The sequence below is a fragment of the Caballeronia humi genome, from assembly GCF_001544475.1.
Classification (GTDB): Bacteria; Pseudomonadota; Gammaproteobacteria; order Burkholderiales; family Burkholderiaceae; genus Caballeronia; species Caballeronia humi.
This window is the reverse complement of record NZ_FCNW02000041.1, coordinates 1-54,320: the sequence shown is the minus strand read 5'-3', so window position 1 is coordinate 54,320 and position 54,320 is coordinate 1. Positions and strand designations below refer to the sequence as shown.

At 60.3% G+C, this 54,320-nt stretch carries 44 protein-coding genes and 3 pseudogenes; 33 read left to right on the top strand and 14 right to left on the bottom strand.

Annotation, left to right across the window (positions count from 1 at the left end):
- Positions 1-295: pseudogene (locus AWB65_RS26475) on the bottom strand (DDE-type integrase/transposase/recombinase); the annotation flags it as partial.
- Positions 296-919: 624 nt separating this feature from the next.
- Here AWB65_RS26475 and AWB65_RS26470 point away from each other — a divergent pair.
- Both AWB65_RS26470 and groL read left to right on the top strand, forming a co-directional pair.
- On the top strand, positions 920-1,210 hold the full coding sequence (locus AWB65_RS26470; RefSeq protein ID WP_087669983.1) for a co-chaperone GroES: 291 nt from the start codon (positions 920-922) through the stop codon (positions 1,208-1,210).
- 107 nt (positions 1,211-1,317) lie between these two features.
- Positions 1,318-2,958 (top strand): chaperonin GroEL, encoded by a 1,641-nt coding sequence (groL, locus tag AWB65_RS26465; RefSeq protein WP_087669982.1) that lies wholly within the window; start codon positions 1,318-1,320, stop codon positions 2,956-2,958.
- A 111-nt stretch (positions 2,959-3,069) separates the two neighbouring features.
- Here the strand turns inward: groL and AWB65_RS26460 are convergent, their stop codons facing one another.
- The 3 genes from AWB65_RS26460 to thiD are packed head-to-tail and all read right to left on the bottom strand — an operon-like array spanning position 3,070 to position 5,205.
- Positions 3,070-3,444 carry a hypothetical protein gene (locus tag AWB65_RS26460; protein WP_087669981.1) on the bottom strand — a complete coding sequence of 125 codons (375 nt, stop codon included), beginning with the start codon at positions 3,442-3,444 and terminating at the stop codon, positions 3,070-3,072.
- 56 nt (positions 3,445-3,500) lie between these two features.
- Positions 3,501-4,277 (bottom strand): DUF72 domain-containing protein, encoded by a 777-nt coding sequence (locus tag AWB65_RS26455; protein WP_087669980.1) that lies wholly within the window; start codon positions 4,275-4,277, stop codon positions 3,501-3,503.
- 28 nt (positions 4,278-4,305) lie between these two features.
- Positions 4,306-5,205: a bifunctional hydroxymethylpyrimidine kinase/phosphomethylpyrimidine kinase gene (thiD, locus tag AWB65_RS26450; protein ID WP_087669986.1), complete on the bottom strand. Its 900-nt coding sequence runs from the start codon at positions 5,203-5,205 to the stop codon at positions 4,306-4,308.
- A gap of 355 nt (positions 5,206-5,560) precedes the next feature.
- Here thiD and AWB65_RS26445 point away from each other — a divergent pair, with 355 nt between their 5' ends.
- Complete coding sequence (locus tag AWB65_RS26445; RefSeq protein ID WP_087669979.1) at positions 5,561-5,731, top strand: rubredoxin; 171 nt, start codon at positions 5,561-5,563, stop codon at positions 5,729-5,731.
- A gap of 299 nt (positions 5,732-6,030) precedes the next feature.
- Positions 6,031-7,404 carry a hypothetical protein gene (locus AWB65_RS26440; protein ID WP_087669978.1) on the top strand — a complete coding sequence of 458 codons (1,374 nt, stop codon included), beginning with the start codon at positions 6,031-6,033 and terminating at the stop codon, positions 7,402-7,404.
- Positions 7,405-7,407: 3 nt separating this feature from the next.
- Here the strand turns inward: AWB65_RS26440 and AWB65_RS26435 are convergent, their stop codons facing one another.
- Positions 7,408-8,880, bottom strand: coding sequence for a cryptochrome/photolyase family protein (locus AWB65_RS26435; protein WP_087669977.1), 1,473 nt, complete (start codon positions 8,878-8,880; stop codon positions 7,408-7,410).
- Positions 8,881-8,910: 30 nt separating this feature from the next.
- On the opposite strand from AWB65_RS26435, the gene AWB65_RS26430 reads away from it, so the two are divergent.
- The 6 genes from AWB65_RS26430 to AWB65_RS26405 are packed head-to-tail and all read left to right on the top strand — an operon-like array spanning position 8,911 to position 13,627.
- Positions 8,911-9,489, top strand: a complete 579-nt coding sequence (locus AWB65_RS26430) for a YqgE/AlgH family protein (protein WP_087669976.1) — start codon at positions 8,911-8,913, stop codon at positions 9,487-9,489.
- A gap of 10 nt (positions 9,490-9,499) precedes the next feature.
- Positions 9,500-9,946, top strand: a complete 447-nt coding sequence (gene ruvX / locus AWB65_RS26425) for a Holliday junction resolvase RuvX (protein ID WP_087669975.1) — start codon at positions 9,500-9,502, stop codon at positions 9,944-9,946.
- Positions 9,933-10,448, top strand: a complete 516-nt coding sequence (pyrR, locus tag AWB65_RS26420) for a bifunctional pyr operon transcriptional regulator/uracil phosphoribosyltransferase PyrR (RefSeq protein WP_087669974.1) — start codon at positions 9,933-9,935, stop codon at positions 10,446-10,448. The genes ruvX and pyrR overlap by 14 nt, the downstream gene beginning before the upstream one ends.
- 45 nt (positions 10,449-10,493) lie before the next feature.
- Positions 10,494-11,537, top strand: a complete 1,044-nt coding sequence (locus AWB65_RS26415) for an aspartate carbamoyltransferase catalytic subunit (RefSeq protein WP_087669973.1) — start codon at positions 10,494-10,496, stop codon at positions 11,535-11,537.
- 9 nt (positions 11,538-11,546) lie between these two features.
- On the top strand, positions 11,547-12,824 hold the full coding sequence (locus AWB65_RS26410; RefSeq protein WP_087669972.1) for a dihydroorotase: 1,278 nt from the start codon (positions 11,547-11,549) through the stop codon (positions 12,822-12,824).
- A gap of 2 nt (positions 12,825-12,826) precedes the next feature.
- Positions 12,827-13,627: a lysophospholipid acyltransferase family protein gene (locus AWB65_RS26405; protein WP_087669971.1), complete on the top strand. Its 801-nt coding sequence runs from the start codon at positions 12,827-12,829 to the stop codon at positions 13,625-13,627.
- Here the strand turns inward: AWB65_RS26405 and AWB65_RS26400 are convergent.
- Entirely contained in the window at positions 13,605-14,447 is an 843-nt protein-coding gene (locus AWB65_RS26400) for a symmetrical bis(5'-nucleosyl)-tetraphosphatase (RefSeq protein ID WP_087669970.1), read from the bottom strand. The genes AWB65_RS26405 and AWB65_RS26400 overlap by 23 nt on opposite strands.
- A gap of 317 nt (positions 14,448-14,764) precedes the next feature.
- Here AWB65_RS26400 and rfbB point away from each other — a divergent pair, with 317 nt between their 5' ends.
- From rfbB to AWB65_RS26330, 14 genes are all read left to right on the top strand, one after another.
- A complete protein-coding gene (gene rfbB / locus AWB65_RS26395; RefSeq protein WP_087669969.1) occupies positions 14,765-15,826 on the top strand; it encodes a dTDP-glucose 4,6-dehydratase in 1,062 nt (353 codons plus the stop codon).
- 10 nt (positions 15,827-15,836) lie between these two features.
- Positions 15,837-16,730, top strand: coding sequence for a glucose-1-phosphate thymidylyltransferase RfbA (rfbA, locus tag AWB65_RS26390; protein WP_087669968.1), 894 nt, complete (start codon positions 15,837-15,839; stop codon positions 16,728-16,730).
- A complete protein-coding gene (rfbC, locus tag AWB65_RS26385; RefSeq protein ID WP_087669967.1) occupies positions 16,715-17,266 on the top strand; it encodes a dTDP-4-dehydrorhamnose 3,5-epimerase in 552 nt (183 codons plus the stop codon). Before rfbA ends, rfbC begins: the two co-directional genes overlap by 16 nt.
- Complete coding sequence (rfbD, locus tag AWB65_RS26380) at positions 17,223-18,179, top strand: dTDP-4-dehydrorhamnose reductase (RefSeq protein WP_235007776.1); 957 nt, start codon at positions 17,223-17,225, stop codon at positions 18,177-18,179. Before rfbC ends, rfbD begins: the two co-directional genes overlap by 44 nt.
- A gap of 31 nt (positions 18,180-18,210) precedes the next feature.
- Positions 18,211-19,101 (top strand): glycosyltransferase family 2 protein, encoded by an 891-nt coding sequence (locus tag AWB65_RS26375; RefSeq protein ID WP_087669985.1) that lies wholly within the window; start codon positions 18,211-18,213, stop codon positions 19,099-19,101.
- Positions 19,102-19,275: 174 nt separating this feature from the next.
- Positions 19,276-21,168, top strand: a complete 1,893-nt coding sequence (locus tag AWB65_RS26370; protein ID WP_235007774.1) for a glycosyltransferase family 2 protein — start codon at positions 19,276-19,278, stop codon at positions 21,166-21,168.
- Complete coding sequence (locus tag AWB65_RS26365) at positions 21,165-23,012, top strand: HAD family hydrolase (protein ID WP_235007773.1); 1,848 nt, start codon at positions 21,165-21,167, stop codon at positions 23,010-23,012. Before AWB65_RS26370 ends, AWB65_RS26365 begins: the two co-directional genes overlap by 4 nt.
- Before the next feature lie 32 nt (positions 23,013-23,044).
- Entirely contained in the window at positions 23,045-24,028 is a 984-nt protein-coding gene (locus AWB65_RS26360) for a glycosyltransferase (protein WP_087669963.1), read from the top strand.
- Positions 24,029-24,032: 4 nt separating this feature from the next.
- Positions 24,033-24,437: a GtrA family protein gene (locus tag AWB65_RS26355; RefSeq protein ID WP_159907790.1), complete on the top strand. Its 405-nt coding sequence runs from the start codon at positions 24,033-24,035 to the stop codon at positions 24,435-24,437.
- Positions 24,438-24,462: 25 nt separating this feature from the next.
- Positions 24,463-25,944, top strand: coding sequence for a glycosyltransferase family protein (locus AWB65_RS26350; protein ID WP_125474207.1), 1,482 nt, complete (start codon positions 24,463-24,465; stop codon positions 25,942-25,944).
- A 228-nt stretch (positions 25,945-26,172) separates the two neighbouring features.
- A complete protein-coding gene (locus tag AWB65_RS26345) occupies positions 26,173-27,111 on the top strand; it encodes an NAD-dependent epimerase/dehydratase family protein (protein ID WP_159907787.1) in 939 nt (312 codons plus the stop codon).
- A gap of 81 nt (positions 27,112-27,192) precedes the next feature.
- Positions 27,193-27,978, top strand: a complete 786-nt coding sequence (locus AWB65_RS26340; protein WP_327359040.1) for an ABC transporter permease — start codon at positions 27,193-27,195, stop codon at positions 27,976-27,978.
- Positions 27,968-29,296, top strand: a complete 1,329-nt coding sequence (locus AWB65_RS26335; protein WP_087669958.1) for an ABC transporter ATP-binding protein — start codon at positions 27,968-27,970, stop codon at positions 29,294-29,296. Before AWB65_RS26340 ends, AWB65_RS26335 begins: the two co-directional genes overlap by 11 nt.
- A 39-nt stretch (positions 29,297-29,335) precedes the next feature.
- Positions 29,336-34,141, top strand: a complete 4,806-nt coding sequence (locus AWB65_RS26330) for a rhamnan synthesis F family protein (RefSeq protein ID WP_087669957.1) — start codon at positions 29,336-29,338, stop codon at positions 34,139-34,141.
- A 69-nt stretch (positions 34,142-34,210) separates the two neighbouring features.
- On the opposite strand, the gene AWB65_RS26325 is transcribed toward AWB65_RS26330, so the two are convergent.
- The 4 genes from AWB65_RS26325 to AWB65_RS26310 all read right to left on the bottom strand — a co-directional run bounded on the left by AWB65_RS26325 (position 34,211) and on the right by AWB65_RS26310 (position 38,520).
- The gene (locus AWB65_RS26325; protein ID WP_125474206.1) at positions 34,211-36,271 is read right to left on the bottom strand and encodes a hypothetical protein; all 2,061 of its coding nucleotides are present in this window, start codon (positions 36,269-36,271) and stop codon (positions 34,211-34,213) included.
- Positions 36,234-37,190: a glycosyltransferase family 2 protein gene (locus AWB65_RS26320; RefSeq protein ID WP_235007772.1), complete on the bottom strand. Its 957-nt coding sequence runs from the start codon at positions 37,188-37,190 to the stop codon at positions 36,234-36,236. Before AWB65_RS26320 ends, AWB65_RS26325 begins: the two co-directional genes overlap by 38 nt.
- 5 nt (positions 37,191-37,195) lie before the next feature.
- Positions 37,196-37,573, bottom strand: a complete 378-nt coding sequence (locus AWB65_RS26315; protein WP_087669954.1) for a GtrA family protein — start codon at positions 37,571-37,573, stop codon at positions 37,196-37,198.
- A gap of 251 nt (positions 37,574-37,824) precedes the next feature.
- Entirely contained in the window at positions 37,825-38,520 is a 696-nt protein-coding gene (locus AWB65_RS26310; RefSeq protein WP_087669953.1) for a class I SAM-dependent methyltransferase, read from the bottom strand.
- 238 nt (positions 38,521-38,758) lie between these two features.
- Between AWB65_RS26310 and AWB65_RS26305 the strand changes: the two genes are divergently transcribed.
- Positions 38,759-40,363, top strand: coding sequence for a hypothetical protein (locus AWB65_RS26305; protein ID WP_125474205.1), 1,605 nt, complete (start codon positions 38,759-38,761; stop codon positions 40,361-40,363).
- 416 nt (positions 40,364-40,779) lie between these two features.
- On the opposite strand, the gene AWB65_RS26300 is transcribed toward AWB65_RS26305, so the two are convergent.
- From AWB65_RS26300 to AWB65_RS37075, 3 genes and pseudogenes are all read right to left on the bottom strand, one after another.
- Entirely contained in the window at positions 40,780-40,995 is a 216-nt protein-coding gene (locus AWB65_RS26300) for a hypothetical protein (protein WP_087669951.1), read from the bottom strand.
- A gap of 377 nt (positions 40,996-41,372) precedes the next feature.
- Positions 41,373-41,604 (bottom strand): annotated as a pseudogene (locus tag AWB65_RS37080) (transposase); the annotation flags it as partial.
- Positions 41,605-42,008: 404 nt separating this feature from the next.
- The gene (locus tag AWB65_RS37075; protein ID WP_235007771.1) at positions 42,009-42,122 is read right to left on the bottom strand and encodes a group II intron maturase-specific domain-containing protein; all 114 of its coding nucleotides are present in this window, start codon (positions 42,120-42,122) and stop codon (positions 42,009-42,011) included.
- A 749-nt stretch (positions 42,123-42,871) separates the two neighbouring features.
- Here AWB65_RS37075 and AWB65_RS26285 point away from each other — a divergent pair.
- The 8 genes from AWB65_RS26285 (at position 42,872) to AWB65_RS26245 (ending at position 52,585) form a co-directional block, all read left to right on the top strand.
- Positions 42,872-44,203 (top strand): integrase domain-containing protein, encoded by a 1,332-nt coding sequence (locus AWB65_RS26285; protein ID WP_087669984.1) that lies wholly within the window; start codon positions 42,872-42,874, stop codon positions 44,201-44,203.
- A 636-nt stretch (positions 44,204-44,839) separates the two neighbouring features.
- Positions 44,840-45,247, top strand: coding sequence for a hypothetical protein (locus AWB65_RS26280; protein WP_125474204.1), 408 nt, complete (start codon positions 44,840-44,842; stop codon positions 45,245-45,247).
- 235 nt (positions 45,248-45,482) lie between these two features.
- A complete protein-coding gene (locus AWB65_RS26275; protein ID WP_125474203.1) occupies positions 45,483-46,160 on the top strand; it encodes a hypothetical protein in 678 nt (225 codons plus the stop codon).
- A 610-nt stretch (positions 46,161-46,770) separates the two neighbouring features.
- Positions 46,771-47,802 (top strand): hypothetical protein, encoded by a 1,032-nt coding sequence (locus AWB65_RS26270; protein WP_125474202.1) that lies wholly within the window; start codon positions 46,771-46,773, stop codon positions 47,800-47,802.
- Between the two features lie 817 nt (positions 47,803-48,619).
- Positions 48,620-48,760 carry a hypothetical protein gene (locus tag AWB65_RS36425; protein WP_159907777.1) on the top strand — a complete coding sequence of 47 codons (141 nt, stop codon included), beginning with the start codon at positions 48,620-48,622 and terminating at the stop codon, positions 48,758-48,760.
- 218 nt (positions 48,761-48,978) lie between these two features.
- Positions 48,979-49,650, top strand: coding sequence for a hypothetical protein (locus tag AWB65_RS26260; protein ID WP_087669946.1), 672 nt, complete (start codon positions 48,979-48,981; stop codon positions 49,648-49,650).
- Positions 49,651-50,242: 592 nt separating this feature from the next.
- On the top strand, positions 50,243-50,716 hold the full coding sequence (locus AWB65_RS26250; protein ID WP_087669944.1) for a hypothetical protein: 474 nt from the start codon (positions 50,243-50,245) through the stop codon (positions 50,714-50,716).
- Between the two features lie 885 nt (positions 50,717-51,601).
- Entirely contained in the window at positions 51,602-52,585 is a 984-nt protein-coding gene (locus tag AWB65_RS26245) for a hypothetical protein (protein WP_125474201.1), read from the top strand.
- 602 nt (positions 52,586-53,187) lie between these two features.
- On the opposite strand, the pseudogene AWB65_RS26240 reads toward AWB65_RS26245, so the two are convergent.
- Positions 53,188-53,892 (bottom strand): annotated as a pseudogene (locus tag AWB65_RS26240) (IS30 family transposase); the annotation flags it as partial.
- Between the last annotated feature and the right edge of the window lie 428 nt (positions 53,893-54,320).

Genomic DNA, 54,320 nt, shown 5'->3' with positions numbered 1-54,320 from the left:
TCGGTCAACTGCGCGGTAAAGATAGGTCCATTTGCCACGGATCTTCACATAGGTCTCGTCGACTCGCCACGACTGACTGGCCGCCGCGGCGAACCGATTCCAGCGTTTGACAAACTCCGGCGTGTAGCGCCTCACCCAGCGCATGATCGTCGTGTGGACCGCGCTCCGCCATCATTTCAGCAAGATCTCGGAAGCTCAGCTTGTAGCGCAGGTTCCAGCGCACGCAAAGGATGATGACTTCGCGGTCGAAATGACGCCCATTGAACAACCCGTCGATGTCCTTCAGCTTGCTCATTGGCTCGTGCTGGTCAAAAGATCGAGCGTAACAGACCGACGCATCGGAATTGCACCACGACCCGTCCGACTTCCTCGGTCGGCGACACTCGTCCGCCGCGCCATCTTTCCATCAGTTGTAATCGTGCACTACGCTGCCGGCGCGTGTCTCAACGCGGTTTTCCACATGGCTGCACCTGCCTCCAGAGCTCCAAGGGCACAATCAGTAGCCACACTCCGGAAAGGCCATTACGGGCGTCGTCGCTGAATGGAAGAGTAAACCCGTATTTAGGGCGCAATGTTCGTCTTCCATTGTTTCCTTTGTTGCGCGAAGACGCTCATCTGGGGCAGGACTCGTCCCTGACCGCAGTCATGGCGCTCGGTGTCATCTAGTTGATATTTCCGGAATTTTTCCTGTCTTCGTTCTAAAGACAGTTCAACGTTGGATGAACATCGTTCAACGTTCGATGAATTTGACAATAAAGAACCGGCACACAATCAATCCCTCCTTGAAATTGTTCAAACCCGTCCATATAATTGGCACTCACCGCACGAGAGTGCTAACAAGTTTTTCCGACGGTCGGCGAGAGCCGCACCGAACGGGTGTCCCGCGTTTCTTCAGTCTCAATTCAAGAGAGGAGTGTGTATGAACCTTCGTCCTTTGCACGATCGCGTCATCGTCAAGCGTCTGGATCAGGAAACCAAGACTGCCTCGGGCCTCATCATCCCCGAAGCGGCAGCCGAAAAGCCGGATCAAGGCGAAATCCTGGCCGTCGGCCCGGGCAAGCGCGATGACAAGGGTACGCAGAACGCCCTCGACGTCAAAGTGGGCGACCGCGTGCTGTTCGGTAAATACGCCGGCCAGACCGTCAAGGTCGACGGGCAGGAACTGCTCGTGATGCGCGAAGAAGACATCATGGCCGTCCTGGTCAAGTAACGACGCTATTAGTAGGTTCGGCCCGAAGCGCCCCGCGGCGATCGACACAGCTCTCGCCGCAGCGCTCACAGAACCGATACAACTGAAACGAATCAAGGAGTTTGGATATGGCAGCTAAAGAAGTCGTATTTGGCGATTCCGCACGCGCAAAGATGGTCGAAGGCGTGAACATCCTGGCTAACGCAGTCAAGGTCACGCTGGGTCCGAAGGGCCGCAATGTCGTGCTCGAGCGCAGCTTTGGCGGCCCGACGGTCACGAAGGACGGTGTCTCGGTCGCGAAGGAAATCGAACTGAAGGACAAGCTCCAGAACATGGGCGCGCAAATGGTCAAGGAAGTGGCTTCCAAGACCAGTGACAACGCCGGCGACGGCACCACGACGGCTACCGTCTTGGCCCAGTCCATCGTTCGCGAGGGCATGAAGTACGTCGCGTCGGGCATGAACCCGATGGACCTGAAGCGCGGCATCGACAAGGCTGTCACGGCCGCCATCGAAGAACTGCGCAAGATCAGCAAGCCCTGCACGACGAACAAGGAAATCGCTCAGGTCGGCGCGATCTCGGCGAACAGCGATTCGTCGATCGGCGATCGTATCGCTGAAGCGATGGACAAGGTCGGCAAGGAAGGCGTGATCACGGTTGAAGACGGCAAGTCGCTGGAAGACGAGCTGGACGTCGTGGAAGGCATGCAGTTCGACCGCGGCTACCTGTCGCCGTACTTCATCAACAACCCGGACAAGCAAGTCGCGCTGCTCGAAAACCCGTTCGTGCTGCTGCACGACAAGAAGGTGTCGAACATTCGTGACCTCCTCCCGGTACTGGAGCAAGTCGCGAAGGCTGGCCGTCCGCTGCTGATCATCGCTGAAGACGTCGAAGGCGAAGCGCTGGCTACGCTGGTCGTGAACAACATCCGCGGCATCCTGAAGACGGTTGCCGTCAAGGCTCCGGGCTTCGGCGACCGTCGCAAGGCGATGCTCGAAGACATCGCGATCCTGACGGGCGGCCAAGTGATCGCCGAGGAAACCGGCCTGACGCTCGAAAAGGCGACGCTGGCTGAACTGGGTCAGGCGAAGCGCATCGAAGTGGGCAAGGAAAACACGACGATCATCGACGGCGCAGGCGAAGCCGGTACGATCGAAGCGCGCGTGAAGCAAGTTCGCACGCAAATCGAAGAAGCAACGTCGGACTACGACCGTGAAAAGCTGCAAGAACGCGTGGCGAAGCTGGCCGGCGGCGTGGCAGTGATCAAGGTCGGCGCTGCGACCGAAGTCGAGATGAAGGAAAAGAAGGCACGCGTCGAAGACGCCCTGCACGCAACGCGCGCAGCGGTGGAAGAAGGCATCGTGGCTGGCGGCGGCGTTGCGCTGATCCGCGCTCGCAAGGCCATCGAAGGCCTGAAGGGCCTGAACCCCGATCAGGACGCAGGCATCAAGATCGTGCTGCGCGCGATGGAAGAGCCGCTGCGCCAGATCGTCACGAACGGCGGCGAAGAAGCCAGCGTCGTGGTGGCTGCAGTTGCAGCCGGTGAAGGCAACTACGGCTACAACGCGGCAACCGGCGAGTACGTCGATCTGGTCGACGCCGGTGTCGTCGATCCGACGAAGGTGACGCGCACGGCCCTGCAAAACGCGGCATCGGTGGCAGGCCTGCTGCTGACGACCGACTGCGCAGTCGCAGAACTGCCGAAGGAAGATGGTCCGATGGGCGGCGGTATGCCCGGCGGCATGGGCGGCATGGGCATGGACATGTAAGACTGGCTCGCGCCGGTTTGCATGGACGGCGCGGGTTTCATGTTTCCTGAAACCCGCGCCAGTCGAAAAAAAACCCACAGCGATGTGGGTTTTTTTTATGCGCGAACGGTTTTACTTCGACTGCGCGCGCATCTGTTCGGCGACTGCCTTGTAGTCGTAGGTCGGATAGAACTCGGTCTTGTAGCCGCCCCACGCGGTGTTCTCGATCGCGCGGTTCACCTCACGCAGGCGATCGGCCGGCACGCGCAGCGTGACCACCTGGCCGATGCCCATCATCGCGTACCACGACACCACCTCTACGCCCGGCGGCGGAAACGCCTTGAAGTAGCCTTGCTCCTTCAACTGCTCGTTGATTTTCGGCAGCGGCTTCGACTGATCGTGTTTCCGGAAAATCGTCAGGAGAAAGGTGCCGTCGCCGGCGGGCGTGGCGTTGGGCGGGGCGTTTGTGCCCCTACGGGAAACGCGGCGCCCAGCATTGCGACGCAACTTAAAGCTCCGATCCACCTGCGCATCGAACCCTCCTCAACGGATAAATCGAAACGTTACTTGTGGTGCAGCCGCAAGCGTTCCATCAGATGCAATGCGTTCGGCTGCGCGGCGCCCGCGGCCGTGTTGTCGAAGACGCACCACACTTGCGCGCCTTTCTTCGAGCGCTGTTGCAGCGTGCGAGCGAGTTCATCGAGATAGGTGTAGTCGTACGACGATTTGTACAGTTCCGGCGAGCCGTGCAGCCGCACGTACACGAGCGACTCGTCCGCGCGATGCCCGATCTCGCAATCGTCGGGGATTGGATCGGCATCGACGTACGCGATATGCGCCGACTTCAGCAGCGCCGCCGCCTCGGTCGAAAACCAGCTCGGATGGCGCGCCTCGAATGCCACGGGCAGTGGCGTGCGCTCACGCAACGCCGTGAAAAACGCCTGCGCGACCTCCGCTTCGAACGCGAGACTCGGCGGCAACTGCACGAGCCAGCAGCCGAGCCCGTCGCCGAGTTGGCCTGCCGCCGCGAGGAACTCGTCGATCAACGCCTCGCAGCCGACGAGCCGCGCATCGTGCGTGATTGCCTTCGGCACTTTTACCGAAAAGCGAAACGACGCGGGCACGCTCAACGCCCAGTTGGCGTAAGTGTCCGCGCGATGCGGCTTATAAAAGCTGGAGTTGATTTCGACGCAGGTCAGCACCTGCGCGTAGCGGTCGAGGTGCGAGCCTTCGCCCGGAAAGTGGGAGCCGACGGCGCTCGTCAAACCCCAGCCCGCGCAGCCGACGCGAATCGCGCCTTGTTGAATCGCCTTGTGAAGGTGGGGCAGTCGATACGGCATGCGCTCTCAACGCCTCATCGTGGTCGGGTTAATGACGCGCCTCGCCGGGCGCGGAGGGCGGCGGAACTTCAGCGATGGCATCGGGGGCGGCGCCGTCTGCGCCGTCTTCCGCGGTTTCGTCCATGTCGTTCGAGCGCGCCCAGAAAAAGCGATCCGGCAGATACGCACCCATGCCGGGACGGAACGCGGCGCGCGTCGCCTGGAACAGATACTCCTGCGCCTCGCGCGCGGCTTCGGCCGGCTCCTGGCCGTTCGCGAGCAGCGCCGCGATCGCCGAGCCGAGCGTGTCGGTCAGGCCCATCACGCGATTCGGGCCGCGGTCCCACAAATCCTGTCGCACCTGGCCTTCCTCGCTGTACAGCGTGTTGACGTGCCGATGCGTGCCCGTTTCCGTCGCGAGGATGTATTCGCAGCCCTGTGCCAGCAAGTGCGAAATCGCGGCGTCAAGTGTTGGCGCTTCGGCGTCGCCGTCCGGCTGCGCGAGTTGCAGCAGTGTGGCGTGATCGGCTACCAGCATGGTCGTTTGCGGCACGAGCAGGTCGGCGAGCGATTCGCGCAGTTCGTCGGCGGAAAGCACGTGTTCATCGTCGAGGGTGAAATCGGGGGCGAGGATCAGCGGGATGTCGTCGTAATCCGCGACCACTTCCGCGATCGCGCTCACGACTTCCGCACGGGTCGCCGCACCGATCTTGAAGGCGGCGATCGGCATGTCCTCCAGCAACATGCGCGCCTGGGTCGCGACGGTATCGGGGTCGAGGCTCGTGACTTCGTCGGTGGTGGCGGAATCGCGCACCGTGTAGCCCGTCAGTACGGAGACGCCGTGGCAGCCCATGCTCGCGAGCGTCAGCAAGTCCGCTTGCAGGCCGAAGCCGCCGGTCGGATCGGAGAGGCCAAAGGTGAGAACGATCGGAGGTGTGTCGCTGGGCATCGCAAAAGCAGGCATGGAGTAGGAAAAGCGCAAAAAAGCGGATGATGCAGGCGCGGCGAACGGTTGCGCGCACCACGGCCAAAACGGTGCAAACGGTTCGATTATGCGGCCTAATGACGCGAGACGGGGCGCGACCGGGGTATGTTTGCGTACATTTCTCCGAGGATATGACAATCGGCCAAATGCCTGCATGCGCCACGCCGCGGCCTTCAACGCGCGGTATGATTTCGCGCGTTGCACCGTGCACTTGCGGCAGACCCTTGGCCGCCGGTCAAGCCCGTTTGCTAGGCATCGCGGCGGCAACACGGTACCATCATGTCCTTAATTTCAACCGACCATTCGACTCGGCATAAGCATGGAATACAGAAGCTGGATGTGCCTGATCTGCGGCTGGATCTACGACGAAGAAGCCGGCCTGCCCGAAGAGGCGATCGTGCCGGGCACGCGCTGGGAGGACGTTCCGATCAACTGGACCTGTCCCGAGTGCGGAGCCCGCAAGGAAGACTTCGAGATGGTCCAGATCTGAGCCGGTATTGCGAGCCGGCATCGATGCCGCGCCGCATGACTTCACTGTCATGCGGCGCGTGTTTTTTGGCGTCCCGCTTTTGTTGCGATGATGGAAACGTTGGCGGCCGCTGACGGCAAACGTTCGAACCCCATTCGATGCTTTTAGGCTTACGCTTCTGGTGTGGGCCCCTAGCCTGACGAATGCGGGCTGAAACAAAGCGGGCAAGTACCGGCTGGTCTGATCGGTCCGGCTCAACGATGATGCATTTCGACCCGCGTGCGGCCCGTGTATCCGCGAACCGGCAAATGAGCGCTTCCATGTCCATTCGACCCGACTTGCCCGATCTGTCCGCTGCGTTCGAAGCTTTGCCCAATCCACGCGGCGGTTCGGTGCGCAGCGCCGAGATGGCGCTCACCGACGCGCTGCACGCCTTCCAGCGCCAGGGCGATTCGGCCGCCGCGCTTCGGCGCGCGATCAACGCGCTGCACGCGGCGGGGTGGCTCCCGGCGCAGCGCTTCGCGGAAACGCTGGCGCTCGTTGCGCCGCTCGGCGACGAGACAGACGTGGCCCGCGCGCGCATCGCCGAGACGTTGCGGGTGTTTGGCGCGGCGGTCGAGCGCCGCAATCTGCGCGAACTCGCCTGCTCGACGGTCCTTTTCGACCACTATCGCGCGCTGCACGCGCTTCTTGCTGCGCACACGCGCGTGACCCCGGTTTCCTTCGACGACCTCGCGCTCGCCGGCCGCGCGATCCCGCCCGCGACATTGCGCGCGATCGCGCCCGAGCGTCTCGCCCGGGTGCGGGCGCATTACGAGGAGTCGCTGCTGGCGCTGCTGCGCGCGCCGTCGAACAACGGCGCGGATGCGTTTTCGCGCCTCGACGCGTGTCTCTCCGATTTGACCGGCCCCGATCCCTACGATTTCTGGCGTCTCGCGTCGGCGGCGGTGCGCGCGCTTCGCGAACGCTCGAAAGGCACACCGGCCGATGCCCCCGCAGCCGACGCCCGCCGTCTCTACGCGCGTTTCAACCTGGTTCTGGCAGATCAGGCGCACGCGTCGTCGTATGCGCCGAAGTCGCTCGTGCGCGCGACGCTCGCGCTTCTCTGGCGCGACTTCGCGCTCTTTGGCGCCGCGCCGGAAGACGCCGCACAAGTCGATGTCCTGCGCGACTACGGTCTGACGGTCGCGTGGCACGTCGCGGCGACGCCGGCGTCGGAAACGGTGTGGGAGCAGGGCGCGGCAGAGGCGGGCGAAGCCGCGACCCGCGACGCCGTCACGCGCGATCTCGGCGTGCTGCGGGTGAACGCGGCGGCCTACGAGGACTTTTTGCAGAGCGCGGAGGTGTCGATCGACGGGCTGGTCGAGCGGGGCGAAGCGGCGCGCGAATCGGGCAGCGCCGATACGGACGCCGCGCTCCACGCCGCCGATGCGTCGTACCGGCTGGGCGCGGCCGCGTGTTCGCTCGGACTCGGCCACGTCGCGCTGCTTGCTGACACGCTCGGGCTCGCGTGGCGGCGCATCGCGTACGAATTCCAGACGCATACGCTCGACACCGCGATCCCCGGGCGCGCCGCCGAAACGCTGCGCTCGATGCTGCATCAGGCGGCGGCGGGTATCGCGCCGGCGGAGGGGCGCGGCTCGGTTCTGTCGCTGATCGCGATGATCGAGCGGCAGACGGCGCTCTCCCGATAAGCGCTAGCGCTCCGCTTTCGGCGTCTGTTTCACGATGTCGTAGCGCAATAGCGTGAGCTTGCGCGCGACTTCGTGATCGACGATCGGCAAAGGGTAATCGGCGCCCAACGCGATTTCCGCGGCTTTCAGCGCGTCGGGTTTGGCACGCCACGGCGCGTGAATGTCCTTGTCCGGCAGGGCCGCCAGTTCCGGCACGTAGTGGCGGATGAATTTGCCGGCAGCGTCGAATTTCTCCGACTGTGTCACCGGATTGAAGATGCGGAAATACGGCTGCGCATCGCAACCGCTCGACGCCGCCCACTGCCAGCCACCATTGTTCGACGACAGTTCGAAATCGTTCAGCAGCGCCTCGAAATAGGCTTCGCCGCGCCGCCAGTCGATGCCGAGATCTTTCGTGAGAAAGCTCGCGACCACCATCCGCAGGCGATTGTGCATATAACCCGACTGGTTGATCTGGCGCATCGCGGCATCGACGAGCGGGTAGCCGGTGCGGCCTTCGCACCACGCGGCGAAGTTCGCGTCGGCATCGGCGCCGGTTTCCCACTTGATGCGGTCGTATTCGGGCTTGAACGCGCGATGATCGCCCGGCACGCCGACGTACGGAAAATGGTGCAGCACGGAAAAGTAGAAATCGCGCCAGATGAGTTCCGATAGCCACGTTTCGGCGCCGCGATTGCCGTGTCGTTGGGCGTCGTGGGCGGTGCGAGCGAGCGCGCGAATCGAGATCGTGCCGTGGCGCAGGTGCACGCTAAGGTAGCTCGGGCCTTTCACGGCAGGGAAGTCGCGCGTGCGGTCGTAATCGGCCATCCGGTCGCGGAAGTCGTCGAAGAGCGTGAGCGCGCCGCTCGTTCCGGCCGGCAGCGCGGGCGCGTGGTCGGCGCTGAAACCGAGTGCGTCGAGCGCGGGAATCGCGTGCCTGATCTTCGACGGCGGCATAGTCAACGCGTCGAGACGGTCCTCCGATGCATAGGGTTGAAGCGCATCCGGCGTCAGCGACGCGAGCCAGTTGCGTTTGTACGGAGTGAATACCGTGTACGGCTTGCCGGCGCCGGTCAGGATGTCGTCGTGATCGAAGACAGCCTGGTCCTTGAACGTGAAAAATGCGACGCCCGCGCCCGCCAGCTTCTTCGCGACCGCCTCGTCGCGCTCTTTCGCCGACGGCTCGTAGTCGCGATTCGCAAATACCGCCTGGACGCCGCATTCGGCGCTCAGCGCAGGAATCTCGTGCAGCGGCACGCCATGGCGCACGATCAGCCTGCTGCCCGCGTCCTGCAAGGCGCGATCGAGCTCGACGATGCTCGCGTGAATAAAGGGCACGCGGCGATCGTTTTTCGGCAACGGCGCGAGGATTTCGCGGTCGAAAGTGAACGCGCACAGGACCCGGCGGCAGCGTGTGAGCGCGTGATAGAGTGCAGCATGGTCTGCCACGCGCAGGTCCCGCCGAAACCACACCAGCCCCAGATCAAAGTCGGCCATCTCGCAGCGCCTTTGGTAAAATTTCGAATTATGTCCAAGACTTCCGATCGCATCAATTTGACGAATCAGTTCCTGATCGCCATGCCCAACATGGCCGATCCCACGTTTTCCGGGACTGTAGTCTACCTGTGCGATCACAGCGAACGCGGCGCGCTCGGCCTTGTCATCAATAGGCCGACCGACATCGACCTCCAGTCGCTCTTCAATCGCATCGACCTCAAACTCGAGATCGAACCGCTCGTGCACCTGCCCGTCTATTTCGGCGGTCCGGTGCAGACGGAGCGCGGTTTTGTCCTGCACGAAGAGAACGAGGGCGAGCCGTACACGTCGTCGATGAGCGTGCCCGGCGGCCTCGCCATGACCACCTCGAAGGACGTGCTCGAAGCGGTCGCGAGCGGCAACGGCCCCGAGCGCTTCCTGCTCACGCTCGGCCACGCCGGCTGGGGCGCGGGTCAGCTCGAAGAGGAAATCTCGAAGAACGGCTGGCTGACCGTCGAAGCCGATCCGCGCATCATTTTCGACGTTCCGGCCGAGGAACGGCTCGAAGCGGCCTTGTCGCTGCTCGGCGTCTCGCGCTCGATGCTTTCTGGCGAAGCAGGCCACGCATGACGGGTCACGCATGAGGCCGGCGGCGACCCTCCTGGCATTCGATTACGGCGAGAAGCGCATCGGCGTGGCCGTCGGCAATACCTTGACCCGGCAGGCGCGCGCGCTGCTCGTGGTCGAAAACCGCAATCGCGAATATCGTTTTGAAACGGTAGGCAAGCTGATCGGCGAGTGGAAGCCGGATGCGGTCGTGGTCGGCCTGCCGCTTCATCCCGATGGCACGCCGCACGAAATGACGCAACAGGCGAAGCGCTTCGGCAATCAGGTCAACGGGCGCTTCAATGTGCCGGTGAATTGGGTCGACGAGCGCTATTCATCGGTCGATGCGAAGGCCGAACTGAAGGCGAGCGGCGCGCGCACCAACGCGCGCGGCCGTTACGACGAAATCGACGCCGAAGCGGCGCGCGTCATCCTCCAACAATTTCTAGACGGACTGTCCGACGATCATGAGTTCCATTGACGCCGAAGCGCTCTATCGCGCGTTGCTCGATCAGATTCGCGCGGCTCATGGCGAATCGCTGAAAGCCGCCGATGGCGCCGTGCTCTGCGGCATTTATAGCGGCGGCGCGTGGCTCGCCGAGCGTCTCGCGAAAGATTTGAGCGTGAAGGAATTCGGCGTCGTGAACGTCTCGCTGCATCGCGACGACTATGCGAAAAAGGGCCTGCACAGCCAGGCGAGCCCGACCTCGCTGCCGTTCGAAGTCGACAACCGCAAGATCGTGCTGATCGACGACGTGCTCTCCACCGGACGCACGGTGCGCGCGGCGGTCAACGAACTGTACGACTACGGCCGCCCGGCATCGGTCGCGCTCGCCGTGCTCGCCGATCGCGGCGGTCGCGAGTTGCCGATCGCGGCGCGCTTCACCGGCGGCGTGGTCGACGTGGCCGCGGGGGAAGATCTCGTCCTCGCCAAACGCGACGACGGCACGCTCGCCTTCACGACCGAAGCGCGCAAAGACTGATCGCCAAGCCGCCGCAGCATCTTTACCGAACACCCCAGGACAGAAATGAACACCGCCACTCAGGGTTCTGCCGAAAGCAGCACGCCAGACCACGCGTCCGCGCGCCCATCCGACACGTTCCGATACGGCTTTCTCAAAGGCAATCCGCAGCTCACGAAGAACGGTGAGCTGAAGCACCTCTTGACCATCGAAGGACTGCCGCGCTCGATCGTCACGCATATTCTCGATACCGCCGAGCAGTTCGTGAGCGTCACCGATCGCGAAGTGAAGAAGGTGCCGTTGCTGCGCGGCAAGTCGGTGTTCAACCTCTTCTTCGAGAACTCGACGCGCACGCGCACCACGTTCGAAATCGCCGCGAAGCGTCTGTCGGCGGACGTGCTGAACCTGAACATCAATGCATCGTCGACGAGCAAGGGCGAGTCGCTGCTCGACACCATCAACAACCTCTCCGCGATGCACGCCGACATGTTCGTCGTGCGCCACGCGTCGAGTGGTGCGCCGTACCTGATCGCCGAGCATTGCGCGCCGCACGTGCACGTGATCAACGCCGGCGACGGCCGCCACGCGCACCCGACGCAGGGGTTGCTCGACATGTACACGATCCGCCACTACAAGCGCGATTTCACGAAGCTGCGCGTGGCGATCGTCGGCGACATTTTGCATTCGCGGGTCGCGCGCTCGGACATTCACGCGCTGACGACGCTCGGCGTGCCCGAAGTACGCGCAATCGGCCCGCGCACGCTGTTGCCGGGCAACCTCGAACAGATGGGCGTGCACGTCTATCACAACCTCGACGAGGGGCTGAAAGGCGTCGACGTGATCATCATGCTGCGCCTGCAGAACGAGCGCATGAGCGGCGCGCTGCTGCCGTCCGCGCAGGAGTATTTCAAGAGCTGGGGTCTCACGCCCGAGCGCCTCGCGCTTGCGGCGCCCGACGCGATCGTCATGCATCCGGGGCCGATGAACCGCGGCGTCGAAATCGATTCGCAAGTAGCCGACGGCCCGCAGTCGGTGATCCTGAACCAGGTGACGTTCGGCATCGCGGTGCGGATGGCGGTGATGGGTATCGTCGCAGGCAACAGTGACTAAGAAGAAAACATGAAGATCCAGATTCAGGGCGGCACGCTCCTCGATCCGTCGGCCGGCACCGAGCGGCAAGCGGACGTTTTCATCGCGGCGGGACGCATCGTCGCCATCGGCGACGCGCCCGCCGATTTCAACGCAGCCAAGACCATCGACGCGAAAGGGTTGTCGATCGCGCCGGGCTTCGTCGATTTGTCCGCGCGCCTGCGCGAGCCCGGCTTCGAGCACAAGGCGACACTCGAATCCGAAATGGCCGCGGCGATCGCGGGCGGCGTGACGAGCCTCGTCTGCCCACCCGACACCGATCCCGTGCTCGACGAACCCGGCCTCGTCGAAATGCTCAAGTTTCGCGCGCAGAAGCTGCATCAGGCGCATGTGTATCCGCTGGGCGCGCTGACCGTTGGGCTGAAGGGCGAGGCGATCACGGAAATGGTCGAGCTGACGGAGGCGGGCTGCATCGGCTTCTCGCAGGCTGACAATCCGATCATCGACACCCGCACGCTGCTGCGCGCGCTGCAATACGCGACGACATACGGCTACACCGTGTGGCTGCATCCGCAAGACGCGTACATGGCGCGCGGCGGCGTCGCGGCGAGCGGGGCGGTGGCGTCGCGGCTCGGGTTGTCGGGCGTGCCGGTGTCGGCGGAAACCATCGCGCTGCATACCATCTTCGAACTGATGCGCGTGACGGGCGCGCGGGTGCATCTGTCGCATCTGTCGTCGGCGGCGGGCGTCGAACTCGTGCGCGTCGCGAAGTCCGAAGGGCTCGCGGTGTCGTGTGACGTGACGATCAACCACGTCCACCTGACCGACGTCGATATCGGCTATTTCGACTCGCAGTACCGGCTCGATCCGCCTTTGCGCTCGCAGCGCGATCGCGATGCGATCCGCGCAGGTCTCGCGGACGGCACGATCGACGCGATCTGCTCCGACCACACGCCGCTCGACGACGACGAAAAGCTGCTGCCCTTCGCCGAAGCGACGCCGGGCTCGACCGGGCTCGAACTGCTGCTTTCGCTGACGGTGAAGTGGGCGCGCGAGGCAAATCTGCCGCTCGCGAAGGCGCTTTCGCGCATTACCTCGGCTCCGGCCGACGTGCTGAAGCTGTCCGCCGGACGGCTCTCGGCGGGCGCGATCGCCGATCTGTGTATCTTCGATTCCGCAGGCGACTGGCTCGTCGATCCGCGCAAGCTGAAGAGCCAGGGACACAATTCGCCGTTCCTCGGCTACGAACTGCCGGCGCGCGTGCGGGCGACGATCGTCGCTGGCCACCTCGCCTACGAAGCTCGCTGACGATGCGGCTCGCGTGGCGCAAGGCACGTCTCGTCGGTCATTTGCTGCACGGCGTGTGGATCGTCGCGACGCGGTTTCCGCGTGCGTCCGCGCGCGAGCGGCTCGACATGAACCGCGCGTGGTCGCTGAAGATGCTGCGACTCGCGGGGATGAAACTCGTCGTCCATAACGACGAAGCGCGGCTCGACAGCGGCGTGCTGGTGGTCGGCAACCACATTTCGTGGATCGATATCTACGTGATCAACGCCTGGCGGCCGACGCCGTTCGTCTCGAAGGCGGAAATCCGCAACTGGCCGATCGTCGGCTGGCTCGCGCAGCAGTTGGGCACCGTGTTCATCCAGCGCGAGAAACGCAGCGACGCCAAGCGGATCATGCACGAGCTCGCGAATCGTCTGATGGCGGGCGAGCTGATGTGCGTGTTCCCGGAAGGCACGACGTCGAACGGCGAGAAGCTGCTGCCGTTTCACGCGAACATGTTTCAGGCGGCGGTGTCGGCGTCGTGTCCGGTGCAGCCGGTTTGTCTCATGTACGAGGACGCAAACGGGCGGCAATCGTCGGCGCCGGCTTATATCGATGACATGTCGCTTGGCGAATCGCTCAACGCGCTGCTGCGCGGCGCGCCGCTGACGGCGCATCTTTATGTATGTGAAGCGCTCGCGCCCGGCGCGAACCGGCGGCTGCTGGCGAGCGAGGCGCAGGCCGCGATCGAAAGGGCGCTCTTCAGCCTGCGCGGCGACGCGGCTCCAGATGTCCAGCCGGCCGCCATCGACATGGCGCCGCTCAGTCTTTCATCGCGCAGCTGACCTGCGTGACGATGCGCTCCGCCGGGTCGGCTGCGAGCCGCACCGCCGACAGCTTGTTCCCCCAGACGCAGCCCGAATCGAGACACATCACGTCGTCGCGGATCATCAACCCGAGCGCGGCCCAGTGGCCGAACACGACCGTCACGTCCTGCGTGCGGCGTCGGGGGACGTCGTACCACGGCATGTAGCCGGGCGGCGCGGCGTCCGGGCCGCCGTTGTTCGCGAACTCCATCGAACCTTCCGCCGTGCAGAAGCGAATCCGCGACAGCGCGTTGTAGGTCACGCGCAGGCGGTCCGCGCCGGTCAGCGAGTCCTCCCAGCGATGTGGCTCGTTGCCGTACAGCGACGCCAGCGTCTCCTTCCACTTCGGCCCGCGCAGTGCCTGCTCGAGCTCGTGGGCGAGTTCGAGCGTCATCGTGGCGTCCCACTGCGGCAGCACGCCCGCGTGAACCATCAGCATCCCGTGCTCTAAGTGTGCGAGCGGCTTGTGGCGCACCCAGTCGATGAGATCGCCGGCGTCTTTCGCGCTGAGGATTTCATCGAGCGTGTCGCCTTTCTTCGACTTGCGCAGGCCCGCCGCGACCGCGAGCAGATTCAGGTCGTGATTGCCGAGGACGACCGTCGCGCGCGGGCCGAGCGCGATCACGTCGCGTAGCGTCTGGAGCGATTCGGGGCCGCGATTGATGAGGTCGCCGGCGAACCAGAGCGGGGTGTCGTCGGTGGGGGAGAGTTTGCGTAAGAGGCGCTTGAACGGCTGGCGGCAGCCTTGCAGGTCGCCGAAAGCGAGAGGAGGGACGGCGAGGGAGATTGAGTCGGTCATTGGGCAGGGTTCGTGGGGATTCGAGGCATGGCGGCCATTATGGAACAACGCACGCACCGCTGCCGGCGGCCTCGTCGCCGCTCCCGTTACAACTTTGCAACCGGCGAGTCCTAGCTGTTTCAAGTTGTTAGGTGTGTAGTTTTTGCACGGTACGGCTTTATAATCAGCGTCTAATCAAGACGGCGGAGTTGTCTGGAAATCGGTCGGATTTGCCACACATTCACGCCGCGCGCGATGCATTGCGCAATTTTTCCACGTCTACACGCACTGTTTTTGGCGGGATCGGATCGTCGAAAACGACTGCAAAGAGGGCTTCTATGATTCTCGTAACGGGCGGTGCCGGCTTTATCGGCGCCAACTTTGTGCTTGACTGGCTGCAGGGCTCCGAAGAAGCGGCGCTGAACGTCGACAAACTGACGTACGCCGGCAATCTCGGCACGCTCAAGCCGCTGCAGGGCGATGCGAACCACATCTTCGCGCGCGCCGATATCTGCGACCGCGACGCGATGGACGCCTTGCTCGCCGAGCACAAGCCCCGTGCGATCCTCCACTTTGCGGCGGAAAGTCACGTCGACCGGTCGATTCATGGCCCGGCGGATTTCGTGCAGACGAATGTCGTCGGCACGTTCACGCTGCTCGAAGCGACGCGCGCCTACTGGAACGCGCTGCCGGACGCCGACAAGCAGGCGTTCCGCTTCCTGCACGTCTCGACAGACGAAGTGTTCGGCTCGCTTTCCGCCACCGATCCGCAATTCTCCGAGATCACGCCGTACGCGCCGAATAGCCCGTATTCGGCGACGAAGGCCGGCTCCGATCACCTGGTGCGCGCGTATCACCACACGTACGGCCTGCCGGTTCTCACGACAAACTGCTCGAACAACTACGGCCCGTACCAGTTCCCCGAGAAGCTGATCCCGCTGATGATCGCGAACGCGCTCGCGGGCAAGCCGCTGCCGGTCTACGGCGATGGTCAGAACGTACGCGACTGGCTGTATGTCGGCGATCATTGTTCCGCGATTCGCGTAGTGCTCGCGCATGGCACGCCGGGCGAGACCTACAACGTCGGCGGCTGGAACGAGAAGAAGAATCTCGAAGTCGTGCACACGCTGTGCGACCTGCTGGATCGGCTCAAGCCGAAGGCGGACGGCTCTTACCGTGACCAGATCACGTACGTGACGGATCGTCCGGGCCACGACCGCCGTTATGCGATCGATGCCCGCAAGCTCGAGCGCGAACTCGGCTGGAAGCCTGCTGAAACCTTCGAAACCGGCCTTGCGAAGACGGTCCAGTGGTATCTGGACAATCAGGCATGGGCGGACGAAGTCGCTTCGGGCGAGTACCGGAAGTGGGTCGAGACCAACTACGCGCAGCGCGCGTGAGGGACTGACGATGGCGCGCAAAGGCATCATCCTCGCCGGCGGTTCCGGTACACGGCTCTATCCGATCACGCACGTCGTATCGAAGCAGCTTCTGCCTGTCTACGACAAGCCGATGATCTATTACCCGCTTTCCACGCTGATGGTCGCGGGCATTCGTGACGTGTTGATCATCTCCACGCCGCAGGACACGCCGCGCTTCGAAGCGATGCTCGGCGACGGCAGCCAGTGGGGCATGAACATCCAGTACGCGGTGCAGCCGTCGCCGGACGGGCTAGCGCAGGCGTTCATCATCGGGCGGGAGTTCGTCGGCAATGACCCGTCGGCGCTGATTCTCGGCGATAACATCTTCTACGGGCACGATCTCGCGAAGCAACTCGAAAGTGCGGATGCGCGGACCGAGGGCGCGACGGTGTTCGCCTACCACGTGCATGATCCGGAGCGTTACGGCGTGGTCGAGTTCGACCGCCAGTTTCGTGCGCTGTCGATCGAGGAGAAGCCCGCGAAGCCGCGTTCGAATTACGCGGTGACGGGCCTCTATTTCTACGACAACCGTGTCTGCGACATCGCCGCCGATATCAAGCCATCGCCGCGCGGCGAGCTCGAAATCACCGACGTAAACTCGCGGTATCTCGCCGAGAAGAAGCTCGACGTCGAGATCATGGGACGCGGCTACGCGTGGCTCGATACCGGCACGCACGACTCGCTGATCGACGCGGCCACGTTCATTGCGACGCTGCAAAAGCGGCAAGGGCTGGTGGTGGCGTGTCCGGAAGAAATCGCCTATCGGCAGGCGTGGATCGGCGACGAGCAGTTGCTCGCGCTCGCCCAGCCGCTCGCAAAGAACGCCTACGGTCAATATCTGCTCAATCTTCCGAAGGACCAAGTCGCATGGCCATCCAAGTAACTGCTACGGCGCTGCCCGAAGTCAAGATCATCGAGCCGAAGGTGTTCGGCGATGCGCGCGGTTTCTTCTACGAGAGCTTCAACGCGCGTGAGTTCGCGGATCAGGTGGAAGGCGGCGTCGAGTTCGTACAGGACAATCACTCGCGTTCTGCGAAGGGTGTGCTGCGTGGACTGCACTATCAGATCCAGCACGCGCAGGGCAAGCTCGTGCGCGTGGTGGAAGGCGAAGTGTTCGATGTCGCTGTCGATATCCGCAAGAGTTCGCCGAATTTCGGCAAGTGGGTGGGAGTGAATCTGTCGACGGAGAATCATCGGCAGTTGTGGGTGCCGCCGGGGTTCGCGCATGGGTTCATCGTGCTGTCGGAGAGCGCGCAGTTTCTTTATAAAACCACCGATTACTGGTATCAGGCGCACGAGCGCAGCATCGTGTGGAACGATCCGGACATCGGCATCGAATGGCCGATAGATTTCGAGCCGATGCTCGCGGCGAAGGATGCGGCAGGGCAGAGGTTTTCTGCGGCTGAGGTGTTTGCGTGAGACTTGCATGACTGAAAGAACCATTTTGATTACGGGAGCCAACGGCCAAGTGGGCTATGAACTCGCTCGGACCATGCAAGGTCTCGGGCGCGTCGTCGCACTGGACCGTTCGACGCTCGACCTCGCGAATCTCGACGCTATCCGGATGACGCTCGGTGAGCTTAAACCTGCGGTCATCGTGAATGCGGCCGCTTATACCGCCGTGGATGAGGCCGAGTCCCACAAGGACACCGCTTTCCTGCTCAATGCGGAGGCGCCTGGCGTACTAGCGCAGGAAGGCGCGAAGCTGAACGCGTTGCTGATTCATTATTCGACCGATTACGTTTTCGATGGCTCCAAGGAAGGCGCGTATCTGGAACACGACGAGACCAATCCGCAGAACGTCTATGGCGCAAGCAAGCTGGCGGGCGAACGCGCAATCGTCGAAGCACGCGGCGCACATCTGATTTTCCGAACGAGCTGGGTATATGGCATCCGTGGCAAGAACTTCGTGCAGACCATGCTGCGTCTGGGTGCTGAACGTGATGAACTGCGCGTGGTGGCGGACCAGATCGGCGCGCCAACCTGGTCGAATACGATTGCGACCTCGACCGCGCACGTGGTCGCGTCCGGGCTGGACGCGAGTGATGCGGATTACTGGAACGAGCGCTCCGGTATCTATCATTTGACAGCGGCAGGCGAGGCATCGTGGTGCGACCTCGCGCGTGCCACGTTCGAGATCGCAATGGGCGCTTCCTCGCCTCGTGTGGTTCCGATCGAAGCAAAAGACTATCCGACGCCGGCACGTCGGCCCGCTAACTCGCGTTTGTCGAATGAAGCGCTTGCGGCACGGTTCGGCATTCGGCAACCTCATTGGCGTGCGGCGCTGGAGCTGTGCCTTGCAAGGGACGGTGGTGTCGCACGTTCGAACTGAGCCGAAGCGCGTGCCGGACGGGGGCGGCGCCATGCGGGCAGCCGCGGTCGTAGTCTTCTATCAGCCGGATGCTGCTTGCTTCGCACGAGCCAACCGTCTCGCGCAGGTGATTCCGGTGGTCGTGGTCGACAACACGCCGGGTTCGAACGCAGCGCAGCGAGGCGAGCTGGCGCAGCAGATCGAGTATCTCCCCAGCGGCGAAAATGAAGGCATTGCGGCAGCGCTAAACCGAGGCGTCGCGTGCTTGCGGGCCAAGGACTACGAGCTCGCGCTGCTACTCGATCAGGACAGTGACCCTTCCTCTGCGCTGATCGAAGGGCTGCTGCTGGCCATGAGCGATCTCGCGCGCGACAGCCGCCGGAAAGTCGCCGTCGCCGGGCCGGCTTATCACGATGTCCGGCTCGGCACGGTTACGCCGTTCGTGCGCTTCGGCAAATGGCGTATCTCGCGCGTGCCGGCCCAGGGACACGAACCACTCGAGATCGATTTCCTGATTTCATCCGGTTCGTGCATCGATCTATCGGCGTGGCAGGACATCGGTTCGATGGACGTGCAGTTGTTCATCGATTTCGTGGATGTCGAGTGGTGCGTGCGCGCGCGTCGAGCGGGCTATGCCGTGCTCGGGTTGCCGTGGCTAGTCCTGGAACATAGCCTGGGCGATGAGCCTGTCACGATACTGGGCCGGCGGTTTGCCATGCATTCGGCGTTTCGTCATTACTTTATTTTTCGGAATGCATTGGCGCTGGCCTTGTATCGATCTTATATGCCGTTGTCATGGAAGCTGTGGGAAGTAGGGAAGTTTCCAGTTCGCTTCATTGTGTACACGCTTTTTTCCGGTCAGCCGCGCGCGCAATTCGCCATGATCTGCCGCGGAATTAGAGACGGGCTAAGGAATCGTCTGGGGCCGCTCTCCAGACTGTGAACATGTTGTCGCGTCTGGAGGTGCAGCGGTCGGTTGCTGTGTCGCGTGCAAATCCATCGACCTTGAACCGATTGAATGATGAAAGAGAAAGTCAACAAACTCGTAGCGTCGCGGTTGCTCAATGCTGTGTTCATGAAGCTGTCACCGGCTTCCCGCCGCCACCTCCGGCGAACAGTGAAGGCTGTCTATTGGGCTGCTACCCCGCATTTGATGTGGCAGCGGCTGCGCATGCTGCGCGTGCGCCGCGAGCTCGGCGGTGTCGCTTCGGTGAGCGTCTTCGGCGCGCCGGGCTCGCTCGCGCCGAGCTATCTCTGCTTCACGCCGGAAGATCCGCCCGCGGATGCGCCAGCCGCGCGCATCGCTCCGGAGAACGGACGTTATAGCCTCGAGACGGACTGGAGCAAGTATCGCTATTCATACGTTCCAACTCGGCGGCCGGACGATATCGACACGCGAATCGCGGCATTGCGCACCCGTCCGGTCTTCAGCATCGTGGTGCCCACGTACAACACGCCGCTGCTTTACCTCGGGCGTCTTCTGGCGTCCGTGCGCGCGCAGTGGTACGGGCACTATGAGCTGATTCTCGTCGACGACAACAGCCCGAGCGCCGCCGTTCGCGCCGCGGTCCAGGCTGCGGCGAACGATCGAGTCAAGGCCATCATGCTGCCCGACAACAGAGGCATATCGGGGGCGACGAACGCGGGCATCGAAGCGGCGCGCGGCGACTACATCGTGTTTCTGGATCACGACGACGAGCTCACTGCCGATTGTCTGTGGGAGCTAGCGGCCGCAATCGACGAAACGGATGCCGACTTCCTCTACAGCGACGAAGACAAGCTCTTGCCGTCCGACCGGTTCTCCGAGCCGTTCTTCAAGCCCGACTGGTCGCCGGACACGATGATGAGCACGATGTTCACCTGCCACGTCTCCGCAGCGCGTCGTTCGCTGGTCGTGGAATTAGGAGGCTTGCGCAGCGAGTTCGACGGGGCGCAGGACTGGGATCTCGTGCTGCGCATTGCCGAGCAAACGCCGCGCATCGTTCACGTGCCCAAAGTGCTGTACCACTGGCGCGTCATCCCCGGCTCAGTAGCTGCCGATCTGGCGGAGAAGCCCTATGCCATCGATGCAAGCGTTCGCGCCCGGGAGGCCGCCTTGCAGCGTCGCGGCGTCGAGGGTACGCTCGAGCCGCTCGCACACCTGCCGGGGCATGCGCGGGTGAAATATGGCGTCAAGGGCACGCCGCTGATTTCCATCATCATCCCGAGTCGCGACAACGGCGCGGTATTGAATCAGTGTGTACGGTCCATTCTCAAGGGATCATCGTATCGACAGTATGAGATCGTCGTGATGGACAACGGCTCGAAGCAACCGCAGACACTCGCGCTGCTCGCGGATCTGGCGCAGCAGCCGCAAGTGACTGTCGTGCCGCACGACTTTCCGTTCAATTATTCGGAGATCAACAACGTTGGCGCGCGTCAAGCAAAAGGGGAGATCCTGCTGTTTCTCAATGACGACACGGAGGTAATCTCACCGGACTGGCTGGACCGCATGGCGGGTTATGCGCAGCAGGCCCACGTGGGCGCGGTCGGCGCGAAGCTCATTTTCCCCAACACGCGTTCCGTGCAGCACTGCGGCATCGTCAATCTTGCGGCCGGTCCGGGGCACGCCTTCCTCGCCAGAGATGCCGACACTCCCGCGGCATTCTCACGCAACATCCTCGAATACAACTGGCTGGCGGTCACGGGCGCGTGCCTGATGATCGAGCGGGCAAAATTCGATGCGTGCGGTGGGTTCGACGAGACGTTCCCCATTGCCTACAACGATGTCGAGTTGTGCTTCAGGCTGGTCGAGCATGGCCTGTACAACGTCGTCTGTCCTTCCGTCGAACTGACTCATCACGAATCGCTTACGCGGGGCGATGACAGCCTCGATCCCGCCAAGCAGGCGAGACTGATCCGCGAGCGACGGCGCCTGTTTGCCAAACACCCGCGATTCTTCATGCGGGATCCGTTCCACAATCCGAATCTCTCGCCCGTCGATCTTCAGTTTCGCATTCCGGCAGGTTGAAATGCGGCAATGTTTCCAGAAGCTTCCACGCGGCCATGCGTATTTATTCGACAGGATTGAACATGCAACATGAGGTTCTCGAACAACTGGCCGCCAAAGTCGCGGAGGTGGAAGTTGTGTCGTTCGACGTTTTCGACACGCTGTTCGTTCGGCCGCTGTGCGACCCCGAGGACTTGTTTGACGTCGTCGGCAAGCGGTTCGACATCGCCGAGTTTCGCTCGTTGCGCCGGGCCGCGCAGACGAAAGCATTCCAGACGATGCACGCCAACGGCCTGAAAGAGATTACGCTCGACGGCATTTACGAGTCCTTCGGCAAGCTGCCGGTTGACCCCGCGCTGCCGAGACAGACGGAGTACGACCTTGAACTCGCGTTGACCATGCCCAACCCAGAACTCGTCGACTGGTTCGTCCAACTCGCGGGCAGCCGCCGCGTGGTCATCACGTCCGACATGTATTTGCCTCAGGCGTTCTTCGAAGACCTCTTTGCGAAGCACGGGCTTCCAAAGCTGCCGCTGTTCATCTCGTCCGCGCGCAACGCCACCAAGCGGGATGCCGGCGAACTGTTCGACATCGTCGCCGTAGAAATCGGTGTGACGCCCGACAGAATTCTCCATATCGGCGATAACGAACTCTCGGATATCCGCCGCGCCGCGGAGCGGGGGCTCGCGACGTTCCATTACGTCGATTCACGCCGCACGCGCCTGCCCGCGAGGGTATCGACGCCCGCCGCCTCAATTGCCTATGGCTTGCCACGTTCCTTCCCTGAGAAGATCGAGCCGCAGTCGTTCGAGGCGCTCGGCTTCGAAATTGGCGGGCCGGCCGCATTTGCCTTTCTTCACTGGATTCGCCAGTCGGCCGAGCGCGATGCCATCGATCTCGTGCTGTTCATGTCGCGCGACGGGTATGTACTCAAGCGCATCGAAGAGCGCGGCGATGGCGGCGAATTTCCGCGCTGCGAGTACTTCCGCAGCTCGCGGACAGCGCTGACGCTGGCCGCAACGAATGAGACGAATTTCGAATCGCGTTTGCCGTTCCTGTTGTCGGGTGCAGAGGAGCTGTCGCCGTTCGAATTGCTCGAGCGCATCGGCGTCGCGCCACCGGACGATCAGGTGATGCAAGATATCGGCCTGGGGCCGGAGGTCCGCCTGAGCGACGCAAACATCGAGTTGTTCCGATCGTTTCTTTGGTCCTGGCGCTGGGAAATTCTGAAGACCTGCCGGATCGTGCGGGCCGGGCTGCATAATTACCTGCAAGAACTCGGCGTGGCCGATGGAATGCGAATCGCCGTAGTCGACGTCGGATGGAATGGGACGACGCAAGAGGCCTTCGATCTGGCACTCCAAGGGCTTTACGATATCGAGTTGTTTGGTTATTACCTGTGTCTGACCGACCAGCCCGAATGCAATCGTCGTAAGAAAACCTTGAGGATGGCCAGCTTGCTATCGAGCGAATCGGTGGGAAGAGGGAAGGTCGACCAGGTGTATATGAATCGCGTCGCCGTCGAACTGTACTTCTCGGCACCGCATGCGGCTGTGATCGGCTACGACTTCGATACGTCGGGCCGGGTTCATTCGGTCGAGGATGTGGGGCGCGGCAACACGGAAGGACTCGGCGCGACGGCCGAAGCGATTCTTCGCGGCATCGAGCGCTACAGCGCCTATGCCAGCCGGGTCTATGGCAGTGTGGGCGTGGATCCCGTGCCGCTCGAAGTCGTCAAGCCGCTGCTCGACTTTGCAAGGTCGCCGTCGCCTGAAGTCCGCAAGCTGCTGTCGACGGTGACGAATTTTGATGCCTGGGCCAGCAGCCGCAATCGCGCCATGCGGCTCGACGAGTATCTGAACTGACCGGAAGTGCTGCGCGCTTTCCAATCAATCATATGAATCAGTCTGTGCCTTTTAACGGAACGCCGCTGCTTTCACTCATCGTGCCCTGCTACAATGAGCAGGAGGTCTTGCCCGAATTTATGCGGCGGGTTCTGCCCGTGCTGCAGGCTTTGCCGGGTATGAACTACGAACTGGTGTTCGTAAACGATGGCAGCCGGGACGACACGCTCGATCTACTGATCGGCATCGCGCGGGAACACGATTACGTGCGCGTCGTAGACCTGTCGCGGAACTTCGGCAAGGAAGCGGCGATGACGGCTGGCATCGACGAGGCGCGAGGCGACGTCGTCGTTCCATTCGATGCGGATCTGCAGGATCCGCCCGAAGTGATCCCGAAGCTCGTCGCCAAATGGCGCGAAGGCTTTGATGTGGTCATCGCGCGGCGAGTCGATCGCAGTTCGGATACTTATTTGAAGCGTAAATCGGCGAGCCTCTTCTACAAATTTCACAACACGATCTCGGACATCGATCTGCCGGAAAACGCGGGTGATTTTCGCCTGATGTCACGCGACGTCGTCAACGCACTGCAACGACTGACCGAGAGCCGGCGCTTCATGAAAGGCCTGTTCGCCTGGGTCGGCTTCAAAACGGCGATCGTCGAGTATACGAGGCAGTCGCGCGCCGCCGGTAAGACGAAATTCTCGGGCTGGCGGCTGTGGAATTTCGCCCTCGAGGGCGTCACGAGCTTCAGCACGCTTCCCTTGCGCGTGTGGACCTATTTCGGCTTCGTCACAGCCTTTGCCGCACTGTCATACGCGGCTTTCATGCTGATCCGCACGCTCATTTTCGGTAATCCTGTGCCGGGCTATGCGTCCATCGTGACGATACTGCTGTTCTTGGGCGGCGTGCAGTTGATTGGGATCGGCGTGGTGGGCGAATATATCGGCCGCATTTATATCGAGTCGAAGCAGCGGCCCGTCTATCTCGTGCAGGCGAGATATGGCATTGGAGAGAGGGCGGGCCGTGGCGGACATTAGCCGATTGATCCGCCGCTTCGTCGCCTATGGCTCAGTCGGTGCGACCGGAACGCTGGCGCAGTACGCGTTGCTCGTCGTCCTCGTTCGCTATTTCGCGATCCCGGCGCCACTGGCGTCGATGCTGGGAGCCGTGCTGGGCGCCTGCGTGAACTATGTGCTGAACCACCGGTTCACGTTTGGCAGAACGGCGTCTCACCGGCAGGCGTTGCCGCGCTTTCTGACGGTCGCGGGACTGGGGATCGTGGTCAACGGCACCGCGATGATTGTGCTGGTCGATCACGCGGGGATGAACTATCTGCTTGCTCAGGTGTGCGTGACGGCGCTCGTCCTGCTTCTCACCTTCGTCCTCAACTCCGTCTGGACGTTTCGCGAAGCGCCGAAGCGCAGCTGCCAGATAATGGATAAATGAATCAAATATCACGTTCGACTAAAACATGAATCGTCATAGGATGGGACCGCGCGTCGACATTCTGCATGCGTTGACCGTTGGCGTATGTACCGTGATCGTGAGCTGCTTCGCGGGTCTGATTCCCGCGGGCCATTGGCAGGACGAGTTCTTTACCTTTGCGGCGTTTCGCAAGGGCGGACTGCAATTCTACGTTGAGCGGCTCCTGACTTGGAGCCCGCGCCCGGTTTCCGAACTGCTCATCTACGCCTATGCGCGGGTGGTGGGTTTTTTCGGCAGGCCACTCATTACGCCCGTTCTCGTGCTGCTGTGGATGACGCTGATCGCTGGCGCTTCCATTGCGGTTGTCAGCAGCGCACGTGCGGGCAGGGCAACACGGCGCACGATGTTGGTTATCGTGGCCGGCGCGGTGGCGCTGTTCCTCCTGGGCCATCCCGTCTCCGAAGTCTTCTATTGGCCTCAAGGCTCAATGGCCTACATCCCGACGCTCGCCGTTCTGGTGATGCTCTTCGGCCTGTTCCTCGTCGGCGTCGATTCGCGGTCGCTGCGCGTGGCGTGCGCCGTGGCGCTAGTGCTCGCGGCCACGGTGTCCGAACTCGGTGCGATGTTCGTAGCGGCCTTCGCCGGGATGCAACTTGTCTCGCTCGTGGTGCGCGCGGCGTTACGGCGCGACTCGGTCTTTCGCAACCTGATGGTGCGCGCGACGATTCCGTGGATTCTCCCACTCATCGTGGCCGCGGGCGTGTTCGTGCTGATGAAATACGGCCGGTTGAATTCGGCTGCCGAGGTGTTCGGCGATCCGGCGATTGCGCATCACGCATACGCGAGCCTGATCCACACCGTGCCGCAGTACATCATGGAACTCGTGTCTCTGGATGGACAGACGCTGAACTCGCGCAATATCTGGCTGGGCGCTGTGGCCAAGACCTGCTATTTCGCAGGGGTGTACGTCGGAATTCGTTCGATCCGTCAATCACTCAAGGCAGAAAGCTGTGTCCAACTGATCATGTTCATCATCGCAATCGTGGCGGCGTCGTTCATGTCGCTGTTCGGCGCTTTCTATCAGTTCGGCGTCGTCTGTTGCGAACGGCACGACACGATGCGGCAATGCATGAGCATTCTGCTGCTCGGGTCGATTGCGGCAGTGCTGGCTCAACTCGGGCGAGGCGGTGCGAAGCAGCACGACGCCGACCAGAAGCCACGCGCTGCGCTCGCGTGGTGTCCGGCACTGATTCTGTGCGCAGTAATCGTGTCCTCACTGGCGTCGGGCAAATTGCTGGCGAACGACTACCGGCGCTATGGCCAGTTCGTCGCAGCGCGCAGTCAGACGTGGGCGTCGGGGGCGGCCAGGGGGCCGGCGATGGTCGTCACGCAGGTCACTCCGGGACTGATCGTCGGAGGCGTCGTGCGGCCTGCGGGCGAGTACGTTCGAAGCGACGAGACGCCGTGGTTCCTCGCTGGCATCCTCGATTTCTTCGGCAAGAAATCGATGACGCTGACGAGTCCGTGACGCGTCCCCGTCTTGCGGCGCTGCGGGCGCCGCACGAAACAGAAGAGAGGCGAAGCCGGCCTGAAGACAGAAAATCATCCAGTACAATGCTCCATTCTGCTCACGCGGCTGCAACGGAAACGACCAGGTCCGAGACGCGGTAAAGGCCGGAGGCGGAGTTCAATCGGAACCGAAACAAGGCGGTTTGGATTGAAAGGATCAATCGCCAACATCCATGGAGAACACGTTTTGGCAGACCAGATAAGGGAAGGCATTGCAGCCAACACGCGTTCAGCCCTGCTGCTCGGCGGAAACGGCTTTCTGGGGCGACATCTCGCGCGCGCATTGACGCAGCGCGGCGTCAGCGTGCGCATTTACGATCGCGGCTCGCACGACGATGCCGAAGCCGGCTACGCTTACTTCAGGGGTGACTTCGCCGCTGGCGAGCGACTCGCGGAGGCGCTCGAAGGCGTGGACATCGTCTATCACTTGATCAGCACGACGTTGCCGAGCACACCGCACACGCATGCGCTCTTTGACGTCGAGAGCAACGTCTGCGGCACCTTGCGTCTGCTCGATCAGATGAGAGCGGCGGGCGTCAATCGAATCGTCTTCACGTCGTCTGGCGGGACGGTCTACGGCAATCCTCGCACGGTTCCGGTTCCGGAAGATCACCAGCTTCAGCCGCTGTGTTCCTACGGCGTGACGAAGGTCGCAATCGAGGGTTATCTGCGTCTGCACGCGAGCCTGGGCGGCCTGAACGCGGCGGTGCTCCGCGTCGCCAATCCTTACGGGCCGGGCAAGGCGCGCATCGGCGTGCAGGGCTTCATCCCGACGCTGTTTGCGAAGATCGCGGCTGAGGCCCCGGTCGAAATCTGGGGCAACGGGTCCGTGGTTCGCGACTACCTTTATGTCGAAGATGCGGTGGACGCCATGCTCGAAGCTGCGTCCTGGACCGGATTCCGGCTGTACAACGTCGGCAGCGGCGTCGGCCACAGCCTGCTGGACGTCGTGCGGACGGTGGAGCGCGTGACGGAGCGCGCGGCAAACATTATCTACGAACCGGGCCGGTCTTTCGATGTACAGGAGATCTATCTCGACATTGGCAGGATCACGTCCGAGACGGCGTGGCGTCCAAGAGTGAGTCTCGATGCCGGTTGTCGGCGGTTTTGGGCTGCGATGAAATAAGGACGTACACCTCGTCATCGGGCAACGCATCAACTCCAAAGAATTTCAATGAAGAATTTTTCAGTTTCTCCCGTCGGTCTCATGCGCTCGACCGTCACGCATCGTAATCTGATCCGGCAGATGGTGGTTCGCGATGTGTTGGCGCGCTATCGGGGGTCGGCGCTCGGCATCGTCTGGTCGTTCTTCATTCCGATGCTGATGCTGGCCATCTACACGTTCGTGTTCAGTTTCGTTTTCAAGGCTCGCTGGCGCGTCGGCAGCGACTCGAAGACTGAGTTCGCCCTCGTCCTGTTCGCCGGTCTGCTGCTGTTCAACATGTTCGCGGATTGCGTCAACCGCGCGCCGCTGCAGATCGTCTCCCAGGTCAATTATGTGAAGAAGGTGGTTTTTCCGCTGGAGATTCTGTCGATCGTCGCGGTCGCATCGTCGATGTTTCAAATGCTGATCAGTCTGGTCGTGTGGCTCGCATTCTATGTCGCGGTGCTGGGCGCTCCGCCAGTGACGGCGCTGTTGCTGCCGTTCATCATTCTCCCGCTTACACTCCTAACGATCGGCGTCACGTGGGTTCTGGCCGCGCTGGGCGTTTATTTGCGTGACGTCGCGCAAATCACTGGCGTGCTCACAACCATGCTCATGTTCACCACACCGATCTTCTTTCCATCTTCTGCTGTGCCCCCACAATTGCAATTTCTTTTTGTCGTGAATCCGCTGGCGACCGTCGTCGAGCAAGCGCGCGATGTCCTGATCTGGGGAAAAGTGCCCGATCTCGCTGTCTACGGGATCATGCTGGCGATCAGCACGCTGATCGCCTGGCTCGGCTTCGCTCTGTTCCAGAAAACCCGCCGAGGATTCAGTGATGTTCTCTGAGCATTCCATCGTCGTCAGCGGCGTCAGCAAGTGTTTCCCGATTTATGACAGGCCGGCCGACCGGCTGCTTCAGATGCTCTATCGCGGCCGGCGGACGTTCGGCCGCGAGTTCTGGGCCTTGCGCGACATCTCGTTCAGCATCGCACGCGGCGAGACTGTCGGAATCGTGGGGCGCAACGGATCGGGCAAGTCGACCTTGTTGCAGATGATCTGCGGCACGCTTTCGACGACGAGCGGCAACATCGAAGTGAAAGGACGCGTCGGCGCGCTTCTCGAACTGGGGTCCGGATTCAATCCCGAGTTCACGGGCCGCGAGAACGTGTATATGAGTGCAGCCGTGCTCGGCTTGTCGCGGGAAGAAACCGAACACCGTTTCGATGACATCGTCGCTTTTGCCGACATTGCGAAATTTATCAATCAGCCGGTGAAGACGTATTCGAGCGGCATGGCGTTGCGGCTGGCTTTCGCAGTGCAGTCGCAGATCGATCCGGACGTACTTATCGTGGACGAGGCGCTCGCCGTAGGCGACGCGCGTTTCCAGGCAAAGTGTTTCGACCGCCTCAAACGTCTTAAGGACAATGGCACGAGTATCTTGCTCGTGACGCACTCGAGCGATCAGATCGTGAACCATTGCTCGCGCGCAATCCTGCTGGACTCCGGCAGCCTGATCATGCAGGGCGAGCCGCGCGATGTCGTAAACAAGTACATGGACGTCCTGTTCGGAGGCGAGCGTCAGGCGGCCGAGGAGGTGGCGCCCGAACTGATCGTGTCGGGCTCGACGGAACACGGGATCGACCATATACCGCTCAGCCTGGCGCAGGACGTTTTCGCCGACAAGGCGGGCTATAACCATCACGAATACCGGTGGGGCGACGGCGCGGCTTCTATTCTCGACTTCAGTCTCCGGGCGGACAGTCACGAGCCGCATATAGTCATGTCAGGGCAGTCCATTCACCTGTCCGCGTCAATACGCTTCAATCGCACGGTGGTGAGGCCGATCTTTGGCGTGACGATTAAAACCAGAGAAGGCGTCACGGTTGCGGGCACGAATAGCGAATTGCTTTCCGACGAGGTCCATACCCACGGACTTGGCGAGGCTGGCAGTGGCGTCGTGGCACATGTCAAGTTTCGCTGCGCGCTCGCGTCCGGCGACTACTTCATTTCGCTCGGCGTGGCGTCGCGAACGGAGGAGACCATCGTTCCGCACGATCGGCGCTATGACGCCGTTCACTTCACCGTCGCGCCTACCAACACCTTCTATGGACTGGCGGATCTCGAGATGAGCATGGACATCAGCGAGGCCGCCAGGCGGCAATAGTAACGTGGCCTACGTGGAAGTCGGGGACTTCGCGTTCGCATGAAAGGAAATCAAGTGACTGCGCTTCTTGAACAAGCCGGATATGTGCACGACGCACGTGCGAACATCTGGTCCAGGCCGGACTACGGCAGCATTGGCTATACCGACGGCGACGAGGCCGAAGAGCGTCTTCTTCGCATTCTCGAGAAGGCGACCGACCTGTCCGTCCTCTCGGCGGAACTCCGCGCCCACTGCACGGATTGGCCTTCCACGTATCACTTGTCGGGTACGCGGGCCAATATCCTGCGTCCGTGCGAACACCTGCTGCTGAAGGGCGATATCTTGGAAGTCGGCGCCGGTTGCGGTGCGATCACGCGTTACCTTGGCGAGAGCGGTGCGAATGTGTATGCACTGGAAGGCAGTATCCGCCGCGCCACGATCGCACGCACGCGCACGCGTGACCTGCCCAGCGTCACGGTGATTGCGGAGCGTTTCGACGATTTTCGCAGCGAACAGCGCTTCGACGTCATCACCCTGATCGGCGTGCTCGAATACGCCAATCTCTTCACGGGTGGCGACAATCCGCATCGCGCCATGCTCGAACGCATCCGCTCGCTGCTCAAGCCAGATGGCAAGATCATCATCGCCATCGAGAACCAGCTCGGACTGAAGTACTTCGCGGGCGCGCCTGAAGATCACCTCGGCCAGCCGATGTACGGCATCGAAGGCCGGTATCGCAACGATGAGCCGCAAACCTTCGGCCGCGAGGTGCTGAGGGATATGCTACGCGAGTCCGGCTATCCGCAGTCTCAGTTCCTTGCACCGTTCCCGGACTACAAGCTTCCGACTGCCGTCATCTCGGAAGCCGGCATGAAGCATCGAGCGTTCGACGCCGCGGCGCTGGCCGCACAGACGGTTCGGCGCGATCCGCAGTTGCCGCCGTTTTGCAACTTCGCGCTGGAACTCGCGTGGCCGCAGATCTTCGACAATGGAATCGGGCTGGATCTCGCCAATTCGTTTCTCATCGTCGCGTCGCCGAAGGATGCGCCGCTCGGCGGCCCCGATGCGCTTGCTTACTACTACAGCACCGACCGTCAGGCCACGTACTGCAAGGAAACGGCTTTCCGAGCTGTCGGTGCGGGCGTCGAGGTCGACTATACATTGCTTGCGCGGGCAGATCAGCGCGAACTGGCCGTCGAGGCAAAAGTGCTGCAATTCCGTTGCCCGGCGACCGCTGTCTATTCGAAAGGCAAGGCGCTTTCGCTCGGCTTCGTGCGCATCGTGAGTCGCGACGCCTGGTCGATCGACGAGGTCGGCGCGTTCCTTATCGACTACGTGCGTCGGCTCGCGCAACTCGCCGGCCGCGCGGAGGGCGAGCTGAGGTCGGATGCGGAAGCGGTCCTGCCGGGCAGGTTCTTCGATATCCTGCCGCAGAACATCATCATCCGGGACGACGGCACGGCGGACATCATCGACAAGGAATGGTCGGCCGTCGAGGACGTGCCGGTACAACGGCTTCTGTTCAGAACGCTGCTCTGGATGAGCGGCGCACCAACGGCGTTCGGAACCGAAACGGCGGCGGGCATCACGACCCGCCTCGCGCTGATCCGAGAAGGACTGCGCGCGGCGGGTTATCCGCTGACGGACGAGCGTTACGAGACGTTCGTCGAGTTGGAATGCGCGGCACAGGCGCAGGTGACGGGAACAGCGGTAGCCGAATCCATTTGCCGCTGGATCGAAGAGCCGCTGCCGCGATACACCCTTGCCCAGGCCCTGAAGGTGCGCGACGGAGAGATCGCCGAGCGCGATCGCCGGATCGGCAATCTGATGAATGCACAAGCGGCGCACGAAGCCGCTTACGCACAGCAAATGGCTGAGCGCGACCAGCAGTTGGCGCAGCGCGAGCAGCGACTGGCGGAACTTGATGGCGAAGTCGGGGTGCTGGCCGACCAGATCAAGGTTTTCAAAGAGCGGTTCCATGCGGCCAACGCGGCGCTCGTCGAGCAGAATTACAGGGTTCATACGCTAAGTGCAACCGTGGACGAATTGCGTCACGCGGGCAACGAACTTCAGCGCCTTCGCAACACCAAGCTCTTCCGGTTGCGAGCCGCTTTGACCTCGCCCGGATTCGGGCCGCGGCGGATCGCCAAAATCGGTTATCTTTCGGCTGCGCTTATCACGCCGCGGGCGCTCAGGACGTGGCTGGGACCGGCCGTGGCCCGCCTCAGGCGCTCAGCGGGAGCGACGCCTGCCGCGCTCGAATCGCATCGAAGCGCCGGCATGCCCAGCAAAGCAGTGGCCGGGCATGCGCCGCACACGGGCTCAGCTGACCAAGCAGTCCTGACCCCCCGCCACGAAACGGCCGGAATGCCGGCGGATTTCGACGCGGAGTTCTATCTTCGCGAGTATGCGGACGTGCGCGAGTCAGGCGCGAATCCTTACGAGCACTATGTCCTATACGGACAGAGCGAGGGCAGGCGGGCGAAGGCGCCCACCGAGAGCAATACGTCAGGGACGCCGGCCTTCGACGAGGCGTTCTATCTGCTGCAGTATCCGGATATTCGCCAGGCCGGCGTCGATCCTTACCAGCACTTTATCGCTCACGGCAAGGCCGAGGGTAGAACGGGTGCGCCTCCGATCGTTGAAATGCATCCGGGACCGACGGGGATGGTTCCGGGTCGCGAGACTGTGCTGGTCGTGACGCACGAGGCGTCGCGCTCGGGCGCGCCTATCCTAAGCCTCAACATCATGCGGCATCTGCAGGAGTTCAATGTGGTGTCGCTGCTGCTTGGCGACGGTCCGCTGATGGACGCCTTTCGGGAGGCCAGCGCCGTGACAGTCGGTCCGACTCGGATTCGCGGCAATCAAATTGCCGGGACCTATGTCGTCGACAAACTGCTCGAAACGTTCCAGTTTGGTTTCGCGATCACAAACAGCGTTGAAAGCTCGGTCGTGCTTAAGGGATTGGCGCAGCATGGCGTGCCGACAGTCAGCCTGATCCATGAGTTCGCGGCTTACACTCGGCCGCCACAGGTTTTTCCCGAAGCCATTCGCTGGGCGAGCGAGTCGGTCTTTTCGGCAAACGTGACGCATGAGAACGCAGTGTCGCTTCATCCCGATCTCGCCGACGCGCCGTTTCATCTACTGCCGCAAGGACGGTGCGAAATCGACGCAGAAGAAGGCGACACGGGAAGAACCCACGCCGATGTCGACGAAGACGTGCGCAAACTGCTTCGCCCTGAAGGCACCACGGCGGACACGGTCGTCATACTGGGGCTCGGGACGGTTCAACTCCGCAAGGGGGTGGATCTCTTCCTTGACTGCGCGGCGCGGGTGCTTAGAGCGAACCCCGACGGTGACTTCCATTTCGTGTGGTTCGGCAAGGGCTACGATCCCGAGCACGACCTGCAATATTCCGCCTACCTCATCGAGCAGATCCGTCGCTCCGGCCTGAAAGACCGTGTGGCGATATTCGATGAGACGCCGAGCATAGAAGCCGTGTATCGGCAGGCTGACATTCTTCTCGTGACGTCGCGGCTCGACCCGTTACCCAATGTCGCAATCGATTCTATGACGGACGGCCTGCCGGTGTTGTGTTTCGAAAAAGCGACTGGAATCGCAGATATCCTCGTGGCGGGCGGTCTCGGCGAAGCGTGCGTTTCGCCCTACCTCGATACTGATGCAATGGCGGCGCAGGTATCAGCGCTGATCCGCTCAAAGAGCTTCCGCGAATCGGTGGGCGAGCAATCGCGCCAACTGGCACTCAAGACCTTCGACATGCCTAAGTACGTGGACGAGTTGAAGCGGCTTGCTTCCACGGCGGCGACGGTTGTCGCCCAGCAGGAGCGGGATGTGGCGACGATTCTCGAGGCTGGAGTTGTGCGATTCGATTTCTTCGATGGGTCGGTCGCGGATAATCGACCTGCCGAAGCAAAGGTGCTGGAGCATGTCCGATCTTGGGCCACCGGCGTCTCCCGTCGCAAGGTTATGCCAGGATTCCATCCTGGCATATACATGGAGCAAAGTTCCGCCTGGCGCGAGGGCGTCGATCCGACAGGGAGTTTCTTGCGTGAAGGTCAGCCGGACGGTCCCTGGAAATACGAGGTGATCACTGAGCAAAGTCGCAGACTTGCGGTGCCTGAAGGTACGCGCGTGGGGTTGCATGTCCATGCATATTACGCCGACCTTCTTGCTCAGGTGACGAGCGGGTTGAACGAGAACAGAATTCGTCCGGATCTCTTCGTCAGCATCGGCGATACGACTGACCGGTCGCAGATTGACCGTGCGCTGAAGGCCTACGCTGGGTCAGTGGTGGATGTGAAGGTGGTCCCTAACGTGGGACGAGATATTGGTCCTTTCTTGAGCGAGTTCGGTGACGTGTTTGCTGGCGCGTACGACATCATCGGACATCTGCACACGAAGAAGACAGCTGATCTGAAAACGACGATCGTCGGCGAGAACTGGTACCGCTTCCTTATCCTGAATTTGATAGGGGGAGAAAACCAGATGGCAGATATCATCGTCGGACAGTTGGCGAACGACCGCTCGCTGGGTCTTGTCTTTGCAGACGATCCGCACGAAGTAGGTTGGGGAAAGAATAAAGCTTTCGCGGGACCGATCGCACGCCGGTTGGGTATCGATGTGCTCCCGAAATATTTCTCGTTTCCCGTCGGGACGATGTTCTGGACCAAGGTGAACGCGCTCCGGCCTCTCTTCGACCTGAGACTTGGCTGGGGCGACTATCCCGTCGAGCCATTGCCCTACGATGGCTCGACGCTTCACGCACTCGAACGGCTGCTTCCATTCGTGGTGGCGAAGCAGGGATACCGGTTTGCGACGAGCAATGTGAGCGGCGTCAGTAGGTAGGTAGGCACCACGACGTCCAGCGTCGACGCCTCACGGCGATAATCGTTGAGGACGCGGCCCTCGTGACGGTTATTTCTGCGTTACCGCCGTCAGATAGCGCTGCCACTCATCCGGCGGAATAGCTTTGATCTTGCGATAGATGAATGCGCAATAACCTTGTGCAAGACGATATTTTTGCCCCGTCGGTTCGTAGCTCGCGCCGAGGCCCGAGCCGGACAGTAGCGATGTTGACAGGTATGCAACGACCTGCTGTTCCATCACACTGAGGTGTGTGCTGGGAGGATCGGTCACCACGACATACTCACAGTTCGGGAACGAGAGCGCGGGCCCATCGCGCCGGTCAACATCGCCAAGCCATGTGAAATGCGTCCATAACTGAGAGAATCTCGACTGGTCGCCCATCTTCGCGAGCGCGACGACGATGGATTGATTCAGCAGAACGCCGCTCGCCGCGATGCAGACGAAATGCCCATTTTCCGCGTGGGCCTCGACATCATGCACGAGCCGTTGGAGCTCCGGCATGTCGGCGCGCCGGGGCGGGCGCATGTCGATAGTTGGCAGGACGGCAGAGGTCGACAGGCGTCCGTCGCTCGCTGGATGAAACACGCTGGAGACCGCCGCCACCGAGCAGAGCAGGAGCACGCCCATGGCCACCATGCCGAGCCTCGGGCGCGCCATGTAGAGGTGTGCTACGGCCGTTGCGACAGCGAAGGAAAACGCAGGCAGCACGAGCAAATAATGCTGCAATCCTAAGCCTTGTACGCGCGTGAATAGAAGCAGGGTTGCGACAATCATGAACGCCACTGCAATCGCCGTGGCGCGCGTTCTTGTGTGGAACGCCATTGCGACGATCACCATCACGCAGAGGGCGACAGGGCCATATCCCAGGTACTTCGCAGCCTTGCTTATTTCACCCGCCATTGTGGTCCAGTAGGCGCTATAGGCATCGGTGTATCTGGCCCTGGCCATTATCACCACGCGCTCCCAATAGTAGGCGAAGCCGCACAGCGCGAGGAACGATATGAAGACGCTCATGCTTCTGAGCGCGTTCATCAACCGTACGCGCCAGCCACGACCAGCGTCGATCCTCAGCAGCTCGCGGATTCCAATAACGATCATAAGCGGAGGAACGATGAACAGATACCAGCGGCGGAACACGCAGAGCAGGAAGAGTAGTCCCGCGCACAACACGAGCGTCGCGGTGCGATGATGCGGTTCGTTGTCGCCCGGCCCTACGGAGTAGAGCATCGCGGTCACGGCCGCGATGAGCGCGACACCACCAATGTCCGGCATTCCGTATAAGCTCGAAAAGAAGTTCACGGGGAACAGCGACATTGCGATCACCGTCAGGCACAGTGCCATGCGTCCGTTCAGCCCACCGCCACAGGATCGGTAGAGTAGCCAGGCCATCGCCAGCACGGTAGGACCGGTGTAGATCATGGCGATCGCCAAGATCAGCACGACACGGTCGGTCGAACCAAACAGCGATTCGACCATCGCGAGGGGTATGGCCGGAACGAGGTTGTATTCGTCGTTGAGTGACGCGGCGACGGCATGCGCGCCACTGAGCCATCCATGGCCATGCAGGGCATCGGCGAGACTCGCGGCGAGATCGGCGTATCCCACGTAGTCCCAGAACCATATGAACTGCGTCATGGAGAACCACAGCAAAGCGTTCGCGACGACAAGCGCCCACACCGCGACGCCATTCCAGAACGTCGCTTCGTGCAGCAACTCGCCCCTGCGCAGAGGGGCGAGCGCCGCGCGCAGCCTGACCCAAAGCGCCGACGTAAAGAGCGCCACGACGAACACCTTAAGCAGTGCAACGGCGGCCGATGCTCCCGCGCCGCCCGGATGCGGCCCATGTCTGACGAGCGCGAAGCCGCCCAATAGAATTGCGACGACCCAGAAAGTACACTTGGTGAAAAGCGAAGGAGCTAATACGACAGTCATCGCGGCCGCAACGGCGACCGTCGCCGCTGCGGCGGCAGCTACGAAGTAGGCGTGCCCGACGCCCTGCAGTTGAAGAGATGCCCGGAAGTACGGATAGAGCAGGACGGAGCCTGCGAGAACGGCCAAAAGGGCCGAGATGCTAGCCCTGGCAATTTTCATCTTTTGTGGTTCTTTCAACGAAGTACTTGGGTCGGCGCTTCACTTCGAGATAGATGCAGCCGATGTATTCACCGACAACGCCCAGTGCGAGCATTTGCACGCCGCCCATGAAGAACGTTACGAGCGTCGTTGAAGCCCAACCTTGAGTTGGATGCCCGAACAGCTTGCTCGCAATGACCCAAATGGAAAGCACGCCTGCAAAGAACGAGATCGTGAGGCCTAGGATCGCGATCAGACGAAGCGGCGCGACAGAAAGCGAAGTTACACCATGAATGGCGAGCGCGAGCATCTTGCGGAAGGGGTACTTGGACTCGCCTGCGAATCGCGCAGAACGGTCGTAGTAGACCGACGATGCAGGGAAGCCGACCAGAGGCACCATGCCGCGGAGATAGACGTTGGTCTCGCGCAAAGACAGCAAAGCCTTGAGCGCCTTGGCGCTTAGCAGCCGAAAGTCTGCGTGGTTGTCGACCGATTCGACGCCCAGCTTCGACATCAGTGAGTAGAAGGCTTTTGCCGTCTTGCGTTTGAAGAGTGAATCCGATGAGCGATCCCGGCGCACGCCATAAACCACCTGGAAACCGTCGTGATAGTGTTCGACCATTGCGTCAATAGCATTTACGTCGTCCTGCAGGTCGGCGTCGATACTGATGCAGATTTCCGAAGTGACATGCTCGAGGCCTGCAATCAGCGCATTCTGATGCCCGACGTTGCGCGACAGTTTAATGCCCGTGAAGCCGCGGCTGCTTTTGCTCAGCGAATTGATGATCGACCACGTCCCGTCAGCGCTGCCGTCGTCTACGAACAGGACGCGGCTTGAAGCATCGATCCGCTCTTTCGCGGCGAGCTCTTCTAGTTTCGCTGCGAGGGTGGCTGCGGTGATAGGCAGGGATTCCTCTTCATTGTAGCAAGGAACGACGAGAGTCAACGCAGGCAACATAAAGGTCATCCCCTCAAAGCCCAGAACTTGTTTGCAAAGTAACCGATAACGGTATAGATGACGATTCCCGGCAACTGAGCGAGATAGCCCGAACAAATGAATAAGGTCGTTACGAGAAGAACCAGCAGGTTAGCCAAATAGGCGACGCCGGCAACAATGAAGAACCGGGCCATATTGAGTCGGCACATCTGCACTCTGAAAGTAAACCGGCTATTGAGCAGAAAGCTAATGAGCAGGCCCGCCGCATAGCCGAGCCCATTCGCTCCCACCGGGCTAAGACCGCAAGCAAGCGCTAGAAAGATCAAGCCCGTCGCGATTCCTGTATTCAACAGTCCGACCAGCACGTAGGTGACGGGCTCCCTAAGTGCCTCAAGCTTGCTCATGAAATCGCGCTTGCAAAGAGTTGAAGATTGTGCAGCACGATTTCACGTCGGGCCGCAAGTAAATCGAAGAGATTCTTTGGCATTTTGACAGTCGATTTTGTGCCCGCAGCGCATCGCGGCGAGCATCATGCGCATGATATCGCGACATATGCGCGCGATGTTTTCAAGGCGGGGCTTGCCCGGAGATTGCGGTAGCGTCGGCGGACAAACGGCTGTCGTTATCGCGACTGGTGTCTGACCGGCATCGAAGTTCAGCTCCGCGCTGCGTACACCGCATATTGCGCCCCGAGCGGGATGCCCGTCATGTACTGCTCGAATTTGCGGAACCATGACAGCGCGTGCGGAAAGAAAATCCGGTACTTAATGTCGACGCGGGAGAATCCAGCCGCCAGACACGAACGTTTCATCTGACTCGCGGTGATAAGCTTCGCATTCACGTCGAATTCGCAGGTGTTGACTGCCTTGACGGTAAGCGGGTTATACGGGTTGTGCTCAAAGATCACGAGCATGCCGTCAGGCGCCACGACGCGACGAAGATCGCTGAGTACAGCGATATGCTCGGCATGATCGATGTGGTGAAACACGCACATCGCGTAGGCAAGATCGAATTGCGCTGAATCGAAGGGCAGTTCGAAACCCTCGATGTGGACGAATTGCGCCTGTCCGCCGAAGCGGCTGGCAGCGATCTCTAACGACCGATCCGAGACGTCTGCGCAGGTTAGCGCAGCCTCAGGCAGGTATTTCCGGGCCCACGGCACGGAGTTACCAACACCCGCGCCAAAGTCCAGCAACCGCGAGACGTTCTTGCCGCGCTGTCTCATTTCCTCGGCAATGTCTTTAAGCTTGTATTCGGCGAAGAAGGCTGGTCCTTCGCCTGAGGCGGAAATGTTTTGCGCATGCAGAGACTGATACTCGTCTGCAAAGCTATCGAATTCTGCTTTGTCCATGTTAAGCAACGTTCCGCTCAATTGTGAGACTGAGGCTGCCGGCAATTAAACGCCGACCAGGCCATGCGTGCTTCGGACAACGGGTCGCCCAAACATCCGTAGCTCGTAAAATGGATATAATATCATCGACTGTCTCGGAACATCGGCGTGGCGACGGGCGTACTGGCCGCGAGCCCCGATACGATACGGAGGAATGTAGAATATCGCGGTTTTCGCCAGCCATCAGACCAGTCTGCTCATGTTGATCTCACCCTTCGGCGTTCGCCCGTCTAGGCGGAATTTGTCAGCGCTGGCGGAGTCCGTCGGCGGCGCCTTCTTGCTTTGTGGAATCGTTTTCGCACTGCAGCATCGTTACGGTTTCGCATGGGCGGACGAGGGCCTGCTTTGGTACGATTCCCAACGAACGTCACTAGGTGGAATCCCCATTCGCGACTACTACGGGTATGACCCGGGTCGCTATTACTGGGTCAGCATCTTCTTCCATCTGCTTGGGAACAATGGCCTCTACGAATTGCTCATCGCCAACGCGGCGTTCGGCGCGGTGGGACTGGCCGCGGTGTGGTTCGGTATGTGCGCGAGCGGAATGCGCTTCGGCTGGCGTCTTACCGCCGCAGTGATGCTTGCCATTGCGCTGGGCTACCCGCGCCACAAAGTCTATGAACAATCACTTTCGCTTATTTTGACCGCGATTGTTTTCTTTGCTTTGGCCAAGCCCGCAGACTTGAAGCGCTGGTTGATCTTCGGAATTCTGTCCGGCCTGGCCGCGTTCGTTGGTCGCAACTCTGGTGTCTATTTCGTCGGTGGCGCCGTGCTGAGTGGACTTCTGCTCGTGCTGACTCAAAGTCCCGGGCCCCATGCAAAGCCAACGGTCATCTACGCTCTCGGCGTCGTGCTCGGTTACTCGCCGATGCTGGCGCTGCTCGTATTCGCGCCAGGGCTCTGGACTGCGTTCTTGCAGTCGGTGCTCTTTCTTCCTCACTGGCAGTTGCCGTTGCCCATTCCATTCGTCTGGCGCGTCGATATCGGTGGACTCGGCCTAATCGATGCAACGCAGCAGGTAGCCATCGGAATCGCGTGCCTGTTCGTGCCGATTTTCTACGTCGGCGCTCTGGTTGGCGCGGCGGTTATCAAGCACCGCACCGCTTCATGGTCGATGCCCATGGTGATGACGGTCAGTGCATGCATTGCAGGGGTTGCCTTCCTATACCAATCGTTCGATCGCGCCGATTTCGGTCACATCGCGAATGGTTTTCTGCCAGCCTTCGTCGCGGTGGTCTCGGGCGCGGTCGTGCTCCTTGACTCATGGAAGCGGCGCGTGCCGGCTACTGCACTGTCGATCGGGTTCGCGGCCATGATGGCGGCGTGCTGGTTGCCCTATGAACCGGCGGTCGTGTTCACACGGGCCCGGCATGCCGATCCACAAAGCGTGGAAGATGTGCGCATCGATGGGGAAACGTTTGAAGTCTTTGCCTATCAGGCGCAGACGCTGCGGACCGTCAGACAGGCGGCTGAGCGATGCGGCGTGCACGGCTCGGGCTTTCTCGCTGCTCCTCACTTTCCCGGTGTTTACGCCTATCTGCATACGAAGGCGCCGTTCTGGGAGATGTACTATCTCTATCCTCGGCCTATCGAGTTTCAGACACAGCACGTGGCGGCAATTGCGAACACACGACTCATTCTTCTTGCACCGGATGCGACCATCGATGGCCTCGAACGTCTGAAGCTGAAGAATACCTACGGCATCCTAATGAAGGACATCGAGGCCAGATACGAGCCGCTCGATGTATCGCTTCCCAATGGCTTCCGGCTCTATGCACTTCCGGGTGCCTGCCGCCCGCGATGACGCTCTCGCAATCCTGAACCGCCGAGTTCGATCATGTTCGTGAAGAAGTTGCTCATTTAGCGTTGCCGTGAGACTGGGTAGGCATCATGGATGCAACCGAGCGCAGTCGCTCGCAGCTATGCAACGTTTGTTCGGTGCAGTTGTCGTCACCTGCGGGGTGACGCCGCCACAGCCGATGAGACGTGGTGGAAACCTCATTGGGTGAGCCTATACATCTCTCGTGCTGTCAGCGCGTTGGCCATACTTAGTACTACAGCCGTGTGCGACACGTGTCGCCGTCCGCTGAACGTAAATCGGCAAAGTAGTGGATGGTGTTAGCGCCGGTGTAAATGCGACGTTAAACGACGGCGCAAGGTCGAGCGAGACAGTCAACAACAAAGGGGCCGCGCGGGCCCCTTTGTTGTGTGCGTCGTCGATCAGAACGGCGGGTGACGTTCGTCGAACAGCAGTTCGCGTTGCCGGCGATCCTCGCGCAGAACGTGCTGTATTTCGGGCAGATAGCGCGCGCAAATGAGTTCGCGCAAATCATCGAGTATTTCGAACACGGCGAGCGCCTGTTCGGGCGTCCAATCGTCGGACACCACGAAGCTCAAGCCGCGCGTTCGGCCTGAGGGCAACGGCGGGGCTTTCACGACTCACCTCCTTTCGCAGATTTGCCGGGACCGCGCTTGCGGTCCGGTGCCTGGGACTGAAGAGCTTGAACAACGGCTCGGCATGGCGCTTCGCGCACGATAGACTACTTCCCGGGTCCGCTGCCCATATTTGAGCTTATGCTTGACCAGCTGCGGCTTCAGGTCAGCGCGTCGCTGACCGAATCTCGTTGAACGGGGCATTTTTTCGCGACGGCCAGATCCCGAGTCAGGACCGTGAGCGTGCCCACATCGAAAGAACCCCAACATCGTTTGATGTCGGGGCCCACCTGCGAAGCTCGCTGAATGGACCAGCTCGCCACTACAGGAGCTACGATTTTATCAGATTTAGTTTTCGCCGCCTTTCGTCGAGAGCCACGCGATCTGCTTTGTACGAGACCGAGCCACGCGGCAAACTCCCGTCCGGTCCTGACCCCTTCGCATCACCCACCGTGGCAACAGTGGCGGTTGCCGTCAGCAGGCCAACGCCGGGATCGCGGCGATTGCCTTGCATGCCTTGTCCTCTTTCATCCACGTGTGCAAACGTCGCTCAATATCAGCGATCTGTTTGTCGAGTCGATCAAGGTCATTCCAGATCTCGCGCAATGCTTCGCGATTCGCAAAATGCTCAAGGAATGAAGTGTGCTTCGGTTGCTTGTTGTCTCACCTGTGTCGGCATCCAGGGATGCTGGTCGGGTAGCAGCAGCGCATTCCTGCGCCACCGCCCCTGAGAACCGGACGCGCAAGTCACCCCGCATCCGGCTCAAGCCATTCTTCCGCACCATGGTGTGGCACCGAAAAACTCGACGGAACGTTTCGCAGTTCGACGGCGAGCAAAATACGTGGTCCACTCGGGGGTCAAATGAATTCGCCAGTCCCCGGACCTTGACGTGTTGCGTAATCAGGATCGTCATTGCGCGGAAGAGCCGACACCCGCAAGAGTTGTCATCAGCGATGTCCTTCGTAGCAAATTCCCAGGACGGGAGCCCCTCGGCCCGGAAGTACCGGTTCTTCACCTACCGTGCCCTGTTCATGGGATGCCGACGCCCTGCCCATTTCCAGAGCAGTTGCCCGATGTGCGAGTCTATCGATGAGAAGCTCGCTTTCGCCACGACGTGACGGTGATGCATGGCCCACTCCCGGATACCTGTCAGCACGTTATCCCCACGGAGCGACATTGATGGCGCTAATTTTAAATGTGACAGCGGAAAGGCACTACAAAATCGCGAGCTTTCCGCCGACCGCGGTGCATCGAAAGGTTTAACATCTATTCACCTATCCGCGTCATCGACGCATCGACCCGAGTGCAGCGCACTCCATTTGTATCAAGCCTCGCGCTCGATGGGTGCAATCATTCCTGAATGGCAGCGTCGCTGCCCATCAAAGCTAGCCGTGTCATGTCGGAAACTGAGTTCAACAAGAACCGCATGAACGCTAGCTTTTCCAGCAATACGCAAAACCTCATCGACTGAGAACAACCTCGCACGGACAGTGCGAACGTCAACTTTCCTTTCGTCTCCGGCAAACAGCCAAGCCTGACGCACGCGGTCCCGATTCGAGGCGACCGTGATGAGCAAGCTCTTGAGACGGGAAGTCACTTGCACCCTCGGTGCGGATTTCTTCATCTCTTTCTGTCGGCCTGCGCAGCCGAAAACAAAGAAGCGCAACAAGAATTGCTTGGCTCGACAGGCTTGTGCCTGCGGTCAAGTAGCCTTGCTCCGAAGAGGTACGGAGCAGGGATCATCAGGCGGCAGTGCTTCCCTGCGCCGGGTGAATCGAAAATCTGATCTCTAAGATCCTGGAAAGCAAAGCGTGCAGTATCCCATCCATCCGCGACGTCCTTTTGATAGGGGAGGGTGTCGCTTTTCAGATAACAGCTGTGAAAATCCAACTTAATTTCTCGGCCCTGTTGGACAACGCCGGGCTGCCGCAGCGGCTCACGAAGGAACTCACTGAGCTGTTCCACCAGCATCTACCGAAAGCCCATAGCAAGACTCGCATAACATCAAACGCGATCTCCATCAAAACCCAAAAGTACCGCGTTCAAAGTCTCATCGCGGGATTCCGCGAACTACGAAAGGGTGGCTTCGCGCTCCAGTCGCCATGGAACCTGTCAGAAAAGCACATCGGCTATTTGGTTGACCTGTGGGTCAGGGAAAAGGGGCAGGCGCCAGGTACGGTCGAGAACAAGCTGACCTACTGGCGAACGCTCGCCGTCTGGATGAAGAAGCATCAACTCGTAGGTACGGTGGATGACTACGTCAAACGTCCCGATGGATATCGTCGCTACTACGTCGCGCAAGAAGACAAGTCGTGGGAGGCGGCCAAGGTCGATGTCAACGACGTGATCGCACGCCTTTGCGACTGCGACCGATGGGTCGCGATGCAGGTTGAGCTTCAGGCCACTTTCGGCCTGCGCGCACAAGAGAGCATGCTCCTTCGCCCTTTGCAATGTCTACGTGTGTCGGGCCATCTCCATGTGATCGACGGCACCAAGGGAGGAAGGCCACGGCTTATCCCGATCGATGCCGAATGGCAGTACGACGTGCTCATTCGCGCGGCGAGGCTCTCCAATCCGCGCACGGGGTCGATGATTCCTGATCCATGGTCGCTCAAGAAGTGGTATCGCCACTTCTATCATGTCTTGCAGAAACAGGGGATCACGCGCAGTGCGAAAGGCGTTACGGTGCACGGCCTGCGCCATGCTTACCTCCAAAGAATGTATGAGGCGCTGACCGGCGTTCCCGCACCGATCAAACGGGCCGATCACCGCCCCGATCCTGAGCTTCATCAAGCGGCCATGCAGCGACTTGTCGAGGCGGCCGGGCATAGCATCGCGGCGAAGGCTACGGCCTACATTTCGACGTTTGCCACCGTCGAACGTCTATCCAGACCTGTCGTCTCGCCCGAGAAGGTCCTTGCGGCGGTTGTTGCTGCAAGGGGTGTCAAGTCCGAGGCGGCCAAGAGCCTAAAGATTTCTAGGCAGGCACTGTACCGTATCCTTGCAAAGTGCCAAGCGCCTACAGACGCAGCGTTTGCAAAGGTGGCTCCTCCAGATGCGACCCCTCTGGAGTCCGCTCCCTTGGATCCAATTCCCATAGATGCAACTCCCACTGGCGGAGCGCCATGTCCTCTCGACGCGAGCGCAGTGTTTCGGCCGATTGGCCAGACAGCGACAGGACAGATGCTGCTCGACGACGGGTGGGACTGACGTCCATCTATGCAGCTATGAAGTGAGCGAATCCCTGCGACGTATGCGATCGCCGCACACGTTGTCGCATGGTCGGCACACGGGGGATTCAACCAACCACGTCGCTGGCGGTCGGCTGCACGATCCTTACCTGGCTTGCCGCCGACCCGCTGTACCGCTGAGGAACCGGTGGGTGGTTGAAACTGTGTGGTGAATTGAGGCGGTGTCGCAGTCAGCGCGGCAAAAGCACGAGGAGCGCTATCTGGATAGCTTGCCCGGCTAAGAAATACCGCGTTTTTTGCGATCTTTTCACGTGCCGGCTTACATGCTCCTTTCCGTGTCGGTCAGTCCGCCTCTGCAGGCGCACCCTGTATTAGATTTTGGCGAAGGCTCACCGCCCGGGCGCCGCGTCTTGGATTCACGAGGGTCATGTCTTCTCGATCGGAGTTTGAGCACGCCGCCACATGATCAGTTGGAACCCGCGCGATTTCCGCGTCTCAGCGAGTTGCCGAAGTAACCACTTCCACAGGCGTTTGCTGCCGGCGTCGGCGTCACCATCTTCACGTGTTTATTCAAGGATGCGATGAGGCATCCCACTGGCAATAGCGCTAACAAAAGGGGGATGCACTTACGACGCATGAAGCACGGAAGAAATCGGTGATTGACGATCTGCCTGGCGAAAGTCGACAGCGTGGCTCGAACTCAATCCAGCAGGGCAATCAAATGTACGGCGCGTGGCGTACCGGGACTGCAGGCGTTCAAATGGCTCCCGGCAATTTCGAGGACCCGAGCCGTTTGCGGAATATGAGTGAGCGGGCGGTCCGAGCCGAAATCGCAAAAAACTTATGCTTTCGCTTACTAAACAAGGCGTTATCGATTGCAACCAATACCGAAAACAAGATGCAGACGGTCAGCGAAAAGACGAAAAGACTGCACACGGTCTCGGACAGCGCGGCCGTCGACAGCACGTGCATTGCCAACGACGGCGGGCTTAGCCTCGCACCGATGGATACTTTGCGGCCATCCCGTGTCTGCTCGAAGGATACCACTGGTCCTTCATCTTAATAGCGCAAGGTCGACCAAGCTCGGAGTGCCCCTGCTCAATTGTCCTGAGCTTGGCTCCATCTGATGCCCCTCCAGATGGCCACCGCTTGAACGACCCATCAAATGAAAGGACCAGCAAAATCCTCATCTTTGGGCGTCGTTGATGCTCAGGAAGAACTCTACGATCTTCACCATTACGCGGCGCTGTGCGCAAACGCAAGTTCGAAAGCATTCTCAACGATGGGAGAATCTAAAGTTGACAAAACAAAGTCGCACATCCGGCCACAACGACGCGATTCCGTTCGTTCCGAGTCAGGCCACTCTGGGTTACCCCAATCGATTCGCGAAAGAACCTCTGGTGGCTCAGCGGCGGCAGAAATATCTCGCTTTCGAACAAAAGCTGCATGCTGTTTTCGCTCCGCTACTAGGAGACCACTACTGCTTGCATGAGGAATTCACCGTCTTCACATCGAAAGGGGTATCCGGCCCTGTGATCCGCGCTGACTGTGTAGCCGTGACCCAATTCGGCGTGTTTATCATTTATGGCGTAACTCAAGGCGGCCGTCTTGACCCCGGCGCAGACGCAAACAAACTGCGGGTGGTTAACGAGTCGGGAACGCTCAAGATCGCTTCCAGCCCCCTTCACACTATTGTTCCCGCGATGTACTTCTTAGAATTCTTGCTTGCGCCTTTACAGTGCCCGATTGAAATCATCGTCGTTGTCGACAACGAAGCGACCGAACTCGGGGAAGGGATTCCCACTTCCCTACTTAAAATAAGTGAATTGCAACACTTCCTTCGCGTGAGGCGCGAGCGCGCTCATGTCAGGTGTGGCCAATTCAACGTTCATGAGCTCGGCGATCGTTTGCGCGCTGCCTGCAGACCGATAGTGGGTCGCGGTCAAAGCGCAAATCGGACCGAGGGCGCCAACTGATAAAGAACGTCCGGGCGCCCAAAAGGCAGCGATTTTCGGAGGAGCGACTGTCGGGCCAATCTCCTGGAATCGAGCCGAACCATGACCTCTAGGGGTCGACATTGAGGAAGCTGGGCATCTGGACGTGCGGGATCGATTTCGCAAAAATGGGCGCTTTTCTCAAAGAAAACAAACTAATACGAATTTTTTCATCCAGATTCAAGATCTGCTACCCGGGTAGCGCTTATCCGCTGCGGGTAGCTCAAGCAGCCGAGAAAGAAGATGCGACGGGGATGTAGCGACAACAAGGCGGGAAGCGTTGTAAGCGACGCAGCGACTCGCAGCGACCGCAGCCACCAGCAGCGTGCGCCCTTAGGAAGGGGAGAAGAGCGGTGAGCTCTCGATCAGGTGTATCGGGGAGGTCAGCGGTCTCGAAGAATGCTACTCATCGCGGGCGGGCGGGTTCATCGCGCAACTTTCTTTTTTGTCCTTGCTTGATACTCCGTCTTTAAAGGCATTAGCCTCCCGCTCGCCCAAATGACTACGCGCATTTCTTGAAAGACGCTATTTTTCGATCGCCATTCCGCCGCCATTTTGTCAAAAAATCGCGTATTGTTATGAAGAGACTTTCATGGAAACACGAAATCATGAGCGACAAGAGACTGAAATAATGGGGCAAAAAAGACCATACCGCCTGATAAGCAGGCGGAGTTGCCGGATCGTCGCCGACCGGTATCAGCAGGGGCTCGACGAGGGACGATGGACCACGCAAACCGGTGCACTGAAAACGCTTCGCGTCAGTCAGGCCGAGTTATCGTTTGCACTGCAACTACGCGCGCTGCCGGTGGAAGTCCGCGATTTGTTCGAAGACGAAATCGACGTCACCAGCCACACGGTCCGGGTGATTCGGGAAGTGATTATGCGTGATGGTCTTGCGACGGTGCTTCAACGCATTCAACGGAGCGGAGCTTGCGGGGGTAAATATACAAAGAAAACGGTGCTCAGCATCGTCAAGGGCAAGATATCTGAATCGAAGCGCGCTCTGCGCCGGTCTGGCCAGGACAGTAAAATAGCCGCGAGGTCGCTTGATTTACCTAAAAACATCCTAGACCGCTACCACCTCGGCGTCACAAAAGGTGAATGGAATACTTATAGCGAATGCGCTCGGGTGCTCAACGTTTCGCGACGTCACATCAGTGAGGCCGTTGCAATCGGTCAAATCCCAGACGCCGTCCGTTATCTTTTTTGGGAAAGCGACCTCACCTTCGCCATCGGAAGAAGACTTCTTACGCTCTGTGACGAGTTGGGCGCTGATGAGATGATCGTGCGGGCGCGAGGGGTCGAGCCGATGTACAAGGTTAAAGGTCGAACGGCTGAGAACATTCTGACCGAACTCAGGGCTGAAAACATTCGCCCGTCGAACTTCTTCCGCGTACGTATAAAGAAGGGGAGGGGGCCTAACCGCCTCGTCATCGAGTGCAGAGACGCTGAACTGCTACTTCGATACCGTCGTGAGATGGAACTCGCGATAAAAAAGGTTCTTCAGAAACGCATAAAGAACGAGGAACAGGTTGAACTCATTCGCGAGTTTCAAGGCCTTCTTCGCGCGAATATACCGGGAATGGCACGTCTGCCCAGTATTTTTGATCCACGTCCTGCCTGAAAATCCGCGCTGCCCGGTTTCGCTCGGCGGCGCAATGCGCTCGGTCGACCAGCGCGACCAGCCATTGTTTGGCAAATGATCGTGGGAAAAGCGCCTGCCCGGGCGCTTACTCGCGTCGACGCGGGCCGCATCCTTAACTGTCCCGAATCGCCAAGTCGTAACCCATGCGTGAAATCTTCACGCCGGATAAACGTGGCTAACGAGAGCCGGCGGTATGCCCTAAACCCGCCGAATTAAGGGATTTCGGCCCCCCCGATACACCAGATACACCGCCATACACTGTCGCCTGTCTGCTGCCGGGGCCCCGCGTTCGATCTTCGACACGTCAGCTCCTCGGCCACAAGCTCGACTCGATCTCTACAACTCGGCCAGTTGCCGCCGCATCCATCGGCACGACCGCGCTCCCGCCGACTTGGCGCGCTCGGCTTCATTGGTCGTCGCCACGCCTTGACTTCGATTTCTGACCGGCATGATGGACTTGTCGCAAGCAAATCTTCATCGCCATGACTATAAGAAAGCAGTTGTGCCGGCCGGCGATCGATCAACGATCAGTTAGCCCAATCGAACAACGGCGCATTCGACGTCGCCCTGGACGGGCGCTGTGGGACAGCGATTTCGCGCGCGAGACCGAACGCGCGTGGCCGCGACTTGTCTGGAGGGTTACCACATGCGCGGGCTAAAGCGTCGCTCTACAGAGGGCCAACGGTCCCCCTCATCGAAACTGCCATCGCGATGGGCAGACTCAGAGCATGGACATCTTGAAACGGTGATACGCCACTGCACACAGAAAAAGGAAAAATTCTTCACGAAGCTTTACTTGAACGAGTCGTACTGGCTTAACCGGCTCGATCGCATCGAACGCGAGACTTCCCTCATCCCGCTTCAGCAGCGACGCCTTGCCGCGTTACGTGAACTGCTCATCGAGCGGGTCAAGCACGACGAGAAGCGATCTGCTTGAGCCGAAAACGTAGCCGGCCACGAGATCCGAAGTGAGTGCGTGCGTCGATCCATCAAACGATCGCTATTTGCAACGATCCATCGCCGTTCCTATTGCCGTTCTTTTTGCCGTACCTATTGCCAGCATCAACACGAATATCCAGGACGATGTATTCAGCTAGTGATGTCCTATGGATCCTCCCGCAGACCTATCGATCGCATGCAACCTTGCGAGTCTCTATGAAAGAACAACATTTCGAATCAAGCCTCGCGCATGAGGAACTGCTCAATGACCGCGAACCCATTGACGAAGATCTTCTGGCCTACGCGACCCCCGATGACGGAACATCAGCGCGCGCGGGGAACCGCCGACATATCGCTCAGTCGTTGGCAAAGAGGATCGCTCCAACTCTGATGGCAGTGTGCGACAGCAAAGTCCATGTATGCCCAGACGTTCTTCTCGCACATGCTTCTGGAACGGCTAACCCAACGACGTGGGTCCACTGTCTAGTCATCACCGGTTTTAGCGTCTTTGTCATCGATTACTACGAGTGGCGCGGCACGATCAAGCCGACCAGCAACGCGGATGAACTCCTTATCGTTGACGATCTCGGGATAACAACCGTTCAAACGTCGCCAACGCGAAGGGCCAAGCCGGTCGTGCGTTACCTGCGCGCGCTGCTCTCTCAATACGGCGCTCCGGTCGAAAGCATCGCAATATGTGCTCAATCGGGGTGCTTCATACATCCGACCGTGCCTGACAGCGTCCTCCAGTTGCCAGAGCTCTATCACTTCCTGCGCGGGAGGTTGCATCGATTCCGCGCGAACCACTCACGATACTTAGACCGAGAGGCCATCGCTGCTCAGATCGACTCATGCTTGCACGATAGTTGCACGACCCCGTGCAATTGATCGATGCGACTAGCAAGTCGGACACGGCGGGGCGTAGGCGATGCAAGCGAAACTTGATCTCACGCCCGCGTATCCCGCGACGAGCGAGCAAGCATCAACGATCGGGTGGCTTCAGGCGCCGCTCGCCCGACGCCACACGAATGGCTCGCCAGCATTGTCGAGCACCGTAAGTCCGATGATTCGCGCTCGCCTAAGCGCATCAATTGACGGCGGCGGCTGGGCGCGAATGCTCAGCGGCGCTGAGCTGCGCGCGAAAGACCGCGTTTTTTCGCAGCATTTCACGGCGAACGTACTTGCAGGCGGACTATATTGGTCAAACACACCGCGTCTCGACGCATCGACTCCACAAGCCGACTCTTCCGTCCGCGCTTGAACATATTTCTCTCGCATTTTCACAACGCATTTCGCAACGGTCGTCGTTAGTCGCTTTACTCCGTTGATCTACACCTGAACCTAACAAAACCGCTCGCCATGCCGTCTCGGCTTGGACGCCATAGAAGTGGTGCCCAGATTGTGCCCGTCTTTTTTAGTCGCCGGAGATTGTTCCTCATGAACAGCCGAAGGCTCGTTTCTCACCAAATGGAGAGGTCTTATGAAAATTGCAGTATTGGAAGTCCGCTACGAAGGCGGATTGGTGCTGACCGATCGTGTTTCGATCGCGGATTCTTCTAGCATTATCATAACCCCGCGGGTAAGCGATCTTCTTGATGGTCTCGAGAAGAGCGACCGTCGCACCTCGATCAGAGTGAAGTACGAAGGCGTCTCCTATCGAGTTGAATGCAAACCGGCGGGCACATATGTCGTTGGCCCCAAAGTAAGCGTTGGCGAGCGACGGATACCTGAACTACGGATGATCGCTTCGCCTAACAGCGCTCAGAGGCGGCTCAATGGCCGCTTCGCGCATATGCTTAGCGCATGTTCGCTCATCGGCGCAGGTTATGTGATCCAGTCGACCAGGACTTGGGGTGCGCGGGCGCTGCTCGAAACTGCGACGCTTTTATTGTTTTCGGTGTCGCTGTTTGTCATCGGGCACCTCTGCTTCTCTGATGATGATGGATCAGAATAGGGCTGGCGCTCTCATGGCCATCCTCGTTGTGCCTTTATTGCATGGGTAACTGGCCGCCTCGGAGGCATTGCGGGCGTCGTCGCAACCCCAATTTCGGATAGGCAAACCGCGCCTCACGGCGCGGTTTGCCTCCGTGCCTAACGAAAGGGTCTTCTAGCTTGGCATCAAAGCGCAATCCAAGTTCCTCTGCAGCGCGCTGGCCGCGGCGCGTCCATGCTGTCACGAAAAATGCGCATCCGTGGAGCGAAGTTTGCCGATTTCGACGACTTGCGACCTGGAAGTCCTCGCGGATGAGTATCCCCGATGACCGACGCCAGCAGGTCGTTTGCATAAAATGGTGCGCGGCGACTCAAGGTCTTTCTTTCGCCCTGAAACGACGGGCAGCACATAGACGCTAGAGCCTACCGCCGGCTCTCGGGCCAACGACCGATTACCAGAGCACTAGTTGCGAGCCACGTTAACGCAAAGCGCGTTAAAGAGATGTCGCACTGTCTAATGTGGCAATCGGAGAGGCATATTCGGTTGGTCAGCAGCGGAGTTTGACTCGATTTTGAACAAAGTTTCGCATGAGTCTAAAGAGGCCGCCCACGATCGGTCACTCCGATCGGGCCGCTTCTGACGGAGTCGTTGGCATGAAACGCGGTCGTCACTCTGTATTCTCTAAGCGGAACGCTCAACCGAAAGGGCGTCGAAACGTAACGATCGTTGCGATGGCGTCGCGGGAATCAAAGTAACAAGCAAGTATGTAGGAAGTCGAGATGACGCGACCTCAGCCGCTGCGCCTCTTGCGCAGACCCAACGCATCAACGGAAAGAATAGAAGGTTCCAGCACTTTTTAAGTTCTGGGAAAGAGGAGCCGCACGAGCGGCACGAGGAGCGATGGCTATGGCCGCAAAGATGTGGTCTGCTGCAACAATGGACGGGCGAGAAGTCTTCGCCGACGAGGTCGCTGAGGGCTCGTCATTGAGGTGTAAGTATTGCGGTGCGGGCGTTTGTTACGTTCCGCCACACGCGCGCGAGAATAGAGGCAACACCTATGGGGTCAGGGGCTATTTCCGCCTGCTCCCAAAGTCTGCCCATGAGGAGGGCTGCGAGTTCAACGTCCGGGAGCAGCTCGAAGTGATTGCCCGCCGATCGCTCGGTCTGGTGCAGGCGCTAGAGCGGGGACAATATCGCTTTCGTCTGCTTGCAATCGGTGATATGCGCGATTTGAAGGTCTACCAAGCGCAGTCAACGGGCGGCCAGGCGGTCAATTCATCAAGTGTTCGCGGGGCGCTCTTCTCCTGTGACCCTCGTCGGTTGCTCTCAGCATACCTCAACACGGCTAAACGAATAATTCTGCTGCGCGCCTTGTGTGGGGACGATTTCATTTTGAAAGACCGGCTTGAGTTTGTCTTCAATGGAATGTCCGTGAGCTGGCACGAGTTCTATTACGAGGAAGAGCGATTCACTGCAGCTTATCGTTGGCTTGGTCAGGCAACGCTTCCTTTCCCGATTGCGCTTGTGGGCCGCGTCTCCGCCATCGAAACCATTAAAGGTCGAGGGCGGTTGTTGTACGTTTTGAAGTTCAAGACATCGACAGCCAGGCCGTATGCCCGTGACCAAACTGTAGGAGAGGTCATACAGGCTGCCGTATGGACTAGTCAGCTCGAATGGGTCAAATCGCTCAAGGAAAACGACGAAGTGCTTGTCTTCGGCCATTGGCGGCACGCAACAGCGCACACTCATACTCGCCTAGCGAAGCGCGGCGACGCATGTTTTCGAAAGTATCTGGAACGTCGCATGGCAATTTGGCTCCACGTGAAGTCGCAGGTCTCGAGAATATATCGAGGTAACGGACGGCGTACCGAAAGACTATTACGCTCCTAGACATGGGGCCGCGAAACTGAGGTCTGGGGCATAGAGTGTCCTTTTGGTGGTGCTCGACCGGCCAAGAATGCAAAGCACGAGCGGCGAACCGCAATCCCGAATTCGCTCGGTGGAAGATTGACAAACTTTCGAATCAGGCAAAATTCGAGACTGCATCGCTCACGCATGCGGGATTACGAACGATGCTGCGTTCGCTTCCGGTTCGACTGATCAAGATTTTCGCGATGTCGGTTATCAAACTGTGCGGTGCAACCCTATTTGCGAATACGGCAATCGATGCTCAATGGCTCGGTCGTTCGTTGAGCCGCGTGTTTCCGATTTCTAAGTTAAATGCCATAGATCGTAACCGGCATGTTATAGACGGTGCCTCACGGTCTCGCGCCCGGCAGGTCGGGCGCACGGTGTGACCATCCGAGACAAGGGGGCACCGGGGGAGCACTTCGGGTGGGCAGGCCGTTCTTATACGATGAGCTGCAAGCCCGTTTTAGCAGCTGGCCGCCCCTGCGACCCTCTCAGTTGCGTCGCGAGAGCGAATCGGAAGTTGTCGTGCTGTCCCGCTGGCTCCTAACTTGGCGGTTTCAAACTGAAGTGCAACACGGGGTTTAATGTTTAGCGCCTTGAGGCTGGCTGGCTGAGGCAAGTGTCGCAGCGAAGACCTCGAATGGCGAATGGAACGCGTGAGTTGCGCGCGGCCGGCTGTTCAAGCTGTCGGCGATAGCATCGAGTTCATCCTGACTGTAGACCGAGAGGTCGGTGCTTTTGGGCAGGTACTGGCGCAACAATCCGTTGGTGTTTTCGCAAGTGCCGCGTTGCCACGGGCTGTGCGGGTCGCAGAAGTACACGCTCACGCCTGTGGCGGCGGCGAGTTCTTGATGGCGCGCGAGTTCCTTGCCCTGGTCATAGGTGAAGCTCTGGCGCAAGGGTTCGGGAATCGAATTGAGTTTGGCCGAGAAGCCCGCCAGAGCAGAGGCCGCTGTTGCATCCTCCATCTTGGCAAGCAGCACCAGCCGGCTGGTGCGCTCAACCAGCACGCCAACGGAGGATTGATTACCGGCGCCTTTGATGAAGTCGCCTTCCCAGTGGCCCGGCAGCAGGCGGTCTTCGATTTCGGGCGGCCGCACGTGAATACTGACCATGTCGGGAATTTGCCCGCGTCGGTCTGTGCCACGCGCGCGGGACATGCGGGTGCTGTGGCCGTGGCGCAGGCAGGCAATCAACTGGCGGCGCAGTTCGCCTCGCGGCTGGGCGTAGATGGCCGTGTAGATGGTTTCGTGTGAAACCTGCTGGGTCGGGTCGGTCGGATAATTGGGTAGCCACGTCTCCTCTCAGAAACGCGGCCCCCGAAGAACTGTACGTGCGAGTTTCCCCGCATACAGCTCGAGCACAGCATTAAACGTCACACCGACGCCGGTCATACCAGCCTTCATACGACCTTCGCACACGTCACATCGTTGATTCGCCTCATTGCTGAGGCGAGAGACGCTGAACCGTAGCGCAACCGGTCACTCACAAGCTGCCCCTCGTTGAATCTAAAACGCTGGTCTGCGACAACTGCACCAAGCGGAAGTCTGCACCTTTTCAGGTCGGGGCAAAGCTCGAACCCCTGTGCGACCCATTACAGGCCGCCGTTCGCTTTCTCCGCCTTCTCTTACCCGCTTGACCAACAGCTTCCCTTGCGGGTTACCTGCCAGATACCGCGATGAACTGCGACGCTGGCGGACAATCGGGCTTACTG

Excerpts from the sequence above, each read along its gene's own strand:
- AWB65_RS26430 (WP_087669976.1), top strand. The coding sequence starts at position 8,911 with ATGTCCAAGACTTCCGATCGCATCAATTTGACGAATCAGTTCCTGATC.
- AWB65_RS26250 (WP_087669944.1), top strand. The coding sequence starts at position 50,243 with ATGAAAATTGCAGTATTGGAAGTCCGCTACGAAGGCGGATTGGTGCTG.
- AWB65_RS26435 (WP_087669977.1), bottom strand. The coding sequence starts at position 8,880 with ATGGCCGACTTTGATCTGGGGCTGGTGTGGTTTCGGCGGGACCTGCGC.
- AWB65_RS26360 (WP_087669963.1), top strand. The coding sequence starts at position 23,045 with ATGAATCAGTCTGTGCCTTTTAACGGAACGCCGCTGCTTTCACTCATC.
- AWB65_RS37075 (WP_235007771.1), bottom strand. The coding sequence starts at position 42,122 with ATGCATCACCGTCACGTCGTGGCGAAAGCGAGCTTCTCATCGATAGAC.
- thiD (WP_087669986.1), bottom strand. The coding sequence starts at position 5,205 with ATGCCCAGCGACACACCTCCGATCGTTCTCACCTTTGGCCTCTCCGAT.
- AWB65_RS26445 (WP_087669979.1), top strand. The coding sequence starts at position 5,561 with ATGGAATACAGAAGCTGGATGTGCCTGATCTGCGGCTGGATCTACGAC.
- AWB65_RS26405 (WP_087669971.1), top strand. The coding sequence starts at position 12,827 with ATGCGGCTCGCGTGGCGCAAGGCACGTCTCGTCGGTCATTTGCTGCAC.
- AWB65_RS26335 (WP_087669958.1), top strand. The coding sequence starts at position 27,968 with ATGTTCTCTGAGCATTCCATCGTCGTCAGCGGCGTCAGCAAGTGTTTC.
- AWB65_RS26410 (WP_087669972.1), top strand. The coding sequence starts at position 11,547 with ATGAAGATCCAGATTCAGGGCGGCACGCTCCTCGATCCGTCGGCCGGC.
- AWB65_RS26340 (WP_327359040.1), top strand. The coding sequence starts at position 27,193 with ATGCGCTCGACCGTCACGCATCGTAATCTGATCCGGCAGATGGTGGTT.
- AWB65_RS26305 (WP_125474205.1), top strand. The coding sequence starts at position 38,759 with ATGTTGATCTCACCCTTCGGCGTTCGCCCGTCTAGGCGGAATTTGTCA.
- pyrR (WP_087669974.1), top strand. The coding sequence starts at position 9,933 with ATGAGTTCCATTGACGCCGAAGCGCTCTATCGCGCGTTGCTCGATCAG.
- AWB65_RS26415 (WP_087669973.1), top strand. The coding sequence starts at position 10,494 with ATGAACACCGCCACTCAGGGTTCTGCCGAAAGCAGCACGCCAGACCAC.
- AWB65_RS26440 (WP_087669978.1), top strand. The coding sequence starts at position 6,031 with ATGTCCATTCGACCCGACTTGCCCGATCTGTCCGCTGCGTTCGAAGCT.
- AWB65_RS26315 (WP_087669954.1), bottom strand. The coding sequence starts at position 37,573 with ATGAGCAAGCTTGAGGCACTTAGGGAGCCCGTCACCTACGTGCTGGTC.
- rfbB (WP_087669969.1), top strand. The coding sequence starts at position 14,765 with ATGATTCTCGTAACGGGCGGTGCCGGCTTTATCGGCGCCAACTTTGTG.
- AWB65_RS26375 (WP_087669985.1), top strand. The coding sequence starts at position 18,211 with ATGCGGGCAGCCGCGGTCGTAGTCTTCTATCAGCCGGATGCTGCTTGC.
- rfbD (WP_235007776.1), top strand. The coding sequence starts at position 17,223 with ATGCGGCAGGGCAGAGGTTTTCTGCGGCTGAGGTGTTTGCGTGAGACT.
- AWB65_RS26310 (WP_087669953.1), bottom strand. The coding sequence starts at position 38,520 with ATGGACAAAGCAGAATTCGATAGCTTTGCAGACGAGTATCAGTCTCTG.
- AWB65_RS26350 (WP_125474207.1), top strand. The coding sequence starts at position 24,463 with ATGAATCGTCATAGGATGGGACCGCGCGTCGACATTCTGCATGCGTTG.
- AWB65_RS26260 (WP_087669946.1), top strand. The coding sequence starts at position 48,979 with ATGAAAGAACAACATTTCGAATCAAGCCTCGCGCATGAGGAACTGCTC.
- groL (WP_087669982.1), top strand. The coding sequence starts at position 1,318 with ATGGCAGCTAAAGAAGTCGTATTTGGCGATTCCGCACGCGCAAAGATG.
- AWB65_RS26455 (WP_087669980.1), bottom strand. The coding sequence starts at position 4,277 with ATGCCGTATCGACTGCCCCACCTTCACAAGGCGATTCAACAAGGCGCG.
- ruvX (WP_087669975.1), top strand. The coding sequence starts at position 9,500 with ATGAGGCCGGCGGCGACCCTCCTGGCATTCGATTACGGCGAGAAGCGC.
- AWB65_RS26245 (WP_125474201.1), top strand. The coding sequence starts at position 51,602 with ATGGCCGCAAAGATGTGGTCTGCTGCAACAATGGACGGGCGAGAAGTC.
- AWB65_RS26270 (WP_125474202.1), top strand. The coding sequence starts at position 46,771 with ATGGAAACACGAAATCATGAGCGACAAGAGACTGAAATAATGGGGCAA.
- AWB65_RS26470 (WP_087669983.1), top strand. The coding sequence starts at position 920 with ATGAACCTTCGTCCTTTGCACGATCGCGTCATCGTCAAGCGTCTGGAT.
- AWB65_RS26320 (WP_235007772.1), bottom strand. The coding sequence starts at position 37,190 with ATGTTGCCTGCGTTGACTCTCGTCGTTCCTTGCTACAATGAAGAGGAA.
- AWB65_RS26330 (WP_087669957.1), top strand. The coding sequence starts at position 29,336 with ATGAAAGGAAATCAAGTGACTGCGCTTCTTGAACAAGCCGGATATGTG.
- rfbA (WP_087669968.1), top strand. The coding sequence starts at position 15,837 with ATGGCGCGCAAAGGCATCATCCTCGCCGGCGGTTCCGGTACACGGCTC.
- rfbC (WP_087669967.1), top strand. The coding sequence starts at position 16,715 with ATGGCCATCCAAGTAACTGCTACGGCGCTGCCCGAAGTCAAGATCATC.
- AWB65_RS26400 (WP_087669970.1), bottom strand. The coding sequence starts at position 14,447 with ATGACCGACTCAATCTCCCTCGCCGTCCCTCCTCTCGCTTTCGGCGAC.